Genomic DNA, 57212 nt, shown 5'->3' with positions numbered 1-57212 from the left:
CTGGTCGAGACTGCGCGGATGTGGGCCGACCTGGGCTTCTGGCGCAGCAACGGCGACGACCACTTCCACATCCACGGCGTCACCGGGCCGGACGAGTACACGACCGTCGTCAACGACAACCTGTACACGAACGTGATGGCCCGCTCGAATCTGCGCGCGGCCGCCCGCGCCGTCGAGCTGCTGAAGGCCGTCGAGCCGTCGGCCTACGAGCGGATGGTCGCCCGGCTGCTGCTGGACGAGGACGAGGTCATCGAGTGGGCCCGCGCGGCCGACAAGATGCACATCCCCTTCGACGCCCGCGCCGGCATCCACCCGCAGGACGCGGCGTTCCTCGAGAAGGAGCTGTGGGACCTCGAGAACACCCCGGCGTCCAAGCGGCCGCTGCTGCTGCACTTCCACCCACTGGTGATCTACCGCTTCCAGGTGCTCAAGCAGGCCGACGTCGTGCTCGCGCTGCTGCTGCAGGGCAACGAGTTCACGGCGGAGCAGAAGCGCGCCGACTTCGAGTACTACGACGCGCTGACCACCGGCGACTCGACGCTCTCGGCGGTCGTGCAGTCGATCATCGCGGCCGAGGTCGGCTACAGCGAGCTGTCGCGGCACTACTTCCTCTCGGCGCTGTTCGTCGACCTCGCCGATCTGCACCGCAACACGGCGGACGGCATCCACGTCGCCTCGACCGGCGGCGTCTGGAGCGCCCTGGTCTACGGCTTCGGCGGGATGCGCGACCACGGCGGGCGGATCACGCTCGACCCGCGCCTCCCGGACGACTGGGACCGCTTGACCTTCCGCATCACGCTGCACGGCACGCGGGTGCGGGTCGAGGTGACCCAGGAGGCGGTGCTGCTGACCGTCGAGGACGGCGACGCCGCGGCGATCACCGTCCGCGGCGAGCGCGTGCACGTCGAGTCCGGCAACCCGGTCCGCGTCGGCCTCGGCCACCAGGGCCCCCGCCTCACCGGAGCGCCGACCACCTCCGACATCGAGGGCACCCGCCGCTCCGACGGCACCGTGATCACCGCCTCCATCCCCACCATCTCGATGACCCCGGAGCCCGAGGTGCTGACGGGTCCGTAGCCTCTCCTCGCGATGGAGCGGCTGCGCCGCGCCCCCTCACCGATCGAGCGGCTGCGCCGCGCTTCCGCGCCGAGAGAGCGGCTGCGCCGCGCTTCCGCGCCGAGAGAGCGGCCCGCGCAGAGGTCGCGGTTCATGCTGATCGAGTAGCCCGCGCAGCGGGCGTATCGAGATCCCCCACCGCATGCACGTGGGGTCTCGATACGCCCCTTCGGGGCTACTCGACCAGCATGGTGCGCAGCTCACAGCTCACAGCTCACAGCTCACAGCACGCATTGCACATCGCGCCTCCCGTGTCGCCCGGCCGCACCGAGCGCCCCCCGACGCGCCTCCGCGGAGTCGTCCCGCCGGCCGCTGCTAGCGTCGCCCGATGGTCATGAGCAGTACTCGGTTTCCCTCGGCGGCGCGGCCGACCGTCGCGGTCGTCAGCGACTACGCGCTCGACTACACCGGTGGCGCGCAGACGGCGATGGTCGCGGAGTGCCGGAGCCTCGTGGAGGCGGGCGTCCGCGTCCTGCTGGTCGTCCCCCGCTCGGCCACGACGCTGCCGCTCGACGGCATCGACGTCCGCCCGATCCCGGCGCCCCGGATCCCCGTCGCGCAGCTGCCGGTCGTCCGCAACTCCCGCCGCACCCGGGCCCTGCTCGAGCGGCTGCTCCGCGACGAGGTAGTCGGCGCCGTCCACGTCCACTCCGAGTTCGGCCTCGCGGTCGCCGCACTGGAGGTCGCCGCGGCGCTCTCGATCCCCTCGGTCGCCACGGTGCACACGTTCTTCTGGCGCGGAGTGCCCGGTCGCGTCGGCCGCCTGCTCGCCCCGCTCGCCGCGACCTACGTCGCCGCCGTGACGGGCGTCCGACCGCGGCCGGACCGCGGCGGCGACGACCGCCTCGGCGCGCTCCTCCGCGAGGTCACCCGGAGCGCCGCCGCCCGCGCGGATCTCGTGATCTCCCCGTCGGCCCACCAGGCCGAGGCGCTCCGTCGCGCGGGCCTGGAGCGGGTGGAGGTGCTGCCCAACACCGTGATCCGGCGGGACTCCGGCCACCGCATCGAGGAGCGCGTCGCCGCGGACACCCCCGGTCCGCTCCGCCTGCTCTGGGTCGGCCGATGCGCACCGGAGAAGCGGCTCGTCCCGTTCGTCGAGGCCTGCCTCGCCGTCCTCGCCCGCGACCCCGAGGCCCTCCGCGTCGAGGTGATCGGGACCGGTCCGTCACTCGCCCGCGCCGTCCGGCTCGCCGCGGGATCCCCGGCGGTCGTCTTCCGCGGCTTCGTCGAGAACCGCCGCATCGGCGACGCCGTCCGCCGCTCCGACCTCGTCGCCCTGACCTCGTCCGGCTTCGACAACCAGCCGATGGTCGTGGTCGAGGCGCTGCAGGGCGGCCGCGGGATCCTCTACGTCGACCCGGCCCTCACGGAGGGCCTCGACGGCCCGGGACTGCTCGCACCCGTCGAGCCGAACGCCTTCGCCGAGTACCTCGAGCGGCTCTGCCGCGACCGCGCCCCGGTCCGCGCGGCGGCCGCGGCGGCACGGACCGCCTTCGCCGCCTTCGCGCCCGAGGCCCACGCCGCGGCCGTCCTCGCGCTGCACGGCGCAGCGCGCGAGATCGCGGGTCTGCGCGCTGCGCAGAAGTAGCGCGGCCGGGCGTCAGGCCGTGGCGACCAGCGCGCGCACCGCGGAGGTGAAGAACGCGAGCCCGTCCACGCCGGAGCGCATCGCGGCAGGGGTGTCCGGGCCGAAGCCCGGCTCGACCGCGTGCTCGGGGTGCGGCATCAGGCCGACGACGTTGCCGCGCGCGTTCGCGACTCCGGCGATGTCGTTCATCGAGCCGTTCGGGTTCGCGCCGAGGTAGCGGAAGACCACGCGGCCCTCGCCCTCGAGCTCCGCGAGCGTCTCGGCCGAGGCGATGTAGCCGCCCTCGCCGTTCTTCAGCGGGATCGTGATCTCCTGGCCGGCCTCGAAGTCGCTGGTCCAGACGGTGGCGGCGTTCTCGACGACGAGCCGCTGGTCGCGGCAGACGAAGGAGCCGACGTCGTTGCGGATCAGGCCGCCGGGCAGCAGGTGCGCCTCGGTCAGCATCTGGAAGCCGTTGCAGATGCCGAGGACGGGGGTGCCTGCGTTCGCCGCGTCGATCACCTCGCGCATGATCGGCGAGTGCGAGGCGATGGCGCCGCAGCGCAGGTAGTCGCCGTAGGAGAAGCCGCCGGGCAGCACGATCGCGTCGACGCCGTCGAGGTCGTGGTCGCCGTGCCAGAGGGCGACGGGCTCCGCGCCGGCGAAGCGGACCGCGCGCTGGGCGTCGCGGTCGTCGAGCGAGCCGGGGAAGGTGATGACGCCGATCCGCATGCTCACGCCTCCGGGTAGTGGATGCCGACGACGTCCTCGATCACCGAGTTCGACAGCATGTCGTCCGCCAGGGCGGCGATCGAGGCGCGTACCTCGTCGGTCACCTCGTCGACGGTGATCTCGAAGCGCTTGCCCACCCGCACGCCCGTGACGGCGGAGTGGCCGAGGCGCGAGAGCGCGCCGGCGACGGCCTTCCCCTGCGGATCGAGCAGCTCGGCCTTGGGCATGACTTCAACGACGATCGTGGGCACCGTGTTCTCCGGAGTCTCGAGGGGCTGTGCGGATCTCCGCGCGCCCATCGTACCCGCCCGGCTTTCCGGCGATCCGTCCCGGGATCGCCGGTCTCGACGGGCCCTCCGCTCAGGCCGCCGCGGTCACCCGCAGCGTGTTCGCCCACGGGTCCTCGAAGGACAGCGTCCGCCCGTCGTCCGCGGTGGCGACCTTCGCGCTGCGCAGGCGCTCGCCGAGCGCGCCCAGATCGTCCGCCGCCGGCACCACGATCTCGACCTGCCCCAGCCCGAGCGCGAGCTGCCGCCGACCGGCGCCGAGCGAGTTCCAGGTGTTCATCGCCATGTGGTGGTGGTAGCCGCCGGCCGAGACGAAGAGCGCCTGCCCGCCGTAGGCGATCGTCGTCTCGAAGCCGAGCCGGTCGACGTAGAACTCCTTCGCCGTCGCGACGTCGCCGACGCTCAGGTGCACGTGGCCGACCGAGGCGCCGCCGAGCCGCGGCTGGGCGATGGCCTCCTCGGTCAGGTGCTCCCGGAGGAACGCGTTCGGGTCGAGGAAGAGCGTCGACATCTCGATCCGCCCGTGCGTCCAGGACCACTGGCTGCGGTCGCGGTCCCAGTAGAGCTCGACGCCGTTGTGCTCCGGGTCGTCGAAGTAGAACGCCTTGCTCACCAGGTGGTCGGAGCTGCCGGTGAAGGAGCCGGGGTGCCGGGTCGCGACGCTGTGCACGGCGGCGGCGAGCGCCGCCTCCGACTCGAAGAGGATCGCGGTGTGGAACAGGCCGGCGCTGCGCGGGGCGGCGTGCCGCAGCTCCGGAGCGTGCTGGAGGATCACCGCGGGGACGCCGCCGCGGCCGAGCACCGCGACCGAGCCGTCCTGCGAGAGCAGGTCGAGCAGGACGGCGTCGCGGTAGTAGGCGACCATCGCGTCGAGATCGGCGACGCGCAGGGTGACCGCCCCCATCACGGTGTCGGGGGCGAGCAGGTCGGGCGAGGAGGTGGTCATGCCGGTCATGCTAGGTCCAACTCAGTTGTAGCCACAACTATTTCCTGGCGAGAGGAAGTCGGAGGAGGGGGCGCCCCCGGGTTCATAGGATCGCCATAGGCAGCGTCCAGCCCGTGCGATGCGGCGGGTCGTCGAATGGACTCCGGTCGCCGTCAGGGGCGGCCCCGGCCACGAGGACGCATCATGAACGAGTCACCCGAATCCCACGGCGCCGAGCGCGAGCCCGCTGCCACCGCGACGGACCCCACCGGCGCCGAGGAGCGCCAGGCGCTCCGGACCGACGACCGTCGTCGTCGCCGTCGCGCCCTGATCGCCGGCGGTGCCGGGCTCGCCCTGCTGATCGGCGTCACCGCGGGCGGCGTCTCGCTCGCCGGCCGCTCCGAGTCCGCCTCGGCCGCCTCGTCGAGCGCCGCCAGCACCATCGTCTACCCCGGCGGCTCCCGCGGCTCCTTCGGCGGCGGCATCGTCGTGCTGCCCTACTCGGGCGGATCCTCCTCGGGAGACGGCTCCGGCAGTGGGTCGGTCTACGGATACGGATACGGCTCGGGCTCGGGCGGCACCGGCTCGGGGACCTCCGGTTCCACGTCGACGTCCACGGCGACCGACGCCGTCCCCGCGAGCACCGCGCAGACCGCCGGCGTCGTCACGATCACCTCCGACCTCACCTACGAGGGCGCGACCTCCGCCGGCACCGGCGTCATCCTCACCTCCGACGGCATGATCCTCACCAACAACCACGTCGTCGAGGGCTCCACCAGCATCACCGTCACGGTCGAGAGCACCGGGCAGGCGTACACCGCCCGCGTCGTCGGCACCGACAAGACCAACGACATCGCCGTGCTCCAGCTCGTGAACGCCTCGGGCCTCACCCCGGCGACCCTCGACACCGACGGAGTCGCGGTCGGCGACGCCGTCACCGCCGTCGGCAACGCGAAGGGCACCGGCAACCTGGTCGCCGCGGCCGGCACCGTCGAGGCCCTCGGCCAGAGCATCACCACCCAGGCCGAGACCGGCATCACCGGCGAGAAGCTCACCGGCCTGATCCAGGTCGACGCGGACATCGTCGCGGGCGACTCGGGCGGCCCGCTGGTCGACGCGGCCGGGAAGGTCGTCGGCATCGACACCGCCGCCTCCAGTGGAACCGCGGACATCACCGGCTTCGCCATCCCGATCTCGAAGGCCCTGGACATCGTCGCGACGATCGAGGCGGGCGCCGACACGTCGACCGTCGCGATCGGCTACCCGGCCTTCCTCGGCGTCTCGCTGCCGTCCGGCACGACGGCGGGCACCGCCTCCGGAGCCGTCTCGGGCGCGAGCACCCCGGCCGGCGCTCTGATCGCCGGCGTGATCGAGGGCACCCCCGCTGCCGCCGCCGGCCTCGTCGCCGGCGACGTCGTCACCGCGGTCGACGGCACGGCCGTCGCCTCGGGCGACGCCCTCTCCGCGGACCTCGCCCAGCGCGAGCCCGGCGAGTCGGTCACCCTCACCTGGACCACCGCCGCCGGCACCTCGCAGTCCGCGACCGTCACCCTCGTCGAGGGCCCGGTCGCCTAGGAGCGGTCCGCTTCGCGGGCTGTTCCACCGGCGAGAAGGGCCGCTCCGCGGGCTGCTCCATCGGGGGAGAAGGGCCGCTCCGCCGGCTGCTCCATCGGCGGCGAACATGCTGGTCGAGTAGCCGCGAAGCGGCGTATCGAGACCCGTCGTGCCCAGCAGGGCAGCCTGCAGACCCGCGTGCTGACGGGGTGGATCTCGATACGCCCGCTGCGCGGGCTACTCGATCAGCATGGACGCGAGGAACGCGAGCGCACCGCGCATGCTGGTCGAGTAGCCGCGGAGCGGCGTATCGAGACCCACCCGCCGGCACCCGCACGCGGCGCCGGCGCACCCACGCGACGCGCCGTTGTTTTGAACTATTCAACACAACTCGGTAGCCTTGTCCCCATGACGATGACGGACGACCGGCTGAGAGCCTCCGGGCTCAAGGCCACCGCGACCCGGCGGGCCGTCCTGCAGGCGCTCGAGGGCCACCCGCACTCCGACGTCGATCAGATCCTCGCGCGGGTGCGCGTCGACCTGCCCGACGCCTCGGCCCAGGCCGTGTACGGCGTCCTCGCCGCCTTCACCGAGGCCGGCCTCACCCGCCGCATCGAGCCGGAGGGCCACGCCCGCCGCTTCGAGCTCCGGGTCGGCGACAACCACCACCACGTCGTCTGCCGCAGCTGCGGCGCCGTCGCCGACGTGGACTGCGTCGTCGGCCAGGCGCCCTGCCTGCATCCGTCGTCGTCGAGCGGCTTCGCCATCGACACGGCCGACATCACGTTCTGGGGCACCTGCCCCGACTGCCTCGCGCAGGCCGAGACCCGGCCGGCGCCCGCCATCACCGCCGCGGAGGGCGAGACAGCGCTCCGCCGACAGGAGGACTCATGACCGAGGAACGATTCACGACGACCGATGCCGGAGCCCCCGTCGCCAGCGACGAGCACTCGCTCAGCGTCGGAGCCGACGGCCCCATCGCGCTCCACGACCACTACCTCCTCGAGAAGCTCGCGCAGTTCAACCGCGAGCGCATCCCGGAGCGCGTCGTCCACGCCAAGGGCGGTGGCGCCTTCGGCCGCTTCGTCACCACGGGCGACGTCAGCGCGTACACCCGCGCCGCGCTGTTCCAGCCCGGGGTCGAGACCGAGATGCTCGCCCGCTTCTCCACCGTCGCCGGCGAGCAGGGCTCCCCCGACACCTGGCGCGACCCGCGCGGCTTCGCGCTGAAGTTCTACACGAGCGAGGGCAACTACGACCTCGTCGGCAACAACACCCCGGTGTTCTTCCTCCGCGACGGCATCAAGTTCCCCGACTTCATCCGCTCGCAGAAGCGCCTTCCCGGCACCCACCTCCGCGACCACGACATGCAGTGGGACTTCTGGACCCTCTCGCCCGAGTCGGCGCACCAGGTCACCTGGCTGATGGGCGACCGCGGTCTGCCGAGCTCGTGGCGGCACATGGACGGCTTCGGCTCGCACACCTACCAGTGGGTCAACGCCGCCGGCGAGCGCTTCTGGGTGAAGTACCACTTCAAGACGAACCAGGGCATCGAGATCCTCAGCCAGGAGCAGGCCGACCAGATCGCCGGCGAGGACGCGGACTTCCACATCCGCGACCTGTCCGCTGCGATCGACCGCGGCGACCACCCCTCGTGGACCCTCTCCGTCCAGGTCATGCCGTACGCCGACGCCGAGTCCTACCGGTTCAACCCGTTCGACCTCACCAAGGTCTGGCCGCACGCGGACTACCCCCTGATCGAGGTCGGCACGATGACCCTCGACCGCAACCCGGAGAACTACTTCGCGCAGATCGAGCAGGCGACCTTCGCCCCCTCGAACTTCGTGCCCGGGATCGAGGCCAGCCCCGACAAGATGCTGCTCGCGCGCATCTTCAGCTACGCCGATGCGCACCGCTACCGCGTGGGCACCAACCACGCGCAGCTGCCGGTCAACGCCGCGAAGTCGCCGGTGCACTCGTACTCGAAGGACGGCGCGATGCGCTTCGACTTCCAGCGCTCCGAGGTGCCCGTCTACGCGCCGAACACGATGGGCGGCGCGCACGCCGACCCCGCCCGCGCGGCGGAGGGCCCCGGCTGGGAGACCGACGGTGCGCTCACGCGGGCCGCGGCGACGCTGCACCCCGAGGACGACGACTTCGGCCAGGCCGGCACGCTCTACCGCGACGTCCTGGACGACGACGCCAAGGCGCGACTGGTCGCGAACATCGTCGGCCACGTCTCCAAGGTGACCCGCCCGGAGCTGCGCCGGCGCGTGCTCCAGTACTGGGCGAACGTGGACAGTTCGCTGTCGCAGCGCGTCGCCGAGGCCCTCGAGCCCTCCGCCCCCGGCGCGGACGTCTCGCCGGAAGAGGTCGGCATCCACGCCTGACCCCCTGGTGCGCGGTACCGGCTGATCCCGGTGCCGCGCACCTCCGCCCGGTCCCCCGGACCGAGCGCCCCCGAGCAGCGGGCGGCGCGGGCTGTCGCATGCGGCCCCGCGCCGTCCGCTTCCCCGTCCGACGGGCGTCACCCCTCGGTGCGACGGTGTCATCCCGGGAAACCGAGGCGTCGCTGCCAGTCGGCGAGCACCTCCCCGGTGACGTCGAAGAGCTCGCTGCCCCGGTGCGGAGCATCGATCTCGGTGCTCGTCACGCGCACCCCGTTCGGCAGGATCTCCACGATCGCGGCGCCCGATGCGGCGATCGACCGCTCGTGCTGCGGCCCGGCGAGGACGTCGGTCCGATTCGCGGCACCGGGAGCGACCACCACCGGAGCCGGGTGGGTCGTGTCGACGAAGGCGTGGTGCCAGTGCCCGGCGAGCACCGCCAGGAGCGTCGATCCCTCGACCGCCTCCCAGAAGTCGTGCGGATTCGCGAGTCCCATCCCCCGGTGCAGCGGGGTGACCGCCTCGATCGGCGGGTGGTGCAGCACCACGACCGTCGGCGTCTCCGGGTCCTCGGCCACTCGATTCCGCAGCCACGCCAGCGTCGGCTCGGCGAGGAGTCCCCAGGACGCTCCGCCCGGAACGGAGGAGTCGAGCACGAGGATCCGCACCCCGCGCACGACGACCTCGGTGTTCCAGGCCCCGTCGGAGCCGAAGCCCTCGCGGTCGTCGTGATTGCCGAGGGCGAGCACGAGCGCGGCATCCCGCTCGGCGCACCACTCCTCGAGCTTCGCGCGCAGAACCCGGTAGGACTCGGCATCGCCGTCATCGCTCAGGTCGCCGGACACCACGACGGCGTCGAGGTCGGCGACGGCGGAGTGGGCGGCGAGCACCGCGTCGAGTGCGGCGCGCGGATCGACGATGCGGTTGTACCGGGCAGCGGGGTCGGCGAGCAGGTGCGTGTCCGAGAGGTGCAGGATCCGCACGGCGCGGGGAGCGGACTCCTCGAGGATCGCGTCGGCCCGGGCACCCGCCGCCTCGATCCGCTCCGCGTTCCGCTCGTCGGGCCCGTCGGTCCAGGCGATCGCCTCCTCGAGGGTCTTGCCGAAGCGGAGGTGCCGCGCGACCAGTCGCCGCCGGCGCAGGGTCGGCTCGACCCGCAGGTGCAGCGTCAGATCGAGGAGGCCGGCGACCTCACCCCAGCCGTCGTCCTCGAGCAGCAGGTAGTTGCCCTCGACCAGGACGACGGTCCGCTCGCCCACGGGGAGGGCGAGGGAGTCCGGCACCGGCTCCTCGATCGTGCGATCGAAGGAGGCGACTCGCACGGTGTCGCCCGGCTGCGCGGTCCGCAGACTCCGCAAGGCCCCGAGGAATCCGACGACATCGAAGGTGTCCGGCGCCCCCATCCGCTCGCGCCGACCGAGTTCGCGCAGACGCTGCTGGGACAGGTGGTACCCGTCGAGCGGGAGGACGAGCGCACCGGGAAGGCGAGCACGCAGCCGCTCGGCGATCGTGGACTTGCCGGCGCCCGGCGATCCGGTCACTCCCACCAGGAGGAGACGCCGGTCCGACGCCGCCGTGCGGATCGCGGCGACCGCCTCCTCGAGGGAGGCGAGCAGGGGACGGGGCTGGTCGGGGAGAGACATGCGCCCATTGTGGCCAGCAGTACCGGGGCGGCGGAGGGCCGACCGCGCAGTCGGTGGAGAGTCCGGGCGTCCGCGCCCTGGGGAGGACCCCCAGCGCGACACGCCCGGGATGAGCGGTTTCGGGGGCCCGGTTTGACAGTGCCGGGATCGGGCCGTAACTTATTCCAAGTCGCCACACAGGCCGCAGGGAAACGGAAGAACAGGGCTCCTCAGGGAGCACGGTTCAACGTCCCGGCCTCATTCGGCACCATCCACTCGGCAAGACAGTCCTTCGGGTCACGTCTGCCGCACGGATGTAAAGCCTTCGCAGGATCCCTCGGGTCCAGCAACTTCGCCGCCCGGCGACGGACTCAGGTTCGGAACCGAGCAACGTCGGAGCGCCTACGAGCGCAACGGCATCGCGAAGAAGCCGGATTTGACACGGCCTGCGGATGTGCTAAGTTAGTCAAGTTGCCACGGCGGCTGAGAGAACAACTTCTCCAGCTTAGCGAAGTCTTCCGACTAAGGCAACATCTTCGATCACTTCCGTTGTGAAGCACCTTTTCAGGTGTGGAGGCGGGATGTGTCCGATTCTTGAGAACTCAACAGCGTGCACTATGTTCAATGCCAAATTTATAACCCCGTCCGGGTCTTGTGATCCGGTTGGGTTCCTTTGGAAATTGATGTCAGTAATGATGTCTTATTTGCTAGAGGTCAAACTTGAGTGCCTTCCTTTCGGGGTTGGTGTTCGTAATATTTTTACGGAGAGTTTGATCCTGGCTCAGGACGAACGCTGGCGGCGTGCTTAACACATGCAAGTCGAACGATGAAGCCCAGCTTGCTGGGTGGATTAGTGGCGAACGGGTGAGTAACACGTGAGTAACCTGCCCTTGACTCTGGGATAAGCGCTGGAAACGGCGTCTAATACCGGATACGACCTGCCCCGGCATCGGGTGCGGGTGGAAAGTTTTTCGGTCAAGGATGGACTCGCGGCCTATCAGGTAGTTGGTGAGGTAATGGCTCACCAAGCCGACGACGGGTAGCCGGCCTGAGAGGGTGACCGGCCACACTGGGACTGAGACACGGCCCAGACTCCTACGGGAGGCAGCAGTGGGGAATATTGCACAATGGGCGAAAGCCTGATGCAGCAACGCCGCGTGGGGGATGACGGCCTTCGGGTTGTAAACCTCTTTTAGTAGGGAAGAAGGGCTTCGGCTTGACGGTACCTGCAGAAAAAGCACCGGCTAACTACGTGCCAGCAGCCGCGGTAATACGTAGGGTGCAAGCGTTGTCCGGAATTATTGGGCGTAAAGAGCTCGTAGGCGGTTTGTCGCGTCTGCTGTGAAAACCCGAGGCTCAACCTCGGGCCTGCAGTGGGTACGGGCAGACTAGAGTGCGGTAGGGGAGAATGGAATTCCTGGTGTAGCGGTGGAATGCGCAGATATCAGGAGGAACACCGATGGCGAAGGCAGTTCTCTGGGCCGTTACTGACGCTGAGGAGCGAAAGCGTGGGGAGCGAACAGGATTAGATACCCTGGTAGTCCACGCCGTAAACGTTGGGAACTAGATGTGGGGACCTTTCCACGGTCTCCGTGTCGCAGCTAACGCATTAAGTTCCCCGCCTGGGGAGTACGGCCGCAAGGCTAAAACTCAAAGGAATTGACGGGGGCCCGCACAAGCGGCGGAGCATGCGGATTAATTCGATGCAACGCGAAGAACCTTACCAAGGCTTGACATATACCGGAAACTTCCAGAAATGGTTGCCCCGCAAGGTCGGTATACAGGTGGTGCATGGTTGTCGTCAGCTCGTGTCGTGAGATGTTGGGTTAAGTCCCGCAACGAGCGCAACCCTCGTTCTATGTTGCCAGCACGTCATGGTGGGAACTCATAGGAGACTGCCGGGGTCAACTCGGAGGAAGGTGGGGATGACGTCAAATCATCATGCCCCTTATGTCTTGGGCTTCACGCATGCTACAATGGCCGGTACAAAGGGCTGCGATACCGTAAGGTGGAGCGAATCCCAAAAAGCCGGTCTCAGTTCGGATTGAGGTCTGCAACTCGACCTCATGAAGTCGGAGTCGCTAGTAATCGCAGATCAGCAACGCTGCGGTGAATACGTTCCCGGGCCTTGTACACACCGCCCGTCAAGTCATGAAAGTCGGTAACACCCGAAGCCAGTGGCCTAACCGCAAGGAGGGAGCTGTCGAAGGTGGGATCGGTGATTAGGACTAAGTCGTAACAAGGTAGCCGTACCGGAAGGTGCGGCTGGATCACCTCCTTTCTAAGGAGCATCTGGACACCATGCGCTTCGGCGTAGAGGTTGTTCCAGGCGCCAGATCAAAGCGAATGTCTTTGCTGGTAGCTCATGGGTGGAACATTGAACTGGGTGCAGGAAGAGATTCGTCTCGTGTCAGTACAGCCTTCGGGTTGGGAACGCATGAGCGGGTGGGCGACTGCACATGCACGCTGTTGGGTCCTGAGGGACCGGGCCGGCTGCTCCTTCGGGGGTGGCTGGATCTCGACTCTCCTGGATCCTTTCTTCACGCCTGGGTGTGTGGGGGAGGGATACCGCCCGTATTTTGAGAACTACACAGTGGACGCGAGCATCTTAGACTCGGGCAGCCTTTGCGGGTTGTTCGGGTCGACAAGATTCGCAAGGAGCAGCCTTCGGGTTGTGTTCTTGCCAATCATTGGATCTGCAACTTTTCGAGTTGTGGTTTCTTAAACTCATGTGATTTTCAAGTTTTTAAGAGCAAACGGTGAATGCCTTGGCATCTGGAGCCGAAGAAGGACGTCGTAATCTGCGATAAGCCTCGGGGAGCTGATAAACGAGCTGTGATCCGAGGATTTCCGAATGGGGAAACCCCGCCAGGCCCCTTGTGGTGACCTGGTGACTCCCGCCTGAATATATAGGGCGGGTAGAGGGAACGTGGGGAAGTGAAACATCTCAGTACCCACAGGAAGAGAAAACAACAGTGATTCCGTCAGTAGTGGCGAGCGAACGCGGAAGAGGCTAAACCGAATCATGTGTGATACCCGGCAGGGGTTGCATGGTCGGGGTTGTGGGACTTTTCGTTGTGTTCTGCCGAGCACTGAACGTTACAGCGCATCATAGACGAACAGGTTTGAATGCCTGGCCAGAGCGGGTGCGAGCCCCGTAGTCGAAATGGTGTTATGGCGTGAAGAGTATCCCAAGTAGCACGGGGCCCGAGAAATCCCGTGTGAATCTGTCAGGACCACCTGATAAGCCTAAATACTCCCAGATGACCGATAGCGGACAAGTACCGTGAGGGAAAGGTGAAAAGTACCCCGGGAGGGGAGTGAAATAGTACCTGAAACCGTTTGCTTACAAACCGTCGGAGCTCCCATGTTGGGGTGACGGCGTGCCTTTTGAAGAATGAGCCTGCGAGTTAGTGCTCTGTGGCGAGGTTAACCCGTGTGGGGCAGCCGTAGCGAAAGCGAGTCCGAATAGGGCGATTCAGTCGCAGGGTCTAGACCCGAAGCGAAGTGATCTATCCATGGCCAGGTTGAAGCGACGGTAAGACGTCGTGGAGGACCGAACCCACTTCAGTTGAAAATGGAGGGGATGAGCTGTGGATAGGGGTGAAAGGCCAATCAAACTTCGTGATAGCTGGTTCTCTCCGAAATGCATTTAGGTGCAGCGTTGCGTGTTTCTTGCCGGAGGTAGAGCTACTGGATGGCCGATGGGGCCCAAAAGCTTACTGACGTCAGCCAAACTCCGAATGCCGGTAAGTGAGAGCGCAGCAGTGAGACTGTGGGGGATAAGCTTCATAGTCGAGAGGGAAACAACCCAGACCACCAACTAAGGTCCCTAAGCGCGTGCTAAGTGGGAAAGGATGTGGAGTTGCACAGACAACCAGGAGGTTGGCTTAGAAGCAGCCACCCTTGAAAGAGTGCGTAATAGCTCACTGGTCAAGTGATTCCGCGCCGACAATGTAACGGGGCTCAAGCACGCCACCGAAGTTGTGGCATTGACATTAGTGGTAGGCCTTCGTGGTCCAGCCGTGTTGATGGGTAGGAGAGCGTCGTGTGGCGAGTGAAGCGGCGGTGTGAACCAGCCGTGGACGCTACACGAGTGAGAATGCAGGCATGAGTAGCGAAAGACGGGTGAGAAACCCGTCCTCCGGAAGACCAAGGGTTCCAGGGTCAAGCTAATCTTCCCTGGGTAAGTCGGGACCTAAGGCGAGGCCGACAGGCGTAGTCGATGGACAACGGGTTGATATTCCCGTACCGGCGAAGAACCGCCCAAGACAATCCAGTAGTGCTAAGTATCTGAATCCCTTTGATGGATCCCTTCGGGGTGAAGCGTTGGGCCTAGCGTACGACCCCGTGCTGGTGCGTTTAGCGTATTAACAGGTGTGACGCAGGAAGGTAGCCGAGCCGGGCGATGGTTGTCCCGGTCTAAGGATGTAGGGCGAACGATAGGCAAATCCGTCGTTCACATAGCCTGAGATCTGATGGGTAGACGCAAGTCGAAATCGGTGATCCTATGCTGCCAAGAAAAGCATCGACGCGAGGTTCTAGCTGCCCGTACCCCAAACCGACTCAGGTGGTCAGGTAGAGAATACTAAGGAGATCGAGAGAATCGTGGTTAAGGAACTCGGCAAAATGCCCCCGTAACTTCGGGAGAAGGGGGGCCTGAGGCGTGAACGGACTTGCTCCGGGAGCGTTCGATGGCCGCAGAGACCAGTGGGAAGCGACTGTTTACTAAAAACACAGGTCCGTGCTAAGTCGCAAGACGATGTATACGGACTGACGCCTGCCCGGTGCTGGAAGGTTAAGAGGAACGGTTAGCCGCAAGGCGAAGCTGAGAATTTAAGCCCCAGTAAACGGCGGTGGTAACTATAACCATCCTAAGGTAGCGAAATTCCTTGTCGGGTAAGTTCCGACCTGCACGAATGGCGTAACGACTTCCCAGCTGTCTCAACCGCGAACTCGGCGAAATTGCATTACGAGTAAAGATGCTCGTTACGCGCAGCAGGACGGAAAGACCCCGTGACCTTTACTATAGTTTGGTATTGGTGTTCGGTGTGGCTTGTGTAGGATAGGTGGGAGACTGTGAAGCGGGCACGCTAGTGTTCGTGGAGTCATTGTTGAAATACCACTCTGGTCACTCTGGATATCTAACTTCGGACCCTAATCGGGTTCAGGGACAGTGCCTGATGGGTAGTTTAACTGGGGCGGTTGCCTCCTAAAGAGTAACGGAGGCGCCCAAAGGTTCCCTCAACCTGGTTGGCAATCAGGTGTCGAGTGTAAGTGCACAAGGGAGCTTGACTGTGAGACTGACAAGTCGAGCAGGGACGAAAGTCGGGACTAGTGATCCGGCAGTGGCTTGTGGAAGCGCTGTCGCTCAACGGATAAAAGGTACCTCGGGGATAACAGGCTGATCTTGCCCAAGAGTCCATATCGACGGCATGGTTTGGCACCTCGATGTCGGCTCGTCGCATCCTGGGGCTGGAGTAGGTCCCAAGGGTTGGGCTGTTCGCCCATTAAAGCGGTACGCGAGCTGGGTTTAGAACGTCGTGAGACAGTTCGGTCCCTATCCGCTGCGCGCGCAGGAAATTTGAGAAGATCTATCCCTAGTACGAGAGGACCGGGATGGACGAACCTCTGGTGTGTCAGTTGTTCCGCCAGGAGCACCGCTGATTAGCTACGTTCGGAACGGATAACCGCTGAAAGCATCTAAGCGGGAAGCCGGCTTCGAGATGAGATTTCCATCCCTTCGGGGGAGAGGCTCCCAGCCAGACGACTGGGTTGATAGGCCGGATGTGGAAGACAGGACTAAAGACTGTCGGAGCTGACCGGTACTAATAAGCCGATAACTTGATAATCACTACACTCATACCGTTGTAAAGGCTGGTAGGAGTGGTCAGAGATTGCTTGCGTCCACTTTGTGGTTCCCAGAATACGGGCTCCATACCGCGGGTCGTGTTCGCAAAGACACGATCTGCACACCGCACCTTCGGGGCGGACAACAGAACACACGCATGACGTGTGACCCAGATTTGACCACCACCACGCCTCAGGCTGGTGGGTGTGTCTGAGAGGGTTACGGCGGCCATAGCGAGAGGGAAACGCCCGGTCACATTCCGAACCCGGAAGCTAAGACTCTCAGCGCCGATGGTACTGCAGGGGGGACCCTGTGGGAGAGTAGGACACCGCCGGACACCAATTCACGATGGCCACCCAGAAATGGGTGGCCATCGCTGTTTAACCAGAGGTTCCACAGAGGGAACCGGAAGACCCAGCACCTCGACCCCCGTGGCATCCGCCATGGTGCGGGTTAGGGTGGTGGCTGGCGGCTCACGGGCCGCCGATCCCCGTCCTCACGGACGGGTCAACTCCACAGAGCTCCACCACGACAGGCGAGGAACGCATGGACGACGCAGCATCCGACCGCAACGACCGCGGACAGGACCGGCGCGACGAGCGCCCGCCCCGCGCCGCCGGCGGCGACCGCTCCTCCTCCCCGCGGGGCGGAGCTCGAGACGGCGATCGTCCCGCCCGCGGTGGAGACTCCCGTCCGTACCGCTCGAACGACTCCGGATCGCGCTCGGACGCTCCGCGTCGCGACGGAGCCGGGCGTCCGGACCGTGGCGGAGACTCCCGTCCGCGCCGCGACGGCGATGCGCGTCCGTACTCCGGCGGCGACTCCCGTCCGCGCCGCGACGGCGACGCCCGACCGCCTCGGGCCGGCGAAGCCCGTCCTTCGCGTGACGGTGATTCCCATCCTCGTCGTGAGGGCGACTTCCGTCCTTCCCGTAACTCCGACTCCCGCCCTCGTCGCGACGGCGATGCGCGTCCTTCTCGCGATGGCGACTCCCGTCCCCGTCGTGAGGGCGACTTCCGTCCTTCTCGTGATGGTGACTCCCGCCCTCGCCGCGATGGTGATTCCCGTCCCTCGCGTGATGGTGACTCTCGCCCCCGGTACGGCGATGTGCGTCCTTCTCGCGACGGCGACTCGCGTCCGCGTCGCGAGGGCGACTCCCGTCCTTCTCGTGATGGTGATTCCCGTCCGCGTCGTGAGGGCGACTTCCGTCCTTCTCGTGACGGTGATTCTCGTCCGCGTCGTGAGGGCGATTTCCGTCCTTCTCGTGATGGTGAGTCCCGTCCGCGTCGTGAGGGCGACTTCCGTCCTTCTCGTGACGGTGATTCTCGTCCGCGTCGTGAGGGCGATTTCCGTCCTTCTCGTGACGGTGAGTCCCGTCCGCGTCGTGAGGGCGACTTCCGTCCTTCCCGTGACGGCGACTCCCGTCCTCGCCGTGAAGGTGACTCCCGTCCTTCTCGTGATGGCGATTCCCGGCCCCGTCGGGACGGCGACTCCCGCGGTGGGCGCTTCGACGACCGTCGGGGCGGTGGCGATCGCGCGGGCGGCCGTGGCGGGTTCGGCGGCGGGTACGCCGGCCGCGGCGCTCCGCGCGAGGAGCCAGAGCTCACCGAGGAGGAGCGCGAGCGTCGCTCCCTCCAGTCGGTGCGCCCTCGGCACGACGATCCCGATCTGCCGGACGACGTCCAGGCGAAGGATCTCGACAAGGTCGCCCGCAACGAGCTGCGCACGCTGTCCAAGGACAACGCGGAGTGGGTCGCGCGCCACCTGGTGATGGCCGGCCGTCTGCTCGAGGAGGACCCGGAGCTGGCGCACCGCCATGTCCTGTCGGCCGCGCGCCGGGCCGGCCGGATCGCGGTCGTCCGCGAGTCGCTGGCCATCTCGGCCTACGCGACCGGTGACTTCGCTCTCGCGCTGCGCGAGCTGCGCACCTACCGCCGGATCTCCGGCTCGGACGAGCAGGTCCCCCTGATGGTCGACAGCGAGCGCGGAGTGGGGCGTCCCGACAAGGCGCTCGAGCTCGGCCGCTCCGTGGATCGCAGCACGCTGAGCCCCGGTGCCCAGGTGTCGCTCGCGATCGCGATGTCCGGCGCGCGCCTCGACCTCGGTCAGGGCGAGCTGGCGCTGATGGAGCTCGAGATCCCGCAGCTCGATCCCGATCGAGCCTTCTCCTACAGCCCCGACCTCTTCGCCGCGTACGCCCTCGTTCTCGAGGAGGTCGGCCGCGCCGAGGAGGCCGCCGAGTGGCAGCGCCGCGCGGACATCGCCGCGCGCGCCGTGTTCGCGGCCGAGGGCGGCGGCGACGACGAGACGATCGAGGTCGTCGAGGAGGAGGGCGACTACGTGCCCGCCACCCGCGCCGAGCTCTCGGGCCTGGTCGCCGCCGACGCAGCCCCCGAAGCCGACGCCGCGACCGACCTGGACGACTCGCTCGAGATCGACGACGAGGACGAGGACGACAGCCTCGACCCCGATTCGGCCGAGCTCGCCGAGCAGGACGCTCCCGAGATCGACCAGCCCCTCGAGATCGACGAGGCCGCCGAGACCGACGAGTCCGCCGAAACCGACGAGCCCGCCGACGCCGACGGACCGGTGGAGACCGACGAGCCCGCCGACTCCGACGAGCCCGCAGAGACCACGGCCGTGGACGCCATCGAGCACCAGGCCGCGCTCGACGACGCCGATCTGTCCGATGCGGACTTCGAGGAGGCCCTCGCCGATTCGATGCCCGAGGCGCTGTCGGTGGAGGACGCCGCCGAGGAGACCGCCATGGAGGAGACCGCCATGGAGGAGCCCTCGGACGAGCCGGACGCGGAGCCCACCGCCGCGGAGTCTGCAGACGACACCGACACCATCACCCCCACCGACACCGAGGAGGACGGCGCCGATGTTCCGAAGCCCGAAGCCTGAGCCCAGCCCGCTGGACGGGCGCGACTGCGTCCTCGCCGACCTCGACGGGGTCGTCTACAAGGGCGCCGACGCGATCCCGTTCGCCGTCGAGAGCCTGAACCGCGCGGCGGAGACCGTCCGCGTCGGCTACATCACCAACAACGCCTCGCGCACGGACGTCTCGGTGGCCGGCCACCTCTCCGACCTCGGCCTCGCCGTGCGCCCGGAGGACGTGGTCACCTCGCCGCAGGCGGCCGTCGTGCTGCTCGCCGATCTGATCCCGGCCGGCTCGACCGTCCTGGTCGTGGGCGGGGAGGGCCTCACCACCGAGGTCGAGCGGGCCGGCTTCACCGTCACCCGCAGCGCGGAGGAGTCACCGGCCGCCGTCATCCAGGGCTTCGCGCAGTCCGTCGGCTGGGCGGAGCTCGCCGAGGCGTCGTTCGCGCTGCACACGGGCATCCCGTGGGTCGCCACCAACACCGACTGGACGATCCCCGTCGCCCGCGGTATCGCCCCGGGCAACGGCACGCTCGTCTCCGCCGTGCACACCGCGGTCGGGCGCCTGCCCGTCGTCGCCGGCAAGCCGGAGCGCGCGATCTTCGACGCGGCGACCGCGCGGTTCGGCTCGACGAATCCGCTGTTCATCGGCGACCGGCTCGACACCGACATCGCCGGGGCGAACACCTCCGGCATGGAGAGCGTGCTCGTCCTCACCGGCATCGACCGGGCGAAGCAGCTGCTCGCGGCCGAGCTGAAGCTGCGGCCGACCTACATCCTGGCCGACCTGCGCGAGCTGGACGCGCCGTACCCGGCGACCGTCGTCGCCCGGAACGGGACCCACTCGGTGCGCTCGGCGAAGGTCCGGCTCGACGGCGACTCCGTCGTGATCGTCGACGCCGGCTCCGATGAGACCGACCTGCTGCGCGCCGCGTGCTCGGTGATCTGGAGCTCTGGCCGCGCGATCTACGGACTCGACGTGCCGGAGTCGCTCTACAGCTGACCCCGCGCCCGCACCGGGCCTAGACCCGATCCCGTGCGGCGGGCTCCTCCCGGCCCTCGAGCCGGAGGAGCCCGCTGAGCCGGATCGCCAGCGCCACCGCCGCGACGGCGATCAGCGCGCCGTAGGCGAAGGTGGCCGTGAACACGGCGACGCCGCTCCCGACCAGACCGGTGACCGCGGCGGCCAGCAGCCCGGTGAGCGCGAGGGAGACCGAGCCGCCGGTCGAGTCGGCGATCTGCAGCGCCGAGCTGTTGAAGCCCTCGCGCCCCGGCGCCGAGAGGCCGAGCGTCAGCGTGCCCATCCGCGGGAACATCGCGCCCATCCCGCCGCCCGCGAGAAACCAGCCGACTCCGGCGACGATCGGCGACAGCGCGAGCACGACCGTCAGCAGCACGACGAGGATGCCGGCGAGCAGCAGACCCGTACCGAGGCGCATCGCGCCGCCGTGCGAGAGGCGGGTGCCCGGGCGGCCCTGCAGCTGCGAGCCCAGCGCCCAGGAGACGGCGCCGGCGGTGAGTGCGACTCCGGACAGCCACGGCGGGAGTCCGTACCGCTCGCTCAGCAGCAGCGGGAGGTAGACCTCGGTGCCGAAGAAGGCGGCCGCGACGAGGGCCCGGAGCAGCATCGTCGACGGCAGGACGCCGCGCGCCCGCAGCGTGCCGACCGGCAGGAGTGCGCGGACCGCGAGGATCACCACCGCGATCGCGACGGCCGCCACCACTCCCGCGGCGTCAGGAGCGATCTCGGCGCTCGTGCTCAGCACGACGACGGCGGCGGCCACCACGACGGCGCGGACGACGCGGCCGATCGCGCTCCGGTCGAAGGGCCGCAGCTCCTGCGGCTCGAGCGCGCGGAGCGTCGGCGCGATGACCGCGCTCGCCGCGGCCACCAGCGCCACGACGCCGAGGAACACCCAGTGCCAGCTGGTCAGCTCGGCGACGAGGCCGGCAGCGAGCGGCCCGACCAGCGAGGGCACCACCCAGGCCGCGGCGAAGGCGCCGAAGATCCGGGGATGCAGCTCGGCGGGGAAGACCCGCGCGACGAGCACGTAGAGCGTGACGGTGATCCCTCCGCTGCCGAGGCCCTGCAGCAGGCGCGCGCCGACGAAGACCGGCATCGACGTCGCCGTCCCGGCCGCGATCAGGCCGAGGGTGAACAGCAGGATCGCCGCGATCAGCGCCGGGGTCGGTCCGCGGCGGTCCGCCGAGGAGCCCGCCGTGACCATGCCGACGACGGCCGCCGCGAGGGTGGCCGCGAAGGCGAGCGAGTAGAGCGCCCGGCCGTCGAGGTCGGCGCTGATGATCGGCATGATCGTCGTCACCGCGAGCGACTCGAACGCGCAGAGGAAGACGAGCGCGGTCGTGCCGGCGGTGGTCAGGAGGAACGGGGCCGAGGTGATGCCGCGGCGGGCGACGGAAGGCACTCTCGCCACACTACGCGGCGGCCGGTGCCGTCGGCGGGGTCAGCGGTAGACGGCCCAGTCGTCCTTCGTCAGCAGGGTGGGTGTGCCCTCGATCTCGACGAGCCAGCCGCTGTCGTCGCGCTCGAGGTAGCGCCCCTGGATGATCTCCGGAGCCCAGCCCCCGTCGCGGGAGGACACCCAGCGGACGAAGCGGACGGTGCCGCCGCGGCGGAAGAGCGTGCCGTTGTGGTCGCTCACGCGAGGATCCTCCTGGCCCGGGGGTCGGGAGCGCTCTCGGGCTCGGGGACGACGTGCAGGCCGATCCGGCCGTGCGAGGCCGCGGTCAGCGCCCGCAGCCAGTGCGGATTGAGGTCGTGCTGCCCCGCGGCGTCGTACTCGTAGCGGGTGGCGATCGAGGGATGCAGCCAGAGCTCGGACAGCCGTCCGTCGTCGTCCGCGGTGGTCAGCAGGAAGCCCTCGCCGCGGCGGAACCGGGCGGTGATCACGCTCTGCAGGTGCGCGAGGGTGCGGTCCTCGAACCGGTGCGCGCTCGGCGGTGCCCCGTACAGCAGGCGTCCCATCGTCGACTCTCCTCCGCCGTTTCCGGCGCACCGAAGGGGGCGCACCGGAGAACAGCGTACTTTATTGACTAAATCGGTTAGCTAAATACCCGGCGAGCAGTGCGTTTCCGGGACAGCGCATGCTGCGTTTCCCGGACGACGCCCGCGGGCCACCGAGAAGTGGTTGCATGGTCGGAGCGAGTTCCCGATCGGGGCGCCTGCCGTCAGGAGGGCGACCCATGGACGATCGACCGGATCTGTTCGCCCTGCTGGCCCGGCTGCGGACCGAGGAGCGGAGCTACGACGCGCGCGTCGAGCGCCGGCTCGGCATCGGCGCGACCGACCTCGCCGCCCTGCGTCTGATCGGCGCCGGGGCCGGGCGCGACGAGATCGTCCGCGCCGTCGATCTGGCCGGGGCGATCGGTCTGACGACGGCGGCCGTCTCGATCCTCGTCGACCGGCTCTCCCGCGCCGGCTACGTGGACCGCGTGCTCGATCCCTCCGACGGCCGCGGCCGGATCCTCTGCCTGACCGACCGGGCCGAGACGGCGCTCGGCGAGACCGACGAGCGGGTCTACGGCGAGGTCCGCACCCTCACCGACTCGGTCGCCGACACCGAGTCGGTGCGCTTCGCCGCGATCCTCGAGGGGCTCTCCGGGATCTTCGAGCGCGGACCGCAGCCCGCGGCCTGAGCCCGCGGCCTGAGCCCGCGGCCCTGTCCCGCGAGGCGGCGCGCTCAGCGGGTGAGGCGCTCGATCAGCTCGCGGTAGCGACCGGCGGTCCGGACGACGATCTCGTGCGGGAGCCGGGGCGGCTCGCCCTGGCCGTCCCAGTTGTCGGCGAGCCAGTCCCGGACGATCTGCTTGTCGAAGGACTGCCCGCGCACGCCCGCGTCGTAGTCGACCGCGTCCCAGTAGCGCGAGGAGTCGCTCGTGAGCACCTCGTCGCCGAGGGTGACGACGCCGGTCGCGCGGTCGACGCCGAACTCGAACTTGGTGTCGGCCAGGATGACGCCGCTGCGCAGCGCGATCGCGGACGCCTCCCGGTAGACGTGCAGCGAGAGGGTGCGCAGCGCCTCCGCCGCGTCCTCGCCGACGAGCTCGACGGTGCGCTCGAAGGAGATGTTCTCGTCGTGCTCGCCCTGCGGCGCCTTCCAGGCGGGAGTGTAGATCGGCTCGGGCAGGACGTCGCCGTCGTTCAGCCCCTCCGGGAGCGCGACGCCGGAGACGGCGCCGGTCGCCCGGTACTCCTTGAGCCCGCTGCCGGAGAGGTAGCCGCGCACGACGCACTCGATCGGGAACATGTCGAGCGTCTTCACGAGCATCGCCCGGCCGCGCACGGCCTCGGGGATCTCCCCCGGGACGAGGTGGTTGGGCACGTCGGCCAGCTGGCCGAACCACCACAGCGACAGCTCGGTCAGCAGCTCGCCCTTGCCGGGGATGCCGGGCTCGAGGATCGTGTCGAAGGCGCTGACGCGGTCGCTCGCGACGACCAGCATCCGGTCGGCGCCGAGCACCGGGTCGGAGTCGTCGGGGGTGTAGAGGTCGCGCACCTTGCCGGAGTAGGCGTGCTGCCAGCCGGGCAGCGGGGCGGTCGGGTCGAAGGCCGGGGAGTCGTCGCGGGTCACCGGGCCATTCTCCCGGAAGCGGGGGCCGTGGTCAGCCTCTCCGGGCGTCTGCGGACGTCGAACCTGGAAGCGGGCTGGGCATCCGCTCTGCCGCGCGGAATGCGCGCTGTCAACCACGCGCGCGAGCGCGATGCCCGCGCCTAGCGTCGAGGACATGACTTCCGAGAACACGACCGACCAGTACACGTTCCAGGACCCCACGAAGATGTTCGCCGACATCGACACCGAGGAGCAGTATCAGGAGGGCTCCGGCCTCGACTCGAAGATGGACGACCTCGCCGACCGCGGCGAGTCGACCTACCGCGGCTCCGGCCGCCTCGAGGGCCGCAAGGCGCTCATCACCGGCGGCGACTCGGGCATCGGCGCGGCCGTCGCCATCGCCTACGCCCGCGAGGGTGCCGACGTCGCCATCGTCTACCTGCCCGAGGAGGAGTCCGACGCCAAGAAGGTCGTCGCCCTCATCGAGGAGGCCGGCCGCGTCGCCGTCGCCATCCCCGGCGACATCACCGACCACGACTTCGCCGTCGGCGCCGTCGCGAAGGCCGTCGAGGGCCTCGGCGGCCTCGACATCCTCGTCAACAACGCCGGCAAGCAGCAGTCGGTCGAGGACTTCCTCGACATCTCCGACGAGCAGTTCGACGAGACCTTCAAGACCAACGTCTACGCGATGTTCTGGATGACGAAGGCGGCCGTGCCGCACCTCGCCCCGGGCTCCGCGATCATCAGCACCTCGTCGATCCAGGCCTACCAGCCGTCGCCGACGCTGGTCGACTACGCCTCCACCAAGGCCACGATCAACACGTTCTCGAAGGCGCTCTCGCAGCAGCTCGCGCCCAAGGGCATCCGCGTGAACGTCGTCGCGCCCGGTCCGATCTGGACCCCGCTGCAGACCGCCGGCGGCCAGCCGCCGGAGAAGCTGCCCGAGGTCGGCTCGCAGACGCCGCTCGGCCGCTGGGGCCAGCCCTCGGAGCTCGCTCCGGCCTACGTGTTCCTCGCCTCGCCCGAGTCGAGCTACGTCGTCGGCGAGACGCTGCACGTGAACGGCGGCATGCCCACGCCGTAACACTCGGCGGCATCCGCGGGCCCAGCCTGCGTCCGGAGACCTCGGTCCCGGGCGCAGGCTGGGTCTTCGCATTTAGTTGTCGTAACAATCGGTGCGGAGAAGGCGAACTGCGCAAGGCTTTCCCCATGACCGATTCCCTGCCGATCCTCGACCTCTCCCGCCTCGACCAGGGAGAGGAGGAAGCCGCCGCGTTCCGCCGCGATCTCCGCGAGACCACGCACGACGTGGGCTTCTTCTACCTCGTCGGCCACGGCGTGCCGCAGGACCTCCTCGACGACGTGGTCGCCGTCTCCCGCCGCTTCTTCGAGCTCTCCGAGGAGGAGAAGCTCGCGATCGAGAACACGGCCAGCCCGCAGTTCCGCGGCTACACCCGCTTCGGCGCCGAGCTGACCAACGGCGACGTCGACTACCGCGAGCAGGTCGACATCGGCATCGACCGCGAGACCGTGCCGGCCGGCGCCGACGTCCCGGACTACCAGCGCCTCGAGGGACCGAACCTCTGGCCGGAGTCGCTGCCCGAGTTCCGCGCCGTCTTCGAGCGCTGGCACGAGGAGCTCGCGGCGGTGGCCATCCGCCTGCTGCGCACCTGGGCCGTGGCCCTCGACGCTCCGGCCGACGTCTTCGACGAGGCGTTCGCCGAGAAGCCGTTCTCGCTGGTCAAGGTCGTCCGCTACCCCGGCACCTCGGACCCCGAGCCCAAGCAGGGCGTCGGCGCGCACCGCGACGGCGGCGTGCTGACCCTGCTGCTGGTCGAGCCCGGCAAGGGCGGCCTGCAGGTCGAGCACGACGGCTCCTGGATCGAGGCGCCGGCGCTGCCCGGGGCGTTCGTCGTCAACATCGGCGAGATGCTCGAGCTGGCCACCGGCGGCTACCTCAAGGCGACGCTGCACCGGGTGATCTCGCCGCTGATCGGCACCGACCGGATCTCGATCCCGTTCTTCTTCAATCCCTCGCTCGACTCGACGATGCCCTCGCTGCCGCTGCCCGAGGAGCTGAAGTCCGGCCTCTCGGTCGACCCGACCAACAGCCCGATCCTCGAGACCTACGGCGAGAACGCGCTGCGCTACCGCCTGCGCGCGCACCCGAACGTGGCGGCCGTGCACCACGCCGACCTGCTGGCCCCGACGAGCTGACCCGTCTCACGGGCTGACGCCCTCCGCGAGATGCCACTTGTGCACGCCTTTCACGGCGTGTCGCGCGCACAAGTGGCATCTCGCGGCGGGGAGGGGACGGGGGCTACTCGATGAGGTTCGCGGTGGGGAGCGAGTGGGTGCCGAGGTGCAGGGTGCGCGTTCCGAGCGTCCAGCTGATGCGGGGGCGGAAGACGGCCAGGCCGGTGAAGGACACGGACTTCATCTTCTTCAGCGCGGTGCTCGCCTTCGTCCGCTGGGAGGAGACCTGCTCGGCGGAGTGCGCGGCGGCGGCCGGGGGCGGACCCACCTCCCACATCTCCACGCCGGACTGCGGCGGGACATCGGCCGGGAGGTCGGTGACGCGGCCCGCCGATCGCGTGGCCTTGTACTCCACGGAGAGGGGCACGGCGACGGAGGCGTTGGAGGTCAGGAAGGTGGTGAGCCGCCCGTCCGCCGCCTCCGCCGCGGTCTCGATCCCCTCGAGGAGATCGGACCCGACGTGGCAGCCCGTGATCGGGTCCTGCTCCGCGACGATCGCGAAGACGAAGCCGCCGGCGCAGCCGAGCAGCGCGCTCGAGACGTCGAGGGCGAGCCAGGTGTCCAGCGCCGACTTCTCCCGGGTGGCGATCTCCACGATGTAGCTGCCCTCGACGGTCGCCTTCCCGGCGACGTCGAGCCGGTGCGGGGCCGGCATCCGCTTGCCGGCGAACGTGTCGAGCATCTTCGTGCCGTCGACCTTGCCGTCACCGGCCAGGCTGAACTCCTTGAAGTAGATCGTGTGGCCGGGCAGGAAGCGCCACGCGTCGGGCTCTCCGGCCTTCGGCTGGAAGTAGAGCCGGACGCCGTGCTTCCGGACGAGCGCCGGAGAGAGATTGACCCCCGCCTTCGCGAACGCTGTGTCCTTCACCCCGGGGGCGCCGAGAACGGAGTAGTTGATCGAGTCGCGGAAGGAGAGCGCGATCGACATCGTGGGGACGTTGCAGTCCTCCTTGAGAGCGAGCTGCCGGACCTTGCACGGCCCGTTCGGAGAGGTGACCCACGGATTGCCGCTCCTCGTCATCGACGGAGCACCGACCGACATCTCCAGGTCGAACTCGTCGCTCACCCCGGGGTACTCGGAGGAGAGCTCGATCCCCGCCCGCAGGAGGAAGCTGAAGCGGCCCTTCCCGGAGATGTGCGAGTTGAGGGAGCTGTAGGAGTTCCAGCCCTCCAGATGCGCGGTCGAGCCGCCGGTGAACAGGACCGTCGAGGAGCTGTCCTGATCGTGGGCCGGAAGACTCGCGATCGCGGCGCCGAAGCCGGGGTCGGTCGACGATGTGCTCAGCATGACGGCATCGCGGAAGCGGGCGCCGACATCGCCCTCTCCGCTGCAGTGCTTCACCTCGACGTCGAAGATCGTGCAGCGCCACCAGTTCAGCGAGTGACCGAGCTCCTCGAGATAGAACTTGGCGAACTCCGGATTGGCGGAGCCGTCGGTGATCCTCACGAGGTCCTGGTTGAGCAGGATCGCGCTCTGATCGTCGTCGTAGACGAAGGCGGCGGGCCGATCGCCCAGGGTGTCGGAGGCGACCCAGATCGGACTGATCTGCTCCAGATAGGCGGAGTCCGTCAGGACCTTCAGCAGCTCCGCCGTGATGAGCCGGGCCTCCGCGCCCGTCCAGGCGGGGTTCTTCCGCGCGACCTGCTCGTAGTCCGTGCCGAACGCGTGCGTGAAGATCGTCTCCACCCCGCGCTCGAAGGCGACCTGTGCGGCGGCGTGGCGCAGATCGGCACTGGTGGCGCTCAGCACCGGGAAGGTGTTCGTGCCGCCGAGCCCCAGCTTGTCGCGGAGCGGCCCGTTCGCGAGGAGCCACTTCTGAGTCGCCTCCGGGATCATCCGCGGAGCCCGGGCGAGGAGCTGCCCGAAGTCCTCGTAGTGCGACTCGGGCGGAGCATCGGACCCGGGCGCGTCGCTCCAGAGGCCGCTCTCGCGGACCCCTTCCACCGCCTCGTCCCGAGGTCCTTCGAGAAGTCGGTGATGAGGCTCTCGAGCGTGGTCCCGAAGTCGTCCTTCCCTCCGATCTCGTGCAGCGCGTCCGAGAGGAACCGCTGCTCGCCGGTCTTGAGCTTGGTCTCGGCGGAGAGCTCCAGCCCGCCCTCGATGGCCTCGCCCGCCGGTCCGAGTGCTCCGAGGAACACGCGGCGGAGGTTGGTCCCGCTCGGGTTCTGCTCGTACTCCTCGATGTGCCGGATCAGCGGCCCGATCAGCGGGATCTGCTCCGCCTCCCCGATCGCGCTGCGCTCGTGGAGCCACTGCCGCTGCAGCTCGCGGAACGTCTGCTCGTCACTGTCGGCGGCGCGCCGGTACTCCTCCTCCGCCGCCTTCAACTCGGACAGCTCCTTGCTCTCGACCCGGAGCAGGGCCGCGTAGCCGGTGGGGTCCTCGCCCGACCAGGTGCGGTGCAGCTCGTGCCAGTCCTCCGCCATCCGGACCCGGAGTGCCGCCTGCGCCTCGGCGACCCGGGCGCCGTGCTCCTTCTGGAGAGCGTTCCGCTCCGCCTCGAGCGTCTCCACATCGTGACCGGCGGCCTTGCAGAAGACCATGCTCAAGCCGAGACTGAGGGCCAGCCAGAACGGTTGGCACGCGCTTCTCCGCTCGGCGATCGCCCGGAGGATCCGCGGCTCGAAGGCGGCGATCCTCGCGCGGAGCGCCGCCTCCGCTCCGAGCTTCGCGTCGTTCAGCCCGAGGGAGAAGAGCCGATCCATCCGCGCGTGCTGACGGTCGTACGCGCGCTGCGCGATCCGGTGCCCGGAGTCGTCGAGAGCGGCTTGGAGCCGACCACAGGCCTGCAGCAGGGGGGAGCCCGCCGCCGCGGAGCTGCACCGAGCGGCGGACACCCGCCAGCGATCAGCACCCGACGCCGGATCGACGCCGGGCTCGCTCGTGAGGCACTCCGTTCCCGTCCCCGTGATGCAGACCAGACCCCCGTCGAGGTCGCGGGCGTACCAGATCGGCACTCCGAGCGAGCGGCCGTCCCTCCAGGTCATCTCGGCGGCGCCCGCCGCCCGGCAGAGACTCGCGAACACGGTCGGGATGGAGTCCGGGGCGGCGTCCACCTGCGAGCAGCGCACGAGTGCGGTCCGGCCCCGGACGACGTCGGCGACCGCGGCGAGCGGCGTCGCCGTCCGCAGGTCGTACGCCGACCCCTCGGCACCCGGCTGCGGCGTCGCTGACACCGGGAACGCGATGTCCCGGTCGTCGACGATCGTGTACACGGCGGCGGGACGCTCGACCTTCGGGTCCGCGGGCAGGACGCGCAGCTCCTCCATCCTCACCCCGACGAGCGGATCGTCGAGAGGGGAGGGGCCGGGCGTCGCGGCGTGCGCGGGAAGGGCGGTGCAGACGGCGAGAAGAGCCGCGAGGACGGCGGTCGGTCGGGTGAGGCGTCGAGGCATGGCTGCTCCTGGGGTGGGAGGGGCGGGATGCTCCGGGCGGACCGGGCCCGGTGCGGGCCGGCGGCAGCGTCTCGCGCGATCGATCGGGTTGCCACACCGTAGTGGGGTCGGATTCCGCTTCTGTGACGTTGCGCGTCCTGCGGCAGCGGAGGCGCGACATGCCTCGTCCTGCTCGGGCCGACGCTGCCGAACGGCGAGGGGGGATCGTGACGCGCACATGATGCGGGGGTGACGGGGCGCTGACGGGGTGGAGCGGAATGTGGAGTGCCGGCGTCGCCGGACCGCCGCTCCTCTCGTCGTCAAGGGAACCCCATGTCGTCTCCTCGTGCTCGTCCGTCCCGCCGTCTCGCCGGAGTCCTCGCGCCGCCGGCCGCGCTGCTCCTGGTGCTCGCCGGCTGCAGCGCCGCTCCCGCGCCGGCCGCGTCCACGGCGACCGCCGCTGCCGCGGTCGCCGCGCCCACCGACGCCGAGGTGCGGGAATTGTTCGACGAGTGGAACGCGGCGCTCGCCACCGGCGATCCCGCGCAGGTGGACGCGCTGTACGCGGACGACGCGGTGCTGCTGCCGACCGTCGCACCCGGGGTCCTCGACACCTCGGCCGAGCGCATCGGCTACTTCGACGCCTTCCTGAAGAAGCGGCCGACGGGGACGATCGACGAGAGCGTGGTCCGCGATCTCGGCGACGGCTACGCCTCGAACACCGGCCTCTACACCTTCGCGCTCGCGGAGACCGGGGAGCTCGTGCACGCCCGGTTCACCTTCGTCTACGAGGAGATCGACGGCGAGTGGAGGATCATCGAGCACCACTCGTCGAAGGAGCCCGTCACGCCGTGACAGCGGAGCGCCTCGCCCGTCCGGCGTGGCACAGTGAGTCGTGCTCATCTTGCTGGTGGAGGACGATCCCGTGATCGCCGACTGCGTGACCGCGGTGCTCGAGCAGTACGGCTACGCCGTCGTCCGGGCGCGGACGGGCAGGGAGGCGCTCGACTCCGGCCCTCCGGACCTCGTGCTCCTCGACCTCGGACTGCCGGACATGGACGGGCTGGACGTCTGCCGGACGCTCCGTCGCAGGTCCGACGTCCCGATCATCGTGATCACCGCGCGGAGCGGCGAGGCCGACACCGTCGCCGCGCTCGAGGTGGGCGCGGACGACTGCGTGATCAAGCCGTTCGGCGTCCGCGGGCTGATCGCGCGGATGCGCGCTGTGAGCAGGCGGGTCGGCGCGGCCGGGGCGCGGTCGGCGGTCGCCCTCCCGCCGCCCCTGTCGCTCGGTCGGGTCGTCGTCGATCCCGCGTCCCGCCGCGTGCACCTCGACGGCGCGGAGCTCCCTCTGACCCCCAAGGAGTTCGACCTGCTGCTGGCCCTGGCCCGGCGCCCGGGGGCGGTGCTCACCCGCGAGGCCCTGATCGACGAGGTCTGGGACTGCAACTGGTTCGGCTCCACCCGCACCCTCGACGTCCACGTCTTCGCGCTCCGCCGCAAGCTCGGCGCGGCGGTGACGATCACCACCCTCCGCGGCGTCGGCTTCCGCCTCGACCTGCCCTGACGGCCACCGCGAGATGCCACTTGTGCTCGCCTTTCAAGGCGTGTCGTGTGCACAAGTGGCATCTCGCGGAGCGGGTCAGGCGGGGGTCAGCAGGTGGCCGCCTGGTAGGGGAGGGTGGCGGCGAAGGCGGGCTGGCCCGGGGCGGTGCCGGTGACGGTGACCGAGCCGGCGGGGGTCGACTTCAGGCGCGTGGTGAAGGCGGCCGAGGCGGAGGAGCCCGGGGCGACCGAGGGGAACGCCTTCGTGCCGTAGGCGGAGTCGACGGTGATGTCGGCCGCGGCGGTGTCGGTGTTCTTGACGGTCACGGTGAGCACGACCTTGCCGGCGATGCAGCGGGTCGAGACGGCAGGAGCGAGCTCGAGGGTGTCGAGCGGCAGCGCGGCCGAGGCCGAGGGGCGCACCAGCGCGTCGGCGTAGCCGTTGTAGGAGGCGGTGACGCCGCTCACTCCGGCCGGGACGACGGCGCTCGCCGAGCCGCCCGAGAGCGCGACGGTCGAGCTCCAGGTGCCGCCGGTGAAGGTGACGGTGCCGGCGACGTCGCCCTTGTCGGCCGCCGCGACCTTCGCCGTGACCGTGCGGCCGTCGGCGGTGAGGGTCGTGGTGGAGTCGACGGCGGTGACGCCGGTCCACTTCTTCATCGCGGTGAGGACCGTCTGCGGGACGCTGACGAACGCGCCGTGCCGCGGGCTGGCCGGGAGGCCGCCCTTGGTCGAGACGTTCCAGTCGGCCGACTTCGAGAGGCGGGCCGACTGCGAGCTGCCGGCGATGGCGGCTCCCGAGGTCACGAAGGCCTTGTAGCCGCCCTGGCCGTAGTTGTCGACGAGGAAGGCGTAGCCGTCGCCGTTCGCGGTGGTGTCGTTGGGGTCGCCCGCGTTCAGCTTGATGATCTCGGGGCCCTCGCCGTCCTGGCCGGTCTCGAGCTTGGTCATGTTGGTGTCGGTCAGCTGCCAGGTCTTCGTCGGGTCGGCGTTCCAGTTCGACGAGGTCGTCGGCGCGGTGAGCACCGTCGACTTCTCCAGGAAGATGTCCTTCCCGGCCTCGAGGGTGCCGGCGGCGCCGCCCTCCTCGTTCTTGGTGAAGCGGTAGTAGTAATCGCCGATCTTGGTGATCGTCGAGTCGATCCGCGCGTAGCCGGTGTCCTGCCAGGTGGCGGGCGGCTGGGTGAAGGTGCGGAAGTCGCGGGTGATCACCGAGAAGACGCGGGAGTAGAGCTTGTCGCTGTTGGTCTTCGTCGCGTCGGAGTAGAGGCGCGAGGAGAAGAAGACCACGTAGGACTGCAGCGCGTCGTCCCAGTACGCCTCCGGCGCCCAGGTCATGCCGGCGGCCGGCTGGTTGACCGTGATGCCGGTGTCGGCGCCGTTGGTGCGGGTCCAGGTCACCAGATCGGTCGACTCCCAGACCTCGATCTTGAGGCTGCCCTTGGACTGCGCGTCGCCCCAGCCCGTGCCGCAGGAGATGCAGAGGTCGGTGGCGACCATGTAGTACTTGTCACCGTTGTGCGAGCGGAGGATGAACGGGTCGCGCAGGCCCTTGGTGTCGGTCGTCGAGGTGATGACCGCCTTGCCGCCGTTGACGGGCGAGAAGGTGAAGAAGTCGTTGCCGGACGTCGCCGCCTGGTAGATCTTCTCGTCGCCGTCGGACTTGAAGTACGCCGAGGCGTAGCCCGCGTCGGGAGCGGTGCGGCCGAGCTCGGCCACCGTCAGCGAGAAGGAGCGGGTCTCGGTGACGCCGTTGAGCGTCGCGGTCGCGGTCAGCGTGACGGGCTTGTCGCCCGAGCCGTAGGCCGGACGGGTGACGACGCCGCCGCCGCGGAACGGGTCGGCCGCGCCGACCGCCGGGGCGGTGTACGAGGTGCTGGTCGGGGTGACGAGCGCCGGGTCGGACGAGGTCCAGGTGATGGCGGTGCCGTTCTTGGCTCCCGTCACCGCGAGCGGCAGGTTCTCGGTGGTGCGGGTGGCGAGCACGAGCGCGTCGAGGTCGTCGTTGATGCTCGGGGCGAGCACGACGACGTCGAAGGTCAGCACGGCGCCCTGGCCGGTGGTCGCGGTGAGGGTGACCGGGGTGTCCTGCGCGATCGAGCGCGAGACGACTCCGGTGCCGGAGACGACCGCGGGGTTCGAGGAGGTCCAGGTGAGCGGGACGCCGCTGCTGGTCGCGGGGAGCGTCATATTCGTCGAGACGGCGGTCAGCGAGGGGTTGCCGGCCAGGAGCACGGGCAGGACGTCGGGGCGCAGCAGCGCCGAGGTCGCGGCGGCCTTCGCGGCGGCGGTCGGCATGCTCGACGCGACCTGGTCGGCGGTGAGCGCCGTGTCCCAGAACTTGACGTCGGTGACGTCGGCGGTGAGCAGCGGGTCGCCGGTGTAGAGCGAGCGGCCGAGGTAGCCGAGCGTGCTCCCGGAGGGGACGATGCTCGCCATCGACTTCGCGGCGGTGACCGTCGAGATCTGCACGCCGTCGCGGTAGAGGGTCAGCGCGGTGCTCGAGCCGGTGCCGGTGCCGACGAGGGTGAGGGTGGTGAAGCCGGGGTTGAGGGTGCCGCCGAAGGGCATCCGGGTCTCGCCGTTGCCGCTGTCCTTCACGCGGATCCCGGCGAGGACCTGGCCACTCGGGGAGCCGTCGGGGTTCCGCGGGTTCACGAAGACGTGGTTGCCGAGCTGGGTGGTGTTCCAGGGGCCGACGCCGTCGCCGATCACCCAGCCGAACTGGTTCGCGGTGGTCTGCGTCTTCACCGTGTACTCGACGGCGAAGGCGTTGTCGGTGCCGGTGACCAGTCCCTTGGGCAGGCTCGCGTAGCCGTCCGACTTGAAGCGGGCGACCTGGTCGCCGCCGGCGTCGGCGAAGGAGGCGTCGGTGAGCCCGGTCAGCGTCGCGTTGCGGCCGTTGCCCGAGATGTCGAGGAGCGCGGAGCCGGCGTGCGACATGTCGTAGTGCGCGGTGGGCGCGGGCACGTCGGCGGCCTGGGCCGTCACGGGGACGAAGGCGCCTCCGAGGGCGACGCTCGTGCACGCGAGTGCGGAGAGGAAGAGGGACCGGGCACGGCGCCGGGGCGCGGTGGCAGGGGGCTCCGGGGAGCGTCGTCTCATCGTCGAGACCTTTCCTGGGTGAGGGGATCAGGCCGCCGAAGAGGGGCCGGCGGGTGGTGTTCACGTTAACATGCGCGCCGGTCCGGGGCTAGGGCGGATCGGTGCTGGCCTGCGGTCGCGTCGCTCCTCCGGCGCCACCCTGTGCGGCGGCGGCCGGGTGGCGTACGGTGAGCGGACCGCATCCTGGTCCCCGATGTCGGACCTCGTCCATCCGTCGAGAGCACCAGGGGAGCATGAGATGAAGACTCTGTCGTACGCCGGGGGCGCGATCGTCCTCGAGGACGAGGCCGCGGACGCCGTTCTGCGCTACTCGGTGGCGCTGGCCGACCGCGGCCGGATGGCCACCGTCACTCTCGCCGACGCGGCGTCCTCCGACGCCTCGGCGGTGGTGGTCCTGACGATCGGCGTCGGGGTCCCGCTCCTGCTGCGGGGCGAGCGGACCGGGTCCGGCACCGACTCCGCGCTCGACCTGCGCGACCGGCTCGACGCGCTCGAGCGCTCCCGGGAGCCGATCGGGGTCTGGGACACCGACCCCCGGCAGCTCTGGGGCGAGCTGGACTACGACTTCCTCTGAGGCGGTCGCCGCACGTCCGATCGCCCGGATCGCCCCCGCCCGTGGGCGGTGCGGCGCCCTCCGGCGCACCCGTTCAGGGGAGCGCTAGAGTCGGCTACAACGTTGTATGTTCAGCAGGTCCCGACTGAAGGAGATCGATGGCGATCACTCTGCACGACGTGGCGCGGGCCTCCGGAGTCTCCATCAAGACCGTCTCCAACGTCATCAACGACTACCCGCACGTGCGCCCGGCGACCCGCGAGCGGGTCGAGGCCGCGATCGCCGAGCTGGGGTACATCCCGAACCTCTCGGCAAGGAGTCTCCGGCGGGGGCGGACGAACGTCATCGGGCTGGCGCTCCCCGAGCTGAGCCTGGCGTACTTCGCCGAGCTCGCCGACAGCGTCATGCGCGCGGCCGACGACCGGGGTCTGACCGTGCTGATCGAGCAGACCGGAGGCGACCCGCAGCGCGAGCGGGACGTCCTGCGCAGCTCGCGGCGCCAGCTCACGGACGGGCTGCTCTTCAGCCCCCTGGGGATGGCGATGGCCGACGAGCCGGCGCTCGCGGTCGACTACCCGCTCGTCCTGCTGGGCGAGCGGATCTTCAGCTCGCGCTTCGACCACGTGACCATGCAGAACGTCGCCGCCGCCCGCGCCGCGACGACCCACCTGATCGAGTCCGGCCGGCGGCGGATCGTCGCCCTCGGGGCGCACGAGAACGAGGACGTCGGCTCGGCCGCACTGCGGATGCGGGGCTACCGCGAGGCCCTGGAGGCGGCGGGCATCGCCTACGACGAGCGCCTCGTCAGCTACTCCGGACCGTGGCACCGCGCCAACGGCAACGCGGCGATGTGCAGGGTCCTGGAGTCCGGGGTCGACTTCGACGCCGTCTTCGCTCTGAACGACTCCCTCGGGCTCGGCGCCATCCGCGCGCTGCAGGTGCAGGGGCTGAGCATCCCCGGGGACGTCGCGGTCATCGGCTTCGACGACGTCGACGAATCGCGGTACTCGGTCCCGAGCCTGTCGAGCATCGATCCGGGTCGCGACGAGATCGCGCGGACCGCCGTCGAGGTGCTGAAGGGGCGGATCGAGGGCTCGCTCCTCGCGCCGCCGACGCTGCACGAGGCCGGTTTCTCGGTGACGTCGCGGGAGTCGACCGCGCTGTAGCGCGTTGATCACGGTTGCGTCGCGGACGGCGACCGCGCTCTTGACACTCGCCGACGAACTCCGCATCATCATTTCTACAACGTTGTTTTCCATCGTTGTACAAGCGACCTGCTCCAGGACGATCCCCCCTTCCCGGCCGACGACGGCCGTATCCGAAAGGACACGCAATGATGCGTCACACGAAGAGAATGCTCGCGGCGGGGGTGGCCGTCGCCGCCTCCGCGGCCGCCCTGACCGGCTGCTCCGCAGGGAGCGACGCCGCCACCTGCGAGAACACGATCGTGAACGAGGACGCCAAGGTCGTCACGATGTGGGCCTGGTACCCGGAGTTCGAGGGGATCGTCGACCTCTTCAACAACAGCCACGACGACGTCCAGATCTGCTGGAGCAACGCCGGCGCCGGCAACGACGAGTACACCAAGCTCACCACCGCCGTGCAGGCCGGCTCGGGCGCACCCGACGTCGTCATGCTCGAGAGCGAGGTCGTGCAGAGCTACATCCCGCAGGACGCGCTCGTCGACCTCACCGAGTACGGCGCGGGCGACGTGCAGAGCAACTACTCCGAGGGCGCCTGGGCCGACGTCTCCAGCGGCGACGCCACCTACGCGATCCCCGTCGACGGCGGACCCGTCGGCATGCTCTACCGCCAGGACATCCTCGACCAGTACGGCATCCCCGTCCCGACGACCTGGGAGGAGTACGCCGCAGCGGCGCAGGCTCTCAAGGACGCCGGCTCCACCACCCTCATGACGGACTTCCCCGGCAACGGCCGCGCCTACCAGCAGGCGCTCTTCGCGCAGGCCGGCTCGGTGCCCTACACCGTCGACGGCACGGACGTCACGGTGGACCTCGACGACGAGGCCAGCGCGAAGGTCATGGACTACTGGAGCGACCTGGTGCAGAAGGGCCTGGTCGGCACCGAGGACGCCTCGACCACCGACTACAACACCCACCTGGTCGACGGCACCTACGCCTCCGTCGTCGCCGCCGCCTGGCTGCCCGGCTACCTGAAGGGCTTCGAGGGCGCCGACACCGACGCCGTGTGGCGCGCCGCCCCGGTCCCGCAGTGGGAGGGCGCCGAGCCGACCCAGATCAACATCGGCGGATCCGCTTTCGCGGTGACCAGCCAGGCCGAGGACAAGGAAGCGGCCGCGACGGTGGCGAAGGAGATCTTCGGCACCGAGGAGGCCTGGAAGATCGGCATCGAGAAGGGCGCTCTGTTCCCGCTGTGGAAGCCGATCCTCGAGTCGGACTACTTCGCGAACCTCGAGTACGACTTCTTCGGTGGTCAGCAGATCAACAAGGACGTCTTCCTCGCCGCCGCCACGGAGTACCAGGGCTTCCAGGTCTCGCCGTTCCAGAACTTCGCCTACGACAAGCTCACCGAGGCGGTGAACGCCGTGAACAGCGGTGACTCGAGCGTCGCGGACGCCCTCTCGACCTATCAGACCGCGGTCAGCGAGTACGCCGCGGGCCAGGGCTACACGGTCGGTTGACGATCGGCGGCCGCCGTCCGCGAGGGCGGCGGCCGCCCCGTCCCTCCTCGAAGGAGCACCATGTCCAACCTCGTCGTCCCCGCCCCCGCCGCCAGCGCCGCTCCGGCCGAGACCCGTCCGAAGAAGCCCCGCACCGGAGTCGTCGCCTCCCGGCGCGCCCGCTGGGGCTGGGTCTTCGTCGCCCCGTTCGGGATCTTCCTCGTGGTCTTCCTGATCACTCCGCTGATCTACTCGTTCATCCTGAGCCTGCAGAACAAGACCGTCGCCACCGGCAATCAGTGGGTCTGGTTCGCGAACTACGCCAAGGCCTTCTCGGACCCCCTCTTCCTCGAGGGCGTCTGGCTGGTGGTGCGCTTCGCCCTCATCCTGATCCCGATCCAGATGCTGGTCTCGCTGATCGCCGCGCTGATGCTGGACGCGCTCACCTCGCGCTTCTCGCGGTTCGCCCGGCTGATGATCTTCGTGCCCTACGCGGTGCCCGCGGTGATCGGCGCGCTGATGTGGGGCTTCCTCTACAGCCCGTCCTTCGGGCCCGCCACGGAGGTGTTCGGCTGGCTCGGACTCGATGCGCCGAACCTGCTCGGCAAGGACTCGATCTTCGGCAGCCTGGTCAACGTCGTCACCTGGCAGTGGGCCGGCTACTACATGATCATCATCTACGCGGCCCTGCAGGGCATCGACCCCGCGGTCTACGAGGCGGCACGCCTGGACGGCGCGAGCGCGATCCAGACGGCGCTGCGGATCAAGATCCCGATGATCTCCTCCTCGATGGTGCTGATCCTCGTCTTCGCCCTCATCGGCACCCTGCAGTTCTTCACCGAGCCGCAGATCCTGCGCTCGCTGGCCTCGGGCTCGATCGACGCGTCGTACACGCCGAACATCTACGCGTACACGCTCGCCTTCTCCTACAACCAGTTCAACTACGCCTCCGCGATCTCCTTCGCGCTGGGTCTCGTGGTGTTCCTCGGGTCCTACCTGTTCCTGATGGCCACCAAGAAGAGGAACGGACTCTCATGAGCACCCTCTCGCTCGCCCCCAAGCGCGACCGCGTCCAGCGACGCGACGACGCCGTCCGGGCGCGGAGCCGCCGCGGCGGCCGCCAGCTGCTCCCGCACGTGATCCTGCTCGCCTTCGTCGTCTACTTCGCGCTCCCGTTCTGGTGGCTCGTCGTGGCCTCGACCAAGGACCAGGTCGGCCTGTTCTCGGGCACCGTCAGCCCCCTGTGGTTCGGCGACTCCTTCGAGTTCTTCACCAACATCGGCTCGCTGTTCACCTACTCGAACGGCCTCTACTGGAAGTGGCTCGGCAACTCGTTCCTCTACGCCTTCGCCGGCGGACTCGGAGCGACGGTGCTGTCGGTGCTCGCCGGCTACGGCTTCGCGGCCTACGCCTTCAAGGGCCGCAACGCCTTCTTCTCGCTGGTCCTGGGGTCGGTGATGGTGCCGGCGACGGCCCTGGTCATCCCGCTGTTCGTCATGTTCAGCACCGCCCAGCTCACCAACACCGTGTGGGCGGTCATCCTGCCCTCGATGCTCAACCCGTTCGCCGTCTACCTCATGCGCGTCTACACGCAGGACGCGGTGCCGGAGGAGATGCTCGACGCCGCCCGGATGGACGGAGCCGGCGAGATCACGGTCTTCTTCCGCGTCGCCCTGCCGCTGCTGCGCCCCGCACTCGTGACGGTGCTGCTGCTCTCCGTCGTCGGAACCTGGAACAACTACTTCCTCCCCCTCGTGATGCTCTCGAATTCGCAGCTCTTCCCGGTCACCGTCGGACTCGGCACCTGGCAGACCCAGGCGTCGGTCAACACCGGCGGGCAGTCGCTGTGGAACCTCGTCATCGTCGGCGCCCTGATCTCCGTCATCCCGCTGATCGTCTCGTTCCTCACCCTGCAGAAGTACTGGCAGGGCGGACTCTCCATCGGCTCCGTCAAGTGACGCCGACCGGCGTCGGGACTCCCGCATCACCGCTCACCTCAGCACGATCCAGAAAGGCTCTGCCATGACCGACGCCTCCCGCGCCGTCTCCCCGCCCGCGACCGCGCGCGTCTCCCTCGACCCGGCCGCGGTGGTCGCTCCCGTGAATCCGCGGCTGTTCGGCTCGTTCGTCGAGCACCTGGGCCGCTGCGTGTACGACGGGATCTACGAGCCCGGCCACCCCACCGCGAACGAGGACGGCTTCCGCCTGGACGTCGTCGAGCTGGTCAAGGAGCTCGGCTCGACCACCGTCCGCTATCCGGGCGGGAACTTCGTCTCCGGCTACCGCTGGGAGGACGGGGTCGGACCCCGCGAGGACCGCCCGCGCCGCCGCGACCTGGCCTGGCACTCTCTCGAGACCAACGAGGTGGGCCTGGACGATTTCGCGAAGTGGGCGAAGCTGACCGGCAGCGAGATCATGTACGCCGTCAACCTCGGCACCCGCGGTGTCCTCGAGGCCCTCGACGTGCTCGAGTACGCCAACGGGAAGGCCGGCACGTTCCTCGCCGACCAGCGGATCGCGAACGGCAGTCCGGAGCCGCACGACATCCGCATGTGGTGCCTGGGGAACGAGATGGACGGCCCGTGGCAGGTCGGTCACATGAACGCCGACGACTACGGCAAGCTCGCCTCCCGCACCGCGAAGGCCCTCAAGATCGCCGACCCGTCGCTCGAGCTCGTGATCTGCGGCTCCTCCGGATCGTCGATGCCCACCTTCGGCGAGTGGGAGCGCGTCGTCCTCGAGCACGCCTACGACGACGTCGAGTACGTCTCCTGCCACGCCTACTACCAGGAGTACGACGGCGACCTCGGCTCCTTCCTCGCGTCCTCGCTCGACATGGAGTACTTCATCTCCACCGTCGCCGCGACCGTCGACCACGTGAAGCACAAGCTGAAGAAGTCGAAGGACATCAAGCTGTCGTTCGACGAGTGGAACATCTGGTATCTCCAGGAGCACCAGGAGGAGGAGGCCGCCCTCGCCGCCGCCGACACCAGCGGTGCCCGGGAGTGGCCGTACGCGCCGCGGCTGCTGGAGGACGTGTACTCGGTCGCCGACGCCGTCGTGCTCGGCAATCTGATGATCACGCTGCTGAAGAACTCCGACCGGGTCACGTCGGCGTCGCTCGCGCAGCTGGTCAACGTCATCGCGCCGATCATGACCGAACCGGGCGGAGCCGCGTGGCGGCAGACCACGTTCTTCCCGTTCTCGACCACCGCTCGCCTCGCCTCGGGCTCGGTGCTGCGGCCGCGCATCGATGTCGGGTCGTACTCCACCGCCCGGCACGGCGACGCGCCGCTGGTCGATTCCGTCGCGACGCTCGACGACGGCCGCGCGGCCGTGTTCCTGGTCAATCGCTCGACCACGGAGGCCCTCGAGGTCACCGTCGACGTGAACGGCCTCGGCGTCTCCACGGTCGCGGAGGCGGTCGGCCTCTTCGACGAGGACGTCTACGCGAAGAACACGAAGGACGACCAGAACCGCGTCGGCCTGAAGCCCGTCGACGCCACCCTGGTCGACGGCGTGCTGACGCTGACGCTGCCGCCGGTCTCCTGGACGGCGGTGTCCCTGACGGCGTAGCGCCCGGGCGGAGTGGGTCTCGATACGCGGGCCTGCGGCCCGCTACTCGACCAGCATGGAAGGCGAGCTGCGCTCCCTGTTCTTCAAGGACGCGGGAGCCTCATGCTGATCGAGTAGCCCGCACCGCGGGCGTATCGAGATCCACCACCGCAGGCACGTCGGCCACCGGGTCTCGATACGCGGGCCTGCGGCCCGCTGCTCGACCAGCATGGAAGGCGAGCTGCGCTCCCTGTTTTTCACGGGCGCGGGCGCTCCATGCTGATCGAGTAGCCCGCGCAGCGGGCATATCGAGATCCCCCACCGCAGGCACGTCGGCCGCCGGGTCTCGATACGCGGGCCTGCGGCCCGCTGCTCGACCAGCATGGGAGCTGCGGCCCCGCTGCTCGACCGGCAGGGGAGGTACAGGCTGCCGCGGCGACCGGTCAGTCCCGGTAGCCCTCGATGATCTGGCGGGCGAGGGTCGTGATCGGCGTGGAGGTCGAGCGCGAGCGGGAGCGGAGGATCTCGAAGGCGCGGTCGACGGTGGTGCGCTGGGAGTAGGCGATGATGCCCTTCGCCTGCTCGATCAGGACGCGGCTGTCGAGGGCGCGCTGCAGCTGCTCCTGGGTGACGGTGCTCTCGCGGAGCGCGCGCTGGTGCAGGATGCCGATCGTCGCGACGTCGGCGAAGGCCTGCACGACGGCGATGTCGTCGGGGTCGAGGGTGCCGGTGCCGGCCTGGAAGAGGTTGAGCGAGCCGATCGTGGTGCCCCGCGAGCGCATCGGCACGCAGTGCGCGGCGCGGACGCCGAGGTCGCGCGAGCGGGTGCGGAACTCGGCCCAGCGGTCGTCGACCGCGAGCGTGTCCGGCACGATGACGGGGCGCCCGGTGTCGTAGCACTCGATGCACGGGCCGGCGGTCTCGAGCTGCAGCAGCTCGATCAGGCGGGTGTCCTCGTCCGTCGAGGCGAGCACCTCGAGCGTGCCCTCGGGGCTGGCGAGCACCAGGCCAGCCGAGACCGCGTCGAAGAGGGTCGCGCTGCTCTCGACGAGCGTCTGCGCGAAGTCGACGACGTCGTAGTCGTCGACGAGCGTGTCGGAGAGGGCCACGAAGGTCGCGATGACGCTCCGCTCGCGGGAGTTGATCACCATGAGTCGTCCTGAACGGTGAGCGGGCGGTCGGGGAAGCCGTCCTGGCGGGCGACGATGTCCTGGGCGACGTCGACCAGGGGGCGGTGCTGGGCGAACGCGTGGGCCCTCAGCAGCACGAGGGCGTCGTCCGAGTCGATGCGGTAGCGGGCGATGATCATGCCGGTCGCCTGGTGGACGACCCTCCGGGACCCGGGGTTGCTGCTCACCTCGTCCGCGTCGTCGTGGAGCACCGCGGCGAGCACCCGGAGCGAGGTGGCGGGCGACTGCGCCGAGATCTCGGTGAGCGCGGCGTCGTCGAGGGTGATCGGGGCGCGGGTGTAGAGGTCGACGGCGCCGATCGAGAGCCCGGCGAAGGTGAGCGGGAAGGCGAACACCGAGCGCACGTCGAGGGCGTCCACCGCCTCGGCGAAGAGCGGCCAGCGCACGTCGGTGCCGGTGTCGAGCAGGGACACGGGGGCGCCCGCGGCGATCGCGTCCCAGCAGGGGCCCTGGCCGAGGTCGAGCTGGATCTCGTCGAGCCGCGCGGCCGTCGGGTCGCTGGCGGCGATCGTCTCGCCGCCGAACGTGCGGCCGAGGGTGGAGATGGCGACGCCGTCGATCGGGTACCCGCGCAGATACGGGTCGCAGAGGACGGCGGAATCGGTCATCGCGCCTACCCTAGCCGCCGCGGTGCCGGGACGCGCGGGCCGGAGCGACGAGGCGGCCGCCGGCAGCGTCGACGCGTCGGCGTCGGCTCCGCGCCGTTCAGGCCGCGTCGGGTGCGTCGTCGTCCTCGGCGTCGTTCGTGAGGATCGTGATCGCCGTGAACGGGGTGATCAGGATGATCGCGGTGCTGGCGCGGCCCTCGCCGTGGTTCACGGTGAGCCACTGCGGGGTCTCCGCGGCGAGGGCGGCGTCCACCTCGACCCGGAACTGGGCGGCGGTGCGGTCGCTCACCGTGGAGGGCGCTCCGTCGGAGAGGATGTCGAGCCGGCGCATCAGTGCGCCTCCCGGTCGATCGTGCGGACGTGCTCGGTGTCGGGCTCGGCGACGACGTAGAGGCCGCCGGCGGAGTTGGCGAGATCGGTGAGCGCGGCGATCCAGGCGGGGTTGATGCGGGGCATCCGCCCGCCGAAGTACTTGTAGCGCAGGCCGACCGCGGGATGCAGCCAGATGGCGCTGCGGCCGTCGCCCATGCTGTGGTCGTCGCGCCAGCTGAGCAGGAAGGACTCGTTGCGGCGGAGCTTCGCGGTGATGACGATCTGCAGGTGCGCGAGCACCCGGTCCTCGAAGTCGATCTCGACGGATCCGTCGTAGAACAGCTTTCCCATCGCCGTCTCCAGCCTTCGTCACAGCCGGCGGGCGCCCGCGTGATCGACACCTTTCTCCAGTTCGACTCCGGCGGCAACCCCGACGGACTCTCGCTTCCATCCCGTCCCCTCCCCGATCTGTCAAGGACCTCCCCCGGCGCGGGGACCGCGACCGAGCATGGTCGGCATGAAGCACATCCTCTTCGCGGACAAGACCATCCTGCTCGGGGACGACGCGGCGGACGCCCTGGTGGCGTACGCGGTCGCCCTCGGCGCGAACCGGACGGCCGACCGGGTCGAGTACACGGGGATCGGGGCGGACGGCGCGACGATCCAGGTGTCGTTCCTGCTGAACTCCGGCGCGTCGCTCGTCTCGGAGACGACGCCGTCCGAGTTGCCCGAGCCGGACAACCACGAGGAGGTGCAGCGGATCCGCGCGCGCACCGAGGCGCTCGTCGGGTCGCACCCGGTCCAGCCGGGCGACGGCGGTCTGACCTCGGACTTCGACGTCGAGAGCGCTCTCGACTACTGAGCGGTTCCTCCCGGTCGAGGGCTGATGAGAAAGGAGTCGACATGGTCTGCGAGTTCTTGGTGTGGGTGCACCTGGCCCGGAAGACGCCGGTGCGCGCGGCCGTGCGGGGCCGGGTCTACGAGATCGGCGCTCCCGAGCGCCCGGACGGCGAGGTGCTGCTGACGGTCTGGACCGGAGGGCGCGCCGTCGGTCAGGTGCTGGCGACGGAGCCGCCGGTCTTCCGCCGTCTCGGCCCGCGGGCCGCCCCTGAGCCGCAGCCGGTGAGCGGCATCCCCGACCTGCTGGAGTGCGCGGCCGGGCTGCGTTAGACCGAGCGGGTCCGGGTGCGTGCCGGTCGAGTGGCCCCGCCGGGGCGCATCGGGCGAGGGTGGATCTCGATACGCCCGCTGCGCGGGCTGCTCGATCAGCATGGGGCGGGCCGCTGCGCGGGCTACTCGATCAGCATGGGGCGGGCCGCTGCGCGGGCTACTCGATCAGCATGGGGCGGGCCGCAGCGAGGGCTGCTCGATCAGCATGAAGGGGGCTGCAGCGAGGGCTGCTCGATCTTCGTGAGGGGGCCGCTGCCCGGGCTGCTCGATCTTCGTGAGGGAGGCCGCTGCGCGGGGCTCGGTCAGCATGACGGGTCCGCTTCGCGGGCTATTCGATCAGCGGAGGGGCCGCTCGAACGGTGTGAAGCGATCGAGCGCTGCAGAACATCAGCTGAGAAGGGGTGGCCTCCGCTGTCAGGGGAGGCCCCCTGCTCTCAGCTGATGTTGTGCGCACACCCTGCTGGTCGAGGAGCCCGGGGGTGTCTCGAGACCTGGACGCGGTTCGACGGTGGATCTCGGTGATCCCTCTGCGCGGGCTACTCGATCAGCGTGCAGCGGTCGAGGGCCAGCTGGGCGAGGGTCTCGGCGTGCAGGCCGAGCAGGGCGTCGTCGAAGACGGCGGACTCGGAGTGCATCGAGGGGGCGCCCTCCGCCGGCAGACCGGGCGGGCGGGTGCCGAGGAAGAGGAGCGTGCCGGGGATCTCGTCGAGGACGTAGGCGAAGTCCTCCGACGCCATCGACGGCGCGGGGAGGCGGAGCACGCGGTCGGCGCCGTGCCGGGCGGTGAGCGCGGCGATCACCCGCTCGGTCTCCTCCGGGTCGTTGTGGGTGACGGGGTAGGAGTCGATGAACTCGGTCTCGACGCCGCAGCCGTGCGCGGCGGCGATGCCGGCGGCGAGCTCGGCGAGCGAGGAGCGCACGAGGGCGAAGGTCGTGCGCGAGAGGGTGCGGATGTTGAGCATCAGCTCGACCCGTGCGGCCAGGACGTTGGGCGCGGTCGAGTCGCTGACGATGCTCACCACCGAGACGACGGCGGGGTCGGTCGCCGGCACGCGGCGGGCGACGAAGGTCTGCAGCGCCTGCACCAGTGCGGCCGCGGCGGGGATCGGGTCGACGGCGAGGTGCGGGAACGCGGCGTGACCGCCGGTGCCGGTCACGGTGATCCGCATGCCGCTGGCGCTCGCCATCATCGGGCCGGAGCGGGTGACGAAGAGGCCGGAGTCGGTGGAGCAGTCGACGTGCATCGCGAAGGCGGCGACCGGGCGCTCGCCGGCGGCGTCGAGGACGCCCTCCTCGATCATCAGGCGGCCGCCGGCGAAGCCCTCCTCGCCGGGCTGGAGCATCAGGACGACGGTGCCGGCGAGCTCGTCGCGCCGGGCGGCGAGCAGGCGGGCCGCGCCGATCAGCCCGGCCATGTGCAGATCGTGGCCGCAGGCGTGCATCGCGCCGTTCGTCGCGGCGAAGGGCAGGCCGGTCGCCTCGACGACGGGGAGCGCGTCCATGTCGGCGCGCAGCAGGACGACCGGTCCGGGGCGGCCGCCGCGGAGGACGGCGGTGATCGAGCCGAGGCCGCGGCCGGTCGTGATCTCGAGGCCGAGCGGGGCCAGCTCCTCGAGCAGCAGCGCCTGGGTGCGCGGGAGCGCGAGGCCGAGCTCGGGGTCGGCGTGCAGGCGGCGGCGCAGTCGCACCAGGTCGTCGTGGAGGCCGGGGATCACTGGGGGGTCTCCGGCCGCATCGAGGCGTGCACGCGGCGCATCCGCTCGGCGAGCGCGGGGTTCGAGTACGGCCCCGGCGCGTCGAGCGCCGTCGTGACCCGGTCGACGACCTCCGCCGGCTTGTCCTGGCTCATCTTCTCCTTGGCCTCGATCCGGGTGACCCGGAGCCGGAAGCCGACCGTGCCGTGCACGATCCGCTCGGCGTAGGCCGCGTTCTCGGCGCTGATCCGGAGGCGGAACGGCTCGGGCAGCTCGTCCTCGAAGTGGTCGACCAGCCGCTCGAGCACGGCCAGGTTCTCCTCGTCGCTCAGCGGCTCGGGCACGCCCCAGACGTGCACGGCCGCGAAGTTCCAGGTCGGCACCGCCCGCGTCACGCCGTACCAGCTGGGCGAGACGTAGCCGTGCGGGCCCTGGAAGACCACGGCCAGCTCGGACTCGCCGAGCCGGTGGGCGCGCTCGTCGGGCCGGCCGACGTGGCTGACCAGCACGAGCTCGTCGGGGTCGGCGCCGGGCAGCGGCTCCTCCAGCAGGAACGGGTAGTGCGAGACGACGACGCCGTCCTCGGTCGCGCTGACCATCGTCGCCCAGGGCGTCGCGCGGATCAGCGCGCGGATCTCGGCGGGGTCGGTCATCGCGTACTCGGCGTTCTCACGCATCGGCGGTCCTCTCGGCGCGGGCGGCGGTCCGAGCCAGGATCGCAGCGAATTCCGGCCAGAGCTCCACGGGGATGTCGTGGCCCATCTCCTCGTAGAGGTGCAGCTCGGCCTGGGGGAGGATCCGCGCGGTCTCGAGTGCGGCGCTCCAGTGCAGGCTCTGGTCGCCGCGGCCGTGGATGATCGCGACGGGCACGGTCACCGCCGCCATCGCCTCCCGCCGCTCGAGCGGGCCGCGCAGCAGCGCGTTCCACTGCCGGACGAGGCCGGTCGGCGTGTAGGCGCGGTCGTAGTAGCGGGCGCCGAGGGCGGCGCTCGCCGCCTCGTCGAAGGGGAAGCCGGGCGACTGGTAGTGCCGCTGGCCGCCGACGAACATGGCGATGTAGGCGTCGCGGTCGAGGACCTCCGGGACCTCGGTGATCGGCTCGCCGGTGTGCTCGCCGACCAGGAACTCCGGCGCCGAGCTGAGCGAGGTCGACATCAGGCCGAGCGAGGCGACCCGCTCCGGGTGCAGGATCGCGACGAGCTGCGCGATGTAGCCGCCCATCGACATGCCGGTGAGGTGCGCGCGCGCGATCCCGAGTTCGTCGAGCACGGCGACGACGTCGAGCGCCATGTCGGCGAGGTCGTAGCCGGCCGTGGTGTCCTCCGGGCCGCCGGTCGCCTGGCTGAGGCCGACGTCGCGGTTGTCGGTGCGGACGACGAAGAAGCCGTGCTCGGCGAGCAGCTCGCAGAAGCGGTCGTCCCAGCCGATCAGCTGGGCGCCGCCGCCGTGCAGAAGGACGAGCGGGCGGCCGGCGGGGTCGCCCGTCGTCTCGTAGTGCACGGCGACGCCGGCCGGGGTGGTGATCAGGGGCATGGCGGGAGGGTCCTGTCGGGGAGGAGGGAGTGGCTGTGGAGAACGAGCGGCCTGCGCGGCTTGTGGAGGAGAGACGGCCTGTGGAGAGCACCGGTCCTGCACGGCCCTGTGGAGGAGAGACGGCCTGTGGAGGAGACCGGTCCGGCACGGCCCTGTGGAGGAGAGTCCGTCAGAGCGCGGACCAGGTCGGCCGGCCGGCGAGCAGGGTCGCCGCGACGGGTGTCGTGCGCAGCTCCGCGTCGTCGGCGGTCGCCGGGTCGCGGTCGAGCAGCACGAGGTCGGCCGCGGCTCCCACGGCGACGGTCGCCCCGCGGGTGCTCGCCGCGAGCGCGACGTCGAACGGCAGCCGCTCGGCCGGGTGCCAGGCCTCGCGGCCGTCGCGGCGGCGGCTGACCGCGGCGGCGAGCGAGATCCACGGGTCGAGCGGGGCGACGGGCGCGTCGGAGCCGAGGGCGAGGGTCGCGCCGGCGGCGTGCAGCGAGGCGAAGGCGAAGGAGCGGTCGGTGCGGCCGGCCCAGTGATGGTCGGCGACGTCGCGGTCGTCCATCGCGTGCTCCGGCTGCACGCTCGCGACGAGCCCGAGGCGGCCGAAGCGGGCGAAGTCCTCGGCCGCGACGAGCTGGGCGTGCTCGATCGTGCCCGCGAGTCCGAGCCGCTCGAAGACGTCGAGCACCTCGGCGTTCGCGCGGTCGCCGATGGCGTGCACGGCCGGGAGGATGCTGGCGTCGCGGGCGCGGATCAGCAGGCCCTCCACCTCCTCGGGCGCGACGCTCAGCACGCCGCAGGGGTGCGGGTGGTCGGCCGCGATCCCGGGGTAGGGGTCGAAGCAGTAGGCGGTGCGGGTGTTCAGCGAGCCGTCGACGACGATCTTGAGGCGGCCCATCCGGGCGAGGCCGGCCGGATCGAGGGCGTCGCCGGTGCGCAGCCCGCGGGCGATCGCGTCGTCGAGCCGGTCGGGCCAGACCGAGGTCTCGACGCGCAGGGACGTGACGCCCTCCGCGATGCGGGCCGGCCAGGCGCGGGAGTTGTCGGCGTTCTCGAACTCGACGATGCCCACGACTCCCCGGGCCGCGGCGGCCTCGGCGGTCTCCCGGTAGGCGGCGACGGAGGGCAGGCCGACCGCGTCGATCAGGTCGAGCGTGCCGATCCACTCCGTCTCGCGCAGCACCCCGTCCTCCGGGATCGACAGCCCGAAGCGCCGGCCGGCCGCGCTGTTGAGCCAGCCGCAGTGCAGGTCACCGCTGATCAGGACGACCGGCCGGTCGGGCGCGATCGCGTCGAGGGCGGCGCGGGTGGGAGCGTCCGTCCAGAGGCCGTCGCGGAAGCCGTAGCCGATCAGCACGGCGTCCTCGCGCACCGGCAGCGCCGCGCGCATGATCGCGACGGCCTCGGCGGCGCTCGCCGCGGGGGCGAGGTCGACCCGCTGCCGGCGGACCACCCACTGGGTGAAGTGCACGTGCGCGTCCCAGAAGCCGGGCGCCACGAAGCGGCCGTCGGCGTCGAGGGCCTCGGTGCTGCCCGGCAGCGTTCCGGCCGGGGCGATCTCGGCGATCACGCCGTCGCGCAGCAGCAGGTCGGCGGGGGCGTCCCGCCCCGCGAAGATGGCGGAGCGGATCAGGAGCTCGGTCATGCGTCCTCCAGGTCGAGAGGCCGGCCCATCACGGGCACGGCCCGGAGCAGCTGCCTCGTGTACGGGTCGGCGGGATCGGACAGCACGGTGTCGGTCGTGCCGTGCTCGACGAGGCGCCCGCCGCGCATCACCGAGACCTCGTCGCTGACGTAGCGGACGACGGCGAGGTTGTGCGAGATGAAGAGCATGGTCAGCTCGAGTCTCTGCTGCAGCTCCCGGAGGAGGTTGAGCACCACGCCCTGCACCGAGACGTCGAGCGCCGAGGTGATCTCGTCGGCGATCAGCACCTGCGGCTCGGCGGCCAGCGCCCGGGCGATCGTGATCCGCTGGCGCTGCCCGCCGGAGAAGGCGGTCGGGCGGTCGTCGGCGCGCGCCGGGTCGATGTGCACCAGGTCGAGCAGCTCGCGGACGCGGTCGTCGCGCGCAGCGGCGGAGTGGCGCCGGCCGGTCGCGAGCAGTCCCTCGGCGATCGAGGCGCCGACGCTCATCCGCGGGTCGAGTGCCGACAGCGGATCCTGGAACACCATCTGCACCCGGCGGCGCGCGGCCCGGGCCGACGGCTCGCGGCTGGTGATGTCGACGCCGTCGAGCAGGATCCGGCCGGAGTGCAGCGGGGTGAGGCCGACCGCGACCCGCGCGACCGTCGACTTGCCGGAGCCGGACTCGCCGACCAGTCCGTGGGTGGTGCCGGGCCGGACCGTCAGGTCCACGGCGTCGACGGCCGTGGTCGCCGAGCGGCCGTGGCCGAAGCGCACGGTCACCGCCTCGTAGCGCAGCTCGCTCATGCGGTCAGTGCCTCCTGGTCGTGGGCGGGCAGGTCGTGGGCGGTCCGGTCGGCGGAAGGCGGCTCCTCGTCGATCGCCGCGATCACCGGGAGCAGCGCGCTCCGGTCGGTCGCCATGTCCGGCACGCAGGCGATCAGCCCGCGCGTGTAGGGGTGCCGCGCCTCGTCGAGGCGGTCGGCGGCGATCTCCTCGACCACTCGACCGTCGCGCATCACCACGATCCGGTCGCAGAAGCCGCTGACCAGCGCGATGTCGTGCGAGATGAAGAGGATCGCCGCTCCGGTCGCGGTCTGCGCCTCGCGCAGCGCCTGCATCACCTGCCGCTGCACGGTGACGTCGAGCGCGGTGGTCGGCTCGTCCGCGATCAGCAGCCGCGGCGTGCCCATCAGGCCCATCGCGATCATCGCCCGCTGCCGCATGCCGCCGGAGAACTCGTGCGGCAGCCGGCCGACCCGCTTCTCGGCGTCCGGGATGCGCACCAGGTTCAGCTTGTCGATCGCGCGGCGCAGCGACTCGGCGCGCGGGGTGCGGGCGTGCACCTCGCTCGCCTCGCGCAGCTGGCGGCCGATGGTGAGCGCCGGATTGAGCGAGGTCAGCGGGTCCTGGAAGATCATCGCCTGCTCGAGGCCGAGGCGCCGGCGCTCGCCGGCGTTGGGCACCGCGGTCATGTCGATGCCGCGGAAGACGAGCTGCTCGCTGGTGACCAGCGCGTCGGGGCCGAGCAGCCCGGCGACGGCGCTCGCCGTGACCGACTTGCCCGAGCCGCTCTCGCCGACGATGCCGACGGTCTCGCCGGGCAGGATCGTCAGGTCCACGCCGTGCACGCGCTCGGTCATCGCGCCGTCGCGGCCGGGGAACGCCACGCGCAGCCCGGACATCTCGACGACGGGCATCGCATCGGTGACGGGCGCGACGACCTCGTCCGAGCGCCGGCGCTTGACCGCCTTGACCGGGCGGCGGCGCGAGGACGACTCGCTGAACACCTCGCCGAGCAGCGCGAAGACGACGCCGACCAGCACCACGGCGATGCCGGGGCCGATCGCGGCCATCGGATCGACGTAGATCCGCTTCGCGCCCTCGTTGAGCAGCCGGCCCCAGTCGTACTCGGGCGCCTGGACGCCGAGGCCGAGGAAGGACAGCGCGGCGAAGGAGAGCAGCGTGACGGAGGCGTGCGCCGCCGAGTTGACCAGCAGCGGCGGCAGGATGTTCGGCACCACGTGCCGGACGGTCGTCCGCAACGGGCGGCTGCCGAGCATCCCGGCGGCGCGGACGTAGTCGCTCGACGACACCGAGGCCGCGAGCGTGCTGGTGAGCCGCGCGAAGACCGGGATGCCGGCGAAGCCGACGGCGAGCATCGCGCCGACCGCGGTCGTGCCCCAGATCACCGAGAAGAACAGCGCGAGCAGCAGCCAGGGGAAGGACAGCAGGATGTCGATGAGGCCCGCGATCAGCCGCTGCAGCAGGCGTGGCAGCAGCACCGCGACGACGCCGAGCAGCACGCCGCCGACGACCGAGATGCCGGTCGCGCCGAGGGTGAGCAGCACCGAGACCCGGGTGGCGACGACGACGCGGGCGAGGAGGTCGCGGCCGAGGTCGTCGGTGCCGAAGGGGTGCGCGAGGCTCGCGCCCTGCTGGCGGTCGGCGATCGAGCGCTCGGTGGCGAGGTCGCCGAAGAGGATCGGGCCGAGGATCGTCGCGAGGATCACCAGGACGAGGCCGACGGCGGCGGCGACGCCCTGCGGGGTGCGCAGTGACTCCGGGAGCCGGTGGGCGAGTGACGGGCGGGCGGAACGGGATGCAGTGCTCATGGCTCAGGCCTCCGCGATGGCCGACCGCGGGTCGAGCGCGGCGAGCAGCAGGTCGATGACGAGGTTGGCGGCGAGGACCAGGACGGCGTACATCAGCACGATGCCCTGGATCAGCGGGTAGTCCTTGGTGGTGATCGACGAGACGATCGTCGATCCGATGCCGGGGATGACGAAGACCGTCTCGATCAGCACCGTGCCGGCGACGAGGCCGGTGAGCACCACTCCGCCCGCGGTCAGCGTCGCCGTGACGATGTTGGGCAGCGCGTGCCGGAGGTAGAGCAGGTGCCCCGGCAGCCGCTTGCTGCGCGCGGTGGTGAGGTACGGCGCCTCCAGCACCCGCACCATCTCGACGTGCACGATGCGCGCGAGGTAGGCGAGCGGGCCGATCGCGAGGGCGAGCACCGGCAGCACCGCGTACTCCGGCCCGCCCCAGCCCGCGGACGGCGCGAGCGGCACGACGATGCTGAACAGCCAGATCAGCACGACCGCCAGCAGGAAGTTGGGGATCGCGATCACGACGCCGAGCAGTCCCGAGACGCCGAGGTCGAGCGTGCGGTGCTTGCCGGCGCGAGCCGAGACGGCCGTCGCGACGCCGATCGGGAACGCGCCGAGCGCGGCGACCGCGAAGGCGACGACCGAGAGCATCAGCGTGGCGGGCAGCCGCTCGGCCAGCGTGCTGCCGACCGGCCGCTGCGTGCTGATCGAGGTGCCGAGGTCGCCGCGGAGCAGCCCGCCGAGGTAGTTCGCGAACTGCTGGCCGATCGGCAGGTCGAGGCCGAGGGTGCTGCGCAGCACCGCCACGGTCTCGGCCGGCGCCGTCGGGCCGAGGGCCGCGCGCACCGGGTCGCCGGGCACGAAGTGGACCATGAAGAAGGAGGCGATCAGGACGATCACCAGCGAGACCGCCGCGCGGGCGAACCGCTTGAGCAGGAAGGCGAGGCGCGGGGATCCGACCACGCCGAGCAGACGATCCCCCCGGCGCGGACCGGCCGCGGGCGCGCTCGGCGGGGAGGCCGGTGACAGCGGGGCCGTGGGTCGCACCGAGGGGATCGTCATGGTCAGCCCTGCATCCGGATCGTGGTGGGAGCGACGGTGCCGGGACGCTCGAGGGTCGCGCCCTTGACGTACATCGGCGACTCCGTCTCGGCGAGCGGGAAGACGTCGACCCGCTCGATCAGCTCGGCCTCGGCCTGCTTCCAGACACCGCAGGCTTCGTCGGCGCTGCCGGCGCTGAGCGCCTGCGTCGCGAGGGCGTTGTACTCGGGGTTCGAGACTCCCATGAAGTTGTAGCCGCCGTTCTCGCTCGTCTCACCGAGGAAGAAGAGGCTCAGCACCACGGGGCTGGAGGGGGCGAGCTGGATGAAGCCGGTGTCCCAGTCGTAGCTCTGGTAGAGGTCGGTCGACCAGCCGGCCGAGTCCTCGGCGACCAGGTCGGTCGTGATGCCGAGCTCGTTCCACTCCTGCTGGACCTCCTCGGCGGCGGCGCCGTGCGAGGGCGTTCCGGCGTCGTAGAGGAAGCGGATGGTCAGCGGCTCGCCGTCCTTCGCGCGCAGTCCGTCGGAGCCGAGCGGGTAGCCGGCCTCGTCGAGCAGCTCGCCGGCGGCCTCCACATCGGTGTCGGGCAGCGTCCACTCCGGGCCGCCGGCGACGCAGGTGAGCGGGATCTGGTTGACCAGCGAGACCGAGTCGACGGCGTTGCCGTCGGTGACCAGCTCGCCCACGGCGTCGCGGTCGAGCGAGAGGGTCAGCGCCTGGCGGACGCGGACGTCGGCGGTCGGGCGGTCGGCGCGCTCGTTGAAGAGCATCTCGCCGATCGGGTTGAGCACGCCCTCGGTGTCGAGGCCGGCCGCGTCGAGCCGCTGCCGGTCGGCGCCGATGACGGAGGCGGCGTTCAGCTCGCCCGAGATCAGCAGGTTCGCGGCGGTCGCCTCGTCGGTGATCACCCGCGCCTCGATCTCGTCGGGCAGGCCCTCGGTGTCGCTGGTGACGTCGTCCGGGCCCCAGGTGTAGCCGTCGCGCTTCGTGTAGGTGTAGTCGGAGCCGGGGCTCGACGCGGTCAGCGCGTAGAGCGCGGTGCCGTTGGTGGTGTCGGTCAGGGTCGACGGGTCGTCGAGGCCGGCCTGGCAGACCATCTCGATGCTGCCGGTGCCCTGGAGCAGGAACGGGTTGTTGGCCGTCGAGGTGACGGTGACGACGTTCCCGTCCGCGGTCGCCGTCATGTCGGCGGTGACGTTCGAGCCGAACCAGAACGTGCCGTTGTCGGCGTTGGCCTGGTAGGCGAAGTTCGCCGCGGCCGTCTCGGCGGTGAAGGGGGTGCCGTCGGCGCAGGTGATGCCGTCCTTCAGCGTGTACGAGATCGAGGTGGGCGTGCTCTCCCAGCTCTCGGCGAGGAAGGGCACGACCTCGCCCTCGGGGGTCGTGTAGGCCAGCGAGTCGTAGCCGAAGGTGACCATCGCGCGCTGCACGAGCGAGACGCCGGTGAACGGGTTGAGGCTGCCCGGGTCGTCGTTGATCGCGAGGGAGAAGGTGCCGCCCGAGACAGGGTCGGCGCCGGACGCGGAGCCGCCGGCGGGGGCCGAGCAGGCGCTCAGGGCGAGCAGCGCCACCAGCGAGCCCGCGGCGACGGCCGGGACTCGGAGCGCTGTGGTGCGGGGAGAACGGGTCATGATGCGTCCTTCGGGGAATGCAGGGCGAGTGGTGCAGGACTCCCGATCAGGGCCAGCGGGCCCGCGGCCTTCACGGAGACTTTGAGCGACGCGCTGGCCGAGTACGACAGCGGCGTCTCGAGCACGTCGACGATCTCGACGAGCCGCGGATCGGCGCCGGCCTGGATCGCGCGCTCGATCGCGATCCGGCCGGCGGCCTCGATCGCGGCGGCGCGGTCGACGTGGTCGCACAGCTGGTCGGCGCGGCCGCCGGCCAGGGCGATCGCGGCGCCGACGGCGTTGGCCACATTGCCGCGGTCGGGGCGGAGCACCTCGCTCGCGCCGTGCACGTGGTCGGGGACCAGGAAGCCGCCGCCGCCGACGACCACGAGCGGCAGGCCGACACGGCCGAGCGACATCCGCTCGACGGCCGATTCGATCCGGTCCTGCGCGACGGCGAGGGCGTTGCCGAGGGCGGAGCGGGTGGCGCGGTCGAGGGCGGGGAGGGCCCTGCCGGGGATCATCCCGGGCAGCTGCATCGCGGCGGCGTCGGTGAGGGTGGCGGTCGCGCCGCCGAAGAGCAGGCCCTCGCGGGCGATCCGGTAGCCGACCGAGTCGGTGGTCGGCACGCCGGTGGCCGTGTCGACGATCGTGCCGCCGCCGATCCCGACGCTGAGGATGTCGGGCATCCGGAAGTTGGTGCGGACGCCGCCGATCTCGCGCGGCAGGGTCGACTCGCGGGGGAAGCGGTCGACCAGCACGCCGAGGTCGCTGGTGGTGCCGCCGATGTCGATGATGATCGCGTCGTCGGCGCCGGAGAGGAACGCGGCGCCGCGGATCGAGTTGGCGGGCCCCGAGCCGATGGTGAGCACCGGGTAGCGGGCCGCGTACTCGACGGCCATCAGCGTGCCGTCGTTCTGGGCGAAGAAGGTGGCGGCGTCGAGGCGCTCCTCGTCGACCACCGTGAGCAGGCCCTGGGTGACGTCGCGGGCGATGCCGTGCAGCGCGGCGTTGAGCACGGTCGCGTTCTCGCGCTCGAGCAGGCCGAGCGCGCCGATCTCGTGGCTGAGCGAGACGGGCAGGTCCACGCCGACGTGGTCGGCGACCAGCGCGGCGACCTCAAGCTCCTGCTCCGGGAAGGAGGGGCTGAAGATCCCGCAGACGGCGACCGCGTCGAAGCGGCCCTCGAGCGAGTCGAGGAAGCGGCGGACGCCGTCGACGTCGAGCGGCGAGATCGGGTAGCCGTCGATGAGGTGGCCGCCGCCGGCGAGCAGTGCGCCGGCGAGCACGGTGTCGCGGAGGTCGGCGGGCCAGCCGGAGAGCGAGGGGAACTCGGTCGAGGCGGGGGCGCCGAGGCGGATCACGGCGACGCGGCCGAGGTCGCGGCGGCGGACGATCGCGTTGGTGGCGTGGGTGGTGCCGAGCATGACGCGCGAGACGCGGTCGCGGTCGGCGCCCAGCTCGCCGAGCACCGCGGAGAGCGCGGCGCGGATGCCGCCGGTGACGTCCTCGGTGGTGGCCTGCTTGGTCCAGGCGGTCACGGCGCCGTCGGCGTCGAGCACGACGGCGTCGGTGTTGGTGCCGCCGACGTCGATGCCGACGGAGAGGTCGCGGAGTGCGGCGCTCATCGGGCCACCTCCGCCACGGCGCCGTCGAACGGCACGTAGTCGAAGTCGAAGTCGAAGGCGGCGGGGCCCGCCAGCTCGATCCCGCGCGGGGTCCGCCAGAGCGGGTCGCAGGCCCAGGCGAGCACGCTGACGCGCTGGCCGAAGCGGAGCATCTCGGTCGAGATCGCCTCGCCGGTCTCCGAGTCGAGGATCGAGACGAGGTCGGGGACGCTGACGACCACGCCGCCGTCCTCGATCACGACGAGGTTCTCGTTCTGGATCTCGACCCGCACCATCCGGCTGCGGTCGGCGCCGACGCCGTCGATCGTGACGGAGCCGCGGGTGAAGCCGCCCTCGGTGCTGCGGTCGATGTCGATCACCTTGCCGCCGATCAGCACGGCCGCGCCGAGCTCCTCGGCGATGTCGGTCACCGGGTCGGCGGAGGCGAGCAGGCGGCGGCCGACCTGGATCGCGCGGCTGACGGTGCCCTCGATCACGGCGCCCGGGGCGGTCTCGTGGGTGAGCAGGTAGTGCGCGCCGAGGGCGATGCCGCCGGCCGCGACGGTGAAGGCGCGGGCGTGCCGCTCCAGCCAGGCGATGTCGACGGTGCGGAGGACGGTGACGTTGCCGACCACGTCGCTCATCACCGCGAACTCGCTCGGCAGGCCGGCGACGTTCATCGAGATCATCGTGGCCTTCGGGAACGCGCGGCCCATGCCGTCCGCGTCGAGCACCGCGAGCCCGAGCTCCGCGGCCCAGCCGACCGGCGCGACGCCGTTGCTGCCGCCGATCTCGGCCGCCATCACGGTGGTGACCGGGCGGCCGATCAGGCGCTCGACCTCGCGCAGCAGCGTGTGCGCCTGGCTGCTCGAGCCGAGCATCTCGATGCCGACCGAGGGAGCGCCCATCCCGGACATGATGATGACCGCGTCGTCCGGGCCGAGGTCCGCGACGCCGACGACGCGCACCGGGCCGTTCGCCTCGATCGCGTTCTCGACCGAGAGCTGGGCGCCGTGCACCGAGCCGCCTCCGCCGGTGCCGAAGACCGCGCAGCCGGCGGCCAGGGGAGCGACGTCGTCGCGGGTGATCAGGCGGACGGGGCTCGGTCCGGCCGGGGGCGTGAAGCTCATGCTCCGAGGCTAGCCAGGGGTGCAAGCGGGCGGAATGTGCCGTCACCATGAGGAAACGGCCATGATTGTGCTCATGGCACAGACGTCCCTCCTCCACGTCCTCGAGCACGGCGAGCAGTTCGGCATGGTCTGCCGCGCGGGCGACCCGGCGGGCGTCTCGCTCGGCGGAGTGGAGATGCTCGCGCTGGAGGACGTGGGGCAGGCGCTGCCCGGGCACCTGGTGATCGTGCTGCACGGCGCGGAGCAGCCGCGGGCGTACCAGATCGACATCGTCATCCGGCGGGCGATCGCGGCCGAGGTCGCCGCGCTGCTCTTCGTCGGCGAGCTGGCGCTGGCCGAGACCTCGCGCTCGCTGGCCGACCGCGGGGCGCTGCCGGTGCTGACCGCGAGCGCGCCGCCGTCCGAGCTGGCCGTCTCGATCGACCGGCTGCTGCGCGGCGGGGCGGCCGAGGCGCTCGGCCGGGCCGAGCTGGCGATCGCCGCCGCCCGGGCCGCCTGCGACGGCGACCCGCTCGATGCGCGCTCGGCCGTGCTCGACGCGGCGACGGCGGCGCTCGGGATCGAGCTGCGGATGA

The 57212-nt window shown here is 70.4% G+C and carries 47 protein-coding genes and 3 rRNA genes (2 of these 50 running past the window's edge); 24 read left to right on the top strand and 26 right to left on the bottom strand.

Annotation, left to right across the window (positions count from 1 at the left end; genetic code table 11):
• Positions 1-1077, top strand: partial view of a glycoside hydrolase family 65 protein gene (locus C1I64_RS15245; protein WP_127887786.1) — the end only. 1428 nt of this gene lie to the left of the window's left edge; 1077 of the gene's 2505 nt are visible here — the last part of the coding sequence; the start codon falls outside the window, past its left edge; it ends in the stop codon at positions 1075-1077.
• 373 nt (positions 1078-1450) lie between these two features.
• A complete protein-coding gene (locus tag C1I64_RS15240) occupies positions 1451-2704 on the top strand; it encodes a glycosyltransferase family 4 protein (RefSeq protein ID WP_164874560.1) in 1254 nt (417 codons plus the stop codon).
• A 12-nt stretch (positions 2705-2716) separates the two neighbouring features.
• Here C1I64_RS15240 and purQ read toward each other — a convergent pair whose 3' ends face one another.
• The 3 genes from purQ to C1I64_RS15225 all read right to left on the bottom strand — a co-directional run bounded on the left by purQ (position 2717) and on the right by C1I64_RS15225 (position 4648).
• The gene (purQ, locus tag C1I64_RS15235) at positions 2717-3415 is read right to left on the bottom strand and encodes a phosphoribosylformylglycinamidine synthase subunit PurQ (protein WP_123447083.1); all 699 of its coding nucleotides are present in this window, start codon (positions 3413-3415) and stop codon (positions 2717-2719) included.
• A gap of 2 nt (positions 3416-3417) precedes the next feature.
• Entirely contained in the window at positions 3418-3666 is a 249-nt protein-coding gene (purS, locus tag C1I64_RS15230) for a phosphoribosylformylglycinamidine synthase subunit PurS (RefSeq protein WP_123447082.1), read from the bottom strand.
• Positions 3667-3775: 109 nt separating this feature from the next.
• Complete coding sequence (locus C1I64_RS15225; protein ID WP_425272915.1) at positions 3776-4648, bottom strand: VOC family protein; 873 nt, start codon at positions 4646-4648, stop codon at positions 3776-3778.
• A gap of 183 nt (positions 4649-4831) precedes the next feature.
• On the opposite strand from C1I64_RS15225, the gene C1I64_RS15220 reads away from it, so the two are divergent.
• The 3 genes from C1I64_RS15220 (at position 4832) to C1I64_RS15210 (ending at position 8571) form a co-directional block, all read left to right on the top strand.
• A complete protein-coding gene (locus C1I64_RS15220; protein WP_208645143.1) occupies positions 4832-6202 on the top strand; it encodes a S1C family serine protease in 1371 nt (456 codons plus the stop codon).
• Between the two features lie 387 nt (positions 6203-6589).
• Positions 6590-7075, top strand: coding sequence for a Fur family transcriptional regulator (locus C1I64_RS15215; RefSeq protein WP_185019989.1), 486 nt, complete (start codon positions 6590-6592; stop codon positions 7073-7075).
• A complete protein-coding gene (locus tag C1I64_RS15210) occupies positions 7072-8571 on the top strand; it encodes a catalase (protein WP_127887783.1) in 1500 nt (499 codons plus the stop codon). Before C1I64_RS15215 ends, C1I64_RS15210 begins: the two co-directional genes overlap by 4 nt.
• A 158-nt stretch (positions 8572-8729) precedes the next feature.
• On the opposite strand, the gene C1I64_RS15205 is transcribed toward C1I64_RS15210, so the two are convergent.
• Positions 8730-10211, bottom strand: coding sequence for a metallophosphoesterase (locus C1I64_RS15205; protein WP_127887782.1), 1482 nt, complete (start codon positions 10209-10211; stop codon positions 8730-8732).
• Between the two features lie 737 nt (positions 10212-10948).
• On the opposite strand from C1I64_RS15205, the gene C1I64_RS15200 reads away from it, so the two are divergent.
• The 3 genes from C1I64_RS15200 to rrf all read left to right on the top strand — a co-directional run bounded on the left by C1I64_RS15200 (position 10949) and on the right by rrf (position 16378).
• Positions 10949-12471: ribosomal RNA gene (locus C1I64_RS15200) — 16S ribosomal RNA — on the top strand.
• A gap of 455 nt (positions 12472-12926) precedes the next feature.
• Positions 12927-16042 (top strand): 23S ribosomal RNA (locus C1I64_RS15195).
• Between the two features lie 219 nt (positions 16043-16261).
• A 5S ribosomal RNA gene (gene rrf, locus C1I64_RS15190) occupies positions 16262-16378 on the top strand.
• Together the 16S, 23S and 5S rRNA genes form the textbook arrangement of a ribosomal RNA operon.
• 170 nt (positions 16379-16548) lie before the next feature.
• On the opposite strand, the gene C1I64_RS15185 is transcribed toward rrf, so the two are convergent.
• Positions 16549-17697: a hypothetical protein gene (locus tag C1I64_RS15185; RefSeq protein ID WP_127887781.1), complete on the bottom strand. Its 1149-nt coding sequence runs from the start codon at positions 17695-17697 to the stop codon at positions 16549-16551.
• Here C1I64_RS15185 and C1I64_RS15180 point away from each other — a divergent pair.
• Both C1I64_RS15180 and C1I64_RS15175 read left to right on the top strand, forming a co-directional pair.
• The gene (locus tag C1I64_RS15180; RefSeq protein ID WP_208645142.1) at positions 17683-18948 is read left to right on the top strand and encodes a tetratricopeptide repeat protein; all 1266 of its coding nucleotides are present in this window, start codon (positions 17683-17685) and stop codon (positions 18946-18948) included. The two genes, C1I64_RS15185 and C1I64_RS15180, sit on opposite strands and share 15 nt — an antisense overlap.
• Complete coding sequence (locus C1I64_RS15175) at positions 18926-19927, top strand: HAD-IIA family hydrolase (RefSeq protein ID WP_127887780.1); 1002 nt, start codon at positions 18926-18928, stop codon at positions 19925-19927. Before C1I64_RS15180 ends, C1I64_RS15175 begins: the two co-directional genes overlap by 23 nt.
• Before the next feature lie 19 nt (positions 19928-19946).
• Here C1I64_RS15175 and C1I64_RS15170 read toward each other — a convergent pair whose 3' ends face one another.
• The 3 genes from C1I64_RS15170 to C1I64_RS15160 are packed head-to-tail and all read right to left on the bottom strand — an operon-like array spanning position 19947 to position 21910.
• A complete protein-coding gene (locus C1I64_RS15170) occupies positions 19947-21350 on the bottom strand; it encodes an MFS transporter (RefSeq protein ID WP_244209499.1) in 1404 nt (467 codons plus the stop codon).
• A gap of 39 nt (positions 21351-21389) precedes the next feature.
• Complete coding sequence (locus C1I64_RS15165) at positions 21390-21587, bottom strand: hypothetical protein (RefSeq protein WP_123444572.1); 198 nt, start codon at positions 21585-21587, stop codon at positions 21390-21392.
• Entirely contained in the window at positions 21584-21910 is a 327-nt protein-coding gene (locus tag C1I64_RS15160) for a DUF7882 family protein (protein ID WP_123444571.1), read from the bottom strand. Before C1I64_RS15160 ends, C1I64_RS15165 begins: the two co-directional genes overlap by 4 nt.
• 218 nt (positions 21911-22128) lie before the next feature.
• Here C1I64_RS15160 and C1I64_RS15155 point away from each other — a divergent pair, with 218 nt between their 5' ends.
• Positions 22129-22581, top strand: coding sequence for a MarR family winged helix-turn-helix transcriptional regulator (locus tag C1I64_RS15155; protein WP_164874559.1), 453 nt, complete (start codon positions 22129-22131; stop codon positions 22579-22581).
• Positions 22582-22625: 44 nt separating this feature from the next.
• Here C1I64_RS15155 and C1I64_RS15150 read toward each other — a convergent pair whose 3' ends face one another.
• A complete protein-coding gene (locus C1I64_RS15150) occupies positions 22626-23516 on the bottom strand; it encodes a phosphoribosylaminoimidazolesuccinocarboxamide synthase (RefSeq protein ID WP_167492508.1) in 891 nt (296 codons plus the stop codon).
• A gap of 154 nt (positions 23517-23670) precedes the next feature.
• On the opposite strand from C1I64_RS15150, the gene C1I64_RS15145 reads away from it, so the two are divergent.
• On the top strand, positions 23671-24579 hold the full coding sequence (locus C1I64_RS15145; protein ID WP_123706621.1) for a glucose 1-dehydrogenase: 909 nt from the start codon (positions 23671-23673) through the stop codon (positions 24577-24579).
• Between the two features lie 125 nt (positions 24580-24704).
• Complete coding sequence (locus C1I64_RS15140) at positions 24705-25712, top strand: isopenicillin N synthase family dioxygenase (RefSeq protein WP_127887777.1); 1008 nt, start codon at positions 24705-24707, stop codon at positions 25710-25712.
• A gap of 103 nt (positions 25713-25815) precedes the next feature.
• On the opposite strand, the gene C1I64_RS15135 is transcribed toward C1I64_RS15140, so the two are convergent.
• The gene (locus C1I64_RS15135) at positions 25816-27696 is read right to left on the bottom strand and encodes a hypothetical protein (protein WP_127887776.1); all 1881 of its coding nucleotides are present in this window, start codon (positions 27694-27696) and stop codon (positions 25816-25818) included.
• Entirely contained in the window at positions 27585-29147 is a 1563-nt protein-coding gene (locus C1I64_RS15130) for a hypothetical protein (RefSeq protein WP_127887775.1), read from the bottom strand. The genes C1I64_RS15135 and C1I64_RS15130 overlap by 112 nt, the downstream gene beginning before the upstream one ends.
• A gap of 312 nt (positions 29148-29459) precedes the next feature.
• Here C1I64_RS15130 and C1I64_RS15125 point away from each other — a divergent pair, with 312 nt between their 5' ends.
• Both C1I64_RS15125 and C1I64_RS15120 read left to right on the top strand, forming a co-directional pair.
• A complete protein-coding gene (locus C1I64_RS15125) occupies positions 29460-29981 on the top strand; it encodes an SgcJ/EcaC family oxidoreductase (RefSeq protein ID WP_127887774.1) in 522 nt (173 codons plus the stop codon).
• A gap of 40 nt (positions 29982-30021) precedes the next feature.
• Positions 30022-30693 carry a response regulator transcription factor gene (locus C1I64_RS15120; protein ID WP_127887773.1) on the top strand — a complete coding sequence of 224 codons (672 nt, stop codon included), beginning with the start codon at positions 30022-30024 and terminating at the stop codon, positions 30691-30693.
• 86 nt (positions 30694-30779) lie between these two features.
• Here C1I64_RS15120 and C1I64_RS15115 read toward each other — a convergent pair whose 3' ends face one another.
• Positions 30780-33776 (bottom strand): immunoglobulin-like domain-containing protein, encoded by a 2997-nt coding sequence (locus tag C1I64_RS15115; RefSeq protein ID WP_127887772.1) that lies wholly within the window; start codon positions 33774-33776, stop codon positions 30780-30782.
• Between the two features lie 238 nt (positions 33777-34014).
• On the opposite strand from C1I64_RS15115, the gene C1I64_RS15110 reads away from it, so the two are divergent.
• The 6 genes from C1I64_RS15110 (at position 34015) to arfA (ending at position 40546) form a co-directional block, all read left to right on the top strand.
• Positions 34015-34350 (top strand): hypothetical protein, encoded by a 336-nt coding sequence (locus C1I64_RS15110; RefSeq protein ID WP_123444562.1) that lies wholly within the window; start codon positions 34015-34017, stop codon positions 34348-34350.
• A 137-nt stretch (positions 34351-34487) separates the two neighbouring features.
• Positions 34488-35495 (top strand): LacI family DNA-binding transcriptional regulator, encoded by a 1008-nt coding sequence (locus C1I64_RS15105; protein ID WP_127887771.1) that lies wholly within the window; start codon positions 34488-34490, stop codon positions 35493-35495.
• A 167-nt stretch (positions 35496-35662) separates the two neighbouring features.
• Entirely contained in the window at positions 35663-36991 is a 1329-nt protein-coding gene (locus C1I64_RS15100; protein WP_123444560.1) for an ABC transporter substrate-binding protein, read from the top strand.
• A 60-nt stretch (positions 36992-37051) separates the two neighbouring features.
• The gene (locus C1I64_RS15095; protein ID WP_123706628.1) at positions 37052-38008 is read left to right on the top strand and encodes a carbohydrate ABC transporter permease; all 957 of its coding nucleotides are present in this window, start codon (positions 37052-37054) and stop codon (positions 38006-38008) included.
• Positions 38005-38928: a carbohydrate ABC transporter permease gene (locus C1I64_RS15090; protein WP_123444558.1), complete on the top strand. Its 924-nt coding sequence runs from the start codon at positions 38005-38007 to the stop codon at positions 38926-38928. Before C1I64_RS15095 ends, C1I64_RS15090 begins: the two co-directional genes overlap by 4 nt.
• Positions 38929-38992: 64 nt before the next feature.
• Complete coding sequence (arfA, locus tag C1I64_RS15085) at positions 38993-40546, top strand: arabinosylfuranosidase ArfA (protein ID WP_127887770.1); 1554 nt, start codon at positions 38993-38995, stop codon at positions 40544-40546.
• Between the two features lie 422 nt (positions 40547-40968).
• On the opposite strand, the gene C1I64_RS15080 is transcribed toward arfA, so the two are convergent.
• The 4 genes from C1I64_RS15080 to C1I64_RS15065 form a co-directional block, all read right to left on the bottom strand.
• A complete protein-coding gene (locus C1I64_RS15080; protein WP_123444556.1) occupies positions 40969-41676 on the bottom strand; it encodes a GAF and ANTAR domain-containing protein in 708 nt (235 codons plus the stop codon).
• Entirely contained in the window at positions 41670-42323 is a 654-nt protein-coding gene (locus C1I64_RS15075; protein WP_127887769.1) for a GAF and ANTAR domain-containing protein, read from the bottom strand. Before C1I64_RS15075 ends, C1I64_RS15080 begins: the two co-directional genes overlap by 7 nt.
• Before the next feature lie 97 nt (positions 42324-42420).
• Positions 42421-42654 carry a hypothetical protein gene (locus C1I64_RS15070; RefSeq protein WP_127887768.1) on the bottom strand — a complete coding sequence of 78 codons (234 nt, stop codon included), beginning with the start codon at positions 42652-42654 and terminating at the stop codon, positions 42421-42423.
• Positions 42654-42986 (bottom strand): DUF7882 family protein, encoded by a 333-nt coding sequence (locus C1I64_RS15065; RefSeq protein WP_123737630.1) that lies wholly within the window; start codon positions 42984-42986, stop codon positions 42654-42656. Before C1I64_RS15065 ends, C1I64_RS15070 begins: the two co-directional genes overlap by 1 nt.
• Before the next feature lie 166 nt (positions 42987-43152).
• Here C1I64_RS15065 and C1I64_RS15060 point away from each other — a divergent pair, with 166 nt between their 5' ends.
• Both C1I64_RS15060 and C1I64_RS15055 read left to right on the top strand, forming a co-directional pair.
• Positions 43153-43497: a hypothetical protein gene (locus C1I64_RS15060; RefSeq protein WP_123706266.1), complete on the top strand. Its 345-nt coding sequence runs from the start codon at positions 43153-43155 to the stop codon at positions 43495-43497.
• Between the two features lie 41 nt (positions 43498-43538).
• Positions 43539-43805, top strand: a complete 267-nt coding sequence (locus C1I64_RS15055) for a hypothetical protein (RefSeq protein WP_127887767.1) — start codon at positions 43539-43541, stop codon at positions 43803-43805.
• Positions 43806-44341: 536 nt separating this feature from the next.
• Here the strand turns inward: C1I64_RS15055 and C1I64_RS15050 are convergent.
• The 10 genes from C1I64_RS15050 to C1I64_RS15005 form a co-directional block, all read right to left on the bottom strand.
• Positions 44342-45520 carry a M20 metallopeptidase family protein gene (locus C1I64_RS15050; protein ID WP_208645141.1) on the bottom strand — a complete coding sequence of 393 codons (1179 nt, stop codon included), beginning with the start codon at positions 45518-45520 and terminating at the stop codon, positions 44342-44344.
• Entirely contained in the window at positions 45517-46176 is a 660-nt protein-coding gene (locus C1I64_RS15045; RefSeq protein ID WP_127887766.1) for an FMN-binding negative transcriptional regulator, read from the bottom strand. Before C1I64_RS15045 ends, C1I64_RS15050 begins: the two co-directional genes overlap by 4 nt.
• Positions 46169-47032, bottom strand: a complete 864-nt coding sequence (locus C1I64_RS15040) for an alpha/beta fold hydrolase (protein WP_127887765.1) — start codon at positions 47030-47032, stop codon at positions 46169-46171. The genes C1I64_RS15045 and C1I64_RS15040 overlap by 8 nt, the downstream gene beginning before the upstream one ends.
• A 169-nt stretch (positions 47033-47201) precedes the next feature.
• Positions 47202-48662 (bottom strand): amidohydrolase, encoded by a 1461-nt coding sequence (locus tag C1I64_RS15035; RefSeq protein ID WP_127887764.1) that lies wholly within the window; start codon positions 48660-48662, stop codon positions 47202-47204.
• Positions 48659-49447, bottom strand: coding sequence for an ABC transporter ATP-binding protein (locus C1I64_RS15030; protein WP_127887763.1), 789 nt, complete (start codon positions 49445-49447; stop codon positions 48659-48661). Before C1I64_RS15030 ends, C1I64_RS15035 begins: the two co-directional genes overlap by 4 nt.
• The gene (locus tag C1I64_RS15025; RefSeq protein ID WP_127887762.1) at positions 49444-51255 is read right to left on the bottom strand and encodes a dipeptide/oligopeptide/nickel ABC transporter permease/ATP-binding protein; all 1812 of its coding nucleotides are present in this window, start codon (positions 51253-51255) and stop codon (positions 49444-49446) included. Before C1I64_RS15025 ends, C1I64_RS15030 begins: the two co-directional genes overlap by 4 nt.
• Before the next feature lie 3 nt (positions 51256-51258).
• Positions 51259-52212, bottom strand: a complete 954-nt coding sequence (locus C1I64_RS15020; RefSeq protein WP_208110648.1) for an ABC transporter permease — start codon at positions 52210-52212, stop codon at positions 51259-51261.
• Between the two features lie 101 nt (positions 52213-52313).
• On the bottom strand, positions 52314-53921 hold the full coding sequence (locus tag C1I64_RS15015; protein WP_127887761.1) for an ABC transporter substrate-binding protein: 1608 nt from the start codon (positions 53919-53921) through the stop codon (positions 52314-52316).
• On the bottom strand, positions 53918-55528 hold the full coding sequence (locus C1I64_RS15010) for a hydantoinase/oxoprolinase N-terminal domain-containing protein (protein ID WP_127887760.1): 1611 nt from the start codon (positions 55526-55528) through the stop codon (positions 53918-53920). Before C1I64_RS15010 ends, C1I64_RS15015 begins: the two co-directional genes overlap by 4 nt.
• Complete coding sequence (locus tag C1I64_RS15005; protein ID WP_208110649.1) at positions 55525-56637, bottom strand: DUF917 domain-containing protein; 1113 nt, start codon at positions 56635-56637, stop codon at positions 55525-55527. Before C1I64_RS15005 ends, C1I64_RS15010 begins: the two co-directional genes overlap by 4 nt.
• A gap of 73 nt (positions 56638-56710) precedes the next feature.
• On the opposite strand from C1I64_RS15005, the gene C1I64_RS15000 reads away from it, so the two are divergent.
• On the top strand, positions 56711-57212 hold the beginning of the coding sequence (locus C1I64_RS15000) for a PucR family transcriptional regulator (protein WP_208110650.1). 983 nt of this gene lie beyond the right edge of the window; the window shows 502 of its 1485 coding nt (coding positions 1-502); it begins with the start codon at positions 56711-56713; the stop codon falls past the right edge of the window.

The sequence above is a fragment of the Rathayibacter festucae DSM 15932 genome (genome assembly GCF_004011135.1).
GTDB classification, from domain to species: Bacteria; Actinomycetota; Actinomycetes; order Actinomycetales; family Microbacteriaceae; genus Rathayibacter; species Rathayibacter festucae.
The sequence above is the reverse complement of the archived record's forward strand: the minus strand, read 5'-3'. Positions and strand labels throughout refer to the sequence as shown.

Excerpts from the sequence above, each read along its gene's own strand:
- C1I64_RS15025 (WP_127887762.1), bottom strand. The coding sequence starts at position 51,255 with ATGAGCACTGCATCCCGTTCCGCCCGCCCGTCACTCGCCCACCGGCTC.
- C1I64_RS15035 (WP_127887764.1), bottom strand. The coding sequence starts at position 48,662 with ATGACCGAGCTCCTGATCCGCTCCGCCATCTTCGCGGGGCGGGACGCC.
- C1I64_RS15075 (WP_127887769.1), bottom strand. The coding sequence starts at position 42,323 with ATGACCGATTCCGCCGTCCTCTGCGACCCGTATCTGCGCGGGTACCCG.
- C1I64_RS15130 (WP_127887775.1), bottom strand. The coding sequence starts at position 29,147 with ATGCCTCGACGCCTCACCCGACCGACCGCCGTCCTCGCGGCTCTTCTC.
- C1I64_RS15080 (WP_123444556.1), bottom strand. The coding sequence starts at position 41,676 with ATGGTGATCAACTCCCGCGAGCGGAGCGTCATCGCGACCTTCGTGGCC.
- C1I64_RS15115 (WP_127887772.1), bottom strand. The coding sequence starts at position 33,776 with ATGAGACGACGCTCCCCGGAGCCCCCTGCCACCGCGCCCCGGCGCCGT.
- C1I64_RS15090 (WP_123444558.1), top strand. The coding sequence starts at position 38,005 with ATGAGCACCCTCTCGCTCGCCCCCAAGCGCGACCGCGTCCAGCGACGC.
- C1I64_RS15225 (WP_425272915.1), bottom strand. The coding sequence starts at position 4,648 with ATGACCACCTCCTCGCCCGACCTGCTCGCCCCCGACACCGTGATGGGG.
- C1I64_RS15125 (WP_127887774.1), top strand. The coding sequence starts at position 29,460 with ATGTCGTCTCCTCGTGCTCGTCCGTCCCGCCGTCTCGCCGGAGTCCTC.
- C1I64_RS15175 (WP_127887780.1), top strand. The coding sequence starts at position 18,926 with ATGTTCCGAAGCCCGAAGCCTGAGCCCAGCCCGCTGGACGGGCGCGAC.
- C1I64_RS15105 (WP_127887771.1), top strand. The coding sequence starts at position 34,488 with ATGGCGATCACTCTGCACGACGTGGCGCGGGCCTCCGGAGTCTCCATC.
- C1I64_RS15045 (WP_127887766.1), bottom strand. The coding sequence starts at position 46,176 with ATGCGTGAGAACGCCGAGTACGCGATGACCGACCCCGCCGAGATCCGC.
- C1I64_RS15055 (WP_127887767.1), top strand. The coding sequence starts at position 43,539 with ATGGTCTGCGAGTTCTTGGTGTGGGTGCACCTGGCCCGGAAGACGCCG.
- C1I64_RS15070 (WP_127887768.1), bottom strand. The coding sequence starts at position 42,654 with ATGCGCCGGCTCGACATCCTCTCCGACGGAGCGCCCTCCACGGTGAGC.
- C1I64_RS15010 (WP_127887760.1), bottom strand. The coding sequence starts at position 55,528 with ATGAGCGCCGCACTCCGCGACCTCTCCGTCGGCATCGACGTCGGCGGC.
- C1I64_RS15110 (WP_123444562.1), top strand. The coding sequence starts at position 34,015 with ATGAAGACTCTGTCGTACGCCGGGGGCGCGATCGTCCTCGAGGACGAG.
- C1I64_RS15030 (WP_127887763.1), bottom strand. The coding sequence starts at position 49,447 with ATGAGCGAGCTGCGCTACGAGGCGGTGACCGTGCGCTTCGGCCACGGC.
- C1I64_RS15100 (WP_123444560.1), top strand. The coding sequence starts at position 35,663 with ATGATGCGTCACACGAAGAGAATGCTCGCGGCGGGGGTGGCCGTCGCC.
- C1I64_RS15095 (WP_123706628.1), top strand. The coding sequence starts at position 37,052 with ATGTCCAACCTCGTCGTCCCCGCCCCCGCCGCCAGCGCCGCTCCGGCC.
- C1I64_RS15210 (WP_127887783.1), top strand. The coding sequence starts at position 7,072 with ATGACCGAGGAACGATTCACGACGACCGATGCCGGAGCCCCCGTCGCC.
- C1I64_RS15240 (WP_164874560.1), top strand. The coding sequence starts at position 1,451 with ATGAGCAGTACTCGGTTTCCCTCGGCGGCGCGGCCGACCGTCGCGGTC.
- C1I64_RS15215 (WP_185019989.1), top strand. The coding sequence starts at position 6,590 with ATGACGATGACGGACGACCGGCTGAGAGCCTCCGGGCTCAAGGCCACC.
- C1I64_RS15145 (WP_123706621.1), top strand. The coding sequence starts at position 23,671 with ATGACTTCCGAGAACACGACCGACCAGTACACGTTCCAGGACCCCACG.
- C1I64_RS15015 (WP_127887761.1), bottom strand. The coding sequence starts at position 53,921 with ATGACCCGTTCTCCCCGCACCACAGCGCTCCGAGTCCCGGCCGTCGCC.
- C1I64_RS15040 (WP_127887765.1), bottom strand. The coding sequence starts at position 47,032 with ATGCCCCTGATCACCACCCCGGCCGGCGTCGCCGTGCACTACGAGACG.
- C1I64_RS15140 (WP_127887777.1), top strand. The coding sequence starts at position 24,705 with ATGACCGATTCCCTGCCGATCCTCGACCTCTCCCGCCTCGACCAGGGA.
- C1I64_RS15060 (WP_123706266.1), top strand. The coding sequence starts at position 43,153 with ATGAAGCACATCCTCTTCGCGGACAAGACCATCCTGCTCGGGGACGAC.
- C1I64_RS15220 (WP_208645143.1), top strand. The coding sequence starts at position 4,832 with ATGAACGAGTCACCCGAATCCCACGGCGCCGAGCGCGAGCCCGCTGCC.
- C1I64_RS15065 (WP_123737630.1), bottom strand. The coding sequence starts at position 42,986 with ATGGGAAAGCTGTTCTACGACGGATCCGTCGAGATCGACTTCGAGGAC.
- C1I64_RS15155 (WP_164874559.1), top strand. The coding sequence starts at position 22,129 with ATGGACGATCGACCGGATCTGTTCGCCCTGCTGGCCCGGCTGCGGACC.
- C1I64_RS15205 (WP_127887782.1), bottom strand. The coding sequence starts at position 10,211 with ATGTCTCTCCCCGACCAGCCCCGTCCCCTGCTCGCCTCCCTCGAGGAG.
- purQ (WP_123447083.1), bottom strand. The coding sequence starts at position 3,415 with ATGCGGATCGGCGTCATCACCTTCCCCGGCTCGCTCGACGACCGCGAC.
- arfA (WP_127887770.1), top strand. The coding sequence starts at position 38,993 with ATGACCGACGCCTCCCGCGCCGTCTCCCCGCCCGCGACCGCGCGCGTC.
- C1I64_RS15005 (WP_208110649.1), bottom strand. The coding sequence starts at position 56,637 with ATGAGCTTCACGCCCCCGGCCGGACCGAGCCCCGTCCGCCTGATCACC.
- C1I64_RS15160 (WP_123444571.1), bottom strand. The coding sequence starts at position 21,910 with ATGGGACGCCTGCTGTACGGGGCACCGCCGAGCGCGCACCGGTTCGAG.